Source organism: Stenotrophomonas sp. YJH_SMC_14-1, assembly GCF_059372275.1.
In genome coordinates this window covers 1-55,316 of the sequence record NZ_JCAFVK010000002.1, presented here as the reverse complement: position 1 = coordinate 55,316, position 55,316 = coordinate 1, and the positions used below count along the sequence as shown (strand labels likewise).

Annotated in this window: 58 protein-coding genes; 34 read left to right on the top strand and 24 right to left on the bottom strand. The window is 63.3% G+C overall.

The genetic code is table 11. The features are described from left to right. Positions 1-881 precede the first annotated feature (881 nt). Entirely contained in the window at positions 882-1,043 is a 162-nt protein-coding gene (locus AC5P9P_RS05160) for a hypothetical protein (protein ID WP_019658981.1), read from the top strand. 877 nt (positions 1,044-1,920) lie between these two features. Further along, complete coding sequence (locus AC5P9P_RS05155; protein ID WP_106549333.1) at positions 1,921-2,370, top strand: BLUF domain-containing protein; 450 nt, start codon at positions 1,921-1,923, stop codon at positions 2,368-2,370. Here the strand turns inward: AC5P9P_RS05155 and AC5P9P_RS05150 are convergent. After that, positions 2,367-2,642: a hypothetical protein gene (locus tag AC5P9P_RS05150; protein ID WP_100443554.1), complete on the bottom strand. Its 276-nt coding sequence runs from the start codon at positions 2,640-2,642 to the stop codon at positions 2,367-2,369. The genes AC5P9P_RS05155 and AC5P9P_RS05150 overlap by 4 nt on opposite strands. Before the next feature lie 62 nt (positions 2,643-2,704). On the opposite strand from AC5P9P_RS05150, the gene AC5P9P_RS05145 reads away from it, so the two are divergent. After that, positions 2,705-3,319, top strand: a complete 615-nt coding sequence (locus AC5P9P_RS05145) for a hypothetical protein (protein ID WP_197567693.1) — start codon at positions 2,705-2,707, stop codon at positions 3,317-3,319. A 464-nt stretch (positions 3,320-3,783) separates the two neighbouring features. Here AC5P9P_RS05145 and AC5P9P_RS05140 read toward each other — a convergent pair whose 3' ends face one another. Then, positions 3,784-4,344: a fasciclin domain-containing protein gene (locus AC5P9P_RS05140; protein WP_197567695.1), complete on the bottom strand. Its 561-nt coding sequence runs from the start codon at positions 4,342-4,344 to the stop codon at positions 3,784-3,786. A gap of 157 nt (positions 4,345-4,501) precedes the next feature. On the opposite strand from AC5P9P_RS05140, the gene AC5P9P_RS05135 reads away from it, so the two are divergent. Next, positions 4,502-5,002, top strand: coding sequence for a hypothetical protein (locus AC5P9P_RS05135; RefSeq protein WP_241888071.1), 501 nt, complete (start codon positions 4,502-4,504; stop codon positions 5,000-5,002). 150 nt (positions 5,003-5,152) lie between these two features. Further along, entirely contained in the window at positions 5,153-5,758 is a 606-nt protein-coding gene (locus tag AC5P9P_RS05130) for a hypothetical protein (RefSeq protein WP_197567697.1), read from the top strand. 647 nt (positions 5,759-6,405) lie between these two features. Here the strand turns inward: AC5P9P_RS05130 and AC5P9P_RS05125 are convergent. From AC5P9P_RS05125 to acuI, 5 genes are all read right to left on the bottom strand, one after another. Continuing rightward, positions 6,406-7,044: a hypothetical protein gene (locus AC5P9P_RS05125; RefSeq protein ID WP_495232629.1), complete on the bottom strand. Its 639-nt coding sequence runs from the start codon at positions 7,042-7,044 to the stop codon at positions 6,406-6,408. A gap of 221 nt (positions 7,045-7,265) precedes the next feature. Continuing rightward, positions 7,266-8,453: a phage integrase central domain-containing protein gene (locus AC5P9P_RS05120; RefSeq protein ID WP_197567701.1), complete on the bottom strand. Its 1,188-nt coding sequence runs from the start codon at positions 8,451-8,453 to the stop codon at positions 7,266-7,268. A 255-nt stretch (positions 8,454-8,708) separates the two neighbouring features. Further along, complete coding sequence (locus AC5P9P_RS05115) at positions 8,709-11,456, bottom strand: UvrD-helicase domain-containing protein (protein ID WP_111188231.1); 2,748 nt, start codon at positions 11,454-11,456, stop codon at positions 8,709-8,711. 107 nt (positions 11,457-11,563) lie between these two features. Then, entirely contained in the window at positions 11,564-11,884 is a 321-nt protein-coding gene (locus tag AC5P9P_RS05110) for a hypothetical protein (RefSeq protein ID WP_033833183.1), read from the bottom strand. Positions 11,885-12,030: 146 nt separating this feature from the next. Further along, entirely contained in the window at positions 12,031-13,020 is a 990-nt protein-coding gene (gene acuI / locus AC5P9P_RS05105) for an acrylyl-CoA reductase (NADPH) (RefSeq protein ID WP_033833182.1), read from the bottom strand. Between the two features lie 101 nt (positions 13,021-13,121). On the opposite strand from acuI, the gene AC5P9P_RS05100 reads away from it, so the two are divergent. From AC5P9P_RS05100 to AC5P9P_RS05090, 3 genes are all read left to right on the top strand, one after another. Beyond that, positions 13,122-13,469, top strand: coding sequence for a winged helix-turn-helix transcriptional regulator (locus AC5P9P_RS05100; RefSeq protein ID WP_005410145.1), 348 nt, complete (start codon positions 13,122-13,124; stop codon positions 13,467-13,469). A gap of 151 nt (positions 13,470-13,620) precedes the next feature. Next, positions 13,621-14,484, top strand: coding sequence for a Smlt3025 familytype IV secretion system inhibitor (locus AC5P9P_RS05095; RefSeq protein ID WP_111108321.1), 864 nt, complete (start codon positions 13,621-13,623; stop codon positions 14,482-14,484). A 31-nt stretch (positions 14,485-14,515) separates the two neighbouring features. Then, positions 14,516-15,838, top strand: coding sequence for a Smlt3024 family type IV secretion system effector (locus AC5P9P_RS05090; RefSeq protein WP_111188230.1), 1,323 nt, complete (start codon positions 14,516-14,518; stop codon positions 15,836-15,838). Between the two features lie 110 nt (positions 15,839-15,948). Here the strand turns inward: AC5P9P_RS05090 and AC5P9P_RS05085 are convergent, their stop codons facing one another. The 3 genes from AC5P9P_RS05085 to AC5P9P_RS05075 form a co-directional block, all read right to left on the bottom strand. After that, complete coding sequence (locus AC5P9P_RS05085) at positions 15,949-16,146, bottom strand: hypothetical protein (protein ID WP_005410142.1); 198 nt, start codon at positions 16,144-16,146, stop codon at positions 15,949-15,951. A gap of 161 nt (positions 16,147-16,307) precedes the next feature. Then, on the bottom strand, positions 16,308-18,449 hold the full coding sequence (locus AC5P9P_RS05080) for a TonB-dependent siderophore receptor (protein ID WP_049402217.1): 2,142 nt from the start codon (positions 18,447-18,449) through the stop codon (positions 16,308-16,310). Positions 18,450-18,522: 73 nt separating this feature from the next. Next, complete coding sequence (locus AC5P9P_RS05075; protein ID WP_414497663.1) at positions 18,523-19,167, bottom strand: TetR/AcrR family transcriptional regulator; 645 nt, start codon at positions 19,165-19,167, stop codon at positions 18,523-18,525. Between the two features lie 82 nt (positions 19,168-19,249). On the opposite strand from AC5P9P_RS05075, the gene AC5P9P_RS05070 reads away from it, so the two are divergent. After that, positions 19,250-20,773, top strand: a complete 1,524-nt coding sequence (locus AC5P9P_RS05070; RefSeq protein WP_495232628.1) for an FAD-dependent monooxygenase — start codon at positions 19,250-19,252, stop codon at positions 20,771-20,773. An 8-nt stretch (positions 20,774-20,781) separates the two neighbouring features. On the opposite strand, the gene AC5P9P_RS05065 is transcribed toward AC5P9P_RS05070, so the two are convergent. The 6 genes from AC5P9P_RS05065 to AC5P9P_RS05040 all read right to left on the bottom strand — a co-directional run bounded on the left by AC5P9P_RS05065 (position 20,782) and on the right by AC5P9P_RS05040 (position 25,560). Further along, entirely contained in the window at positions 20,782-22,485 is a 1,704-nt protein-coding gene (locus AC5P9P_RS05065) for an ATP-binding protein (protein WP_495232627.1), read from the bottom strand. Between the two features lie 182 nt (positions 22,486-22,667). Next, the gene (locus tag AC5P9P_RS05060) at positions 22,668-22,916 is read right to left on the bottom strand and encodes a hypothetical protein (RefSeq protein WP_005410137.1); all 249 of its coding nucleotides are present in this window, start codon (positions 22,914-22,916) and stop codon (positions 22,668-22,670) included. Positions 22,917-23,013: 97 nt separating this feature from the next. Further along, positions 23,014-23,259, bottom strand: a complete 246-nt coding sequence (locus AC5P9P_RS05055) for a hypothetical protein (protein ID WP_024958240.1) — start codon at positions 23,257-23,259, stop codon at positions 23,014-23,016. 125 nt (positions 23,260-23,384) lie between these two features. After that, the gene (locus tag AC5P9P_RS05050; protein WP_033833174.1) at positions 23,385-23,654 is read right to left on the bottom strand and encodes a hypothetical protein; all 270 of its coding nucleotides are present in this window, start codon (positions 23,652-23,654) and stop codon (positions 23,385-23,387) included. A 96-nt stretch (positions 23,655-23,750) separates the two neighbouring features. Then, entirely contained in the window at positions 23,751-24,227 is a 477-nt protein-coding gene (locus tag AC5P9P_RS05045) for a hypothetical protein (RefSeq protein ID WP_005413845.1), read from the bottom strand. 94 nt (positions 24,228-24,321) lie between these two features. Next, positions 24,322-25,560, bottom strand: a complete 1,239-nt coding sequence (locus tag AC5P9P_RS05040; RefSeq protein ID WP_495232626.1) for an NADH:flavin oxidoreductase/NADH oxidase family protein — start codon at positions 25,558-25,560, stop codon at positions 24,322-24,324. Positions 25,561-25,649: 89 nt separating this feature from the next. On the opposite strand from AC5P9P_RS05040, the gene AC5P9P_RS05035 reads away from it, so the two are divergent. Further along, entirely contained in the window at positions 25,650-26,129 is a 480-nt protein-coding gene (locus AC5P9P_RS05035; protein ID WP_005410131.1) for a MerR family transcriptional regulator, read from the top strand. Positions 26,130-26,145: 16 nt separating this feature from the next. On the opposite strand, the gene AC5P9P_RS05030 is transcribed toward AC5P9P_RS05035, so the two are convergent. Beyond that, positions 26,146-27,357: an MFS transporter gene (locus AC5P9P_RS05030; RefSeq protein ID WP_495232625.1), complete on the bottom strand. Its 1,212-nt coding sequence runs from the start codon at positions 27,355-27,357 to the stop codon at positions 26,146-26,148. 125 nt (positions 27,358-27,482) lie between these two features. After that, complete coding sequence (locus AC5P9P_RS05025; protein WP_495232624.1) at positions 27,483-27,902, bottom strand: phosphohydrolase; 420 nt, start codon at positions 27,900-27,902, stop codon at positions 27,483-27,485. Positions 27,903-28,032: 130 nt separating this feature from the next. On the opposite strand from AC5P9P_RS05025, the gene AC5P9P_RS05020 reads away from it, so the two are divergent. The 18 genes from AC5P9P_RS05020 (at position 28,033) to AC5P9P_RS04935 (ending at position 46,085) form a co-directional block, all read left to right on the top strand. Further along, positions 28,033-28,290, top strand: coding sequence for a hypothetical protein (locus AC5P9P_RS05020; RefSeq protein WP_005410128.1), 258 nt, complete (start codon positions 28,033-28,035; stop codon positions 28,288-28,290). A gap of 36 nt (positions 28,291-28,326) precedes the next feature. Further along, positions 28,327-30,006 carry a type IV secretory system conjugative DNA transfer family protein gene (locus tag AC5P9P_RS05015; protein WP_005410127.1) on the top strand — a complete coding sequence of 560 codons (1,680 nt, stop codon included), beginning with the start codon at positions 28,327-28,329 and terminating at the stop codon, positions 30,004-30,006. A 424-nt stretch (positions 30,007-30,430) separates the two neighbouring features. Further along, on the top strand, positions 30,431-30,877 hold the full coding sequence (locus AC5P9P_RS05010) for a hypothetical protein (RefSeq protein ID WP_012480646.1): 447 nt from the start codon (positions 30,431-30,433) through the stop codon (positions 30,875-30,877). A gap of 89 nt (positions 30,878-30,966) precedes the next feature. After that, the gene (locus tag AC5P9P_RS05005) at positions 30,967-32,013 is read left to right on the top strand and encodes a VirB8 family type IV secretion system protein (RefSeq protein WP_049402209.1); all 1,047 of its coding nucleotides are present in this window, start codon (positions 30,967-30,969) and stop codon (positions 32,011-32,013) included. After that, the gene (locus tag AC5P9P_RS05000) at positions 32,010-32,789 is read left to right on the top strand and encodes a TrbG/VirB9 family P-type conjugative transfer protein (protein WP_049402208.1); all 780 of its coding nucleotides are present in this window, start codon (positions 32,010-32,012) and stop codon (positions 32,787-32,789) included. Before AC5P9P_RS05005 ends, AC5P9P_RS05000 begins: the two co-directional genes overlap by 4 nt. Further along, positions 32,786-34,039, top strand: coding sequence for a TrbI/VirB10 family protein (locus AC5P9P_RS04995; RefSeq protein WP_049430644.1), 1,254 nt, complete (start codon positions 32,786-32,788; stop codon positions 34,037-34,039). Before AC5P9P_RS05000 ends, AC5P9P_RS04995 begins: the two co-directional genes overlap by 4 nt. A gap of 14 nt (positions 34,040-34,053) precedes the next feature. Beyond that, a complete protein-coding gene (gene virB11, locus AC5P9P_RS04990; RefSeq protein WP_033833165.1) occupies positions 34,054-35,097 on the top strand; it encodes a P-type DNA transfer ATPase VirB11 in 1,044 nt (347 codons plus the stop codon). Between the two features lie 3 nt (positions 35,098-35,100). Beyond that, entirely contained in the window at positions 35,101-36,066 is a 966-nt protein-coding gene (locus AC5P9P_RS04985) for a lytic transglycosylase domain-containing protein (RefSeq protein ID WP_111108315.1), read from the top strand. Between the two features lie 73 nt (positions 36,067-36,139). Then, positions 36,140-36,562 carry a TrbC/VirB2 family protein gene (locus AC5P9P_RS04980; protein ID WP_033833163.1) on the top strand — a complete coding sequence of 141 codons (423 nt, stop codon included), beginning with the start codon at positions 36,140-36,142 and terminating at the stop codon, positions 36,560-36,562. Next, a complete protein-coding gene (locus AC5P9P_RS04975) occupies positions 36,555-36,863 on the top strand; it encodes a VirB3 family type IV secretion system protein (protein WP_012480639.1) in 309 nt (102 codons plus the stop codon). The genes AC5P9P_RS04980 and AC5P9P_RS04975 overlap by 8 nt, the downstream gene beginning before the upstream one ends. 84 nt (positions 36,864-36,947) lie before the next feature. Further along, the gene (locus AC5P9P_RS04970) at positions 36,948-39,395 is read left to right on the top strand and encodes a VirB4 family type IV secretion/conjugal transfer ATPase (protein ID WP_111108314.1); all 2,448 of its coding nucleotides are present in this window, start codon (positions 36,948-36,950) and stop codon (positions 39,393-39,395) included. A gap of 24 nt (positions 39,396-39,419) precedes the next feature. Further along, positions 39,420-40,247, top strand: coding sequence for a TrbJ/VirB5 family protein (locus AC5P9P_RS04965; protein WP_049402205.1), 828 nt, complete (start codon positions 39,420-39,422; stop codon positions 40,245-40,247). A gap of 74 nt (positions 40,248-40,321) precedes the next feature. Continuing rightward, a complete protein-coding gene (locus AC5P9P_RS04960) occupies positions 40,322-41,461 on the top strand; it encodes a TrbL/VirB6 family protein (protein WP_049402204.1) in 1,140 nt (379 codons plus the stop codon). 43 nt (positions 41,462-41,504) lie between these two features. Further along, positions 41,505-42,047, top strand: a complete 543-nt coding sequence (locus AC5P9P_RS04955; RefSeq protein WP_080240965.1) for a DUF4189 domain-containing protein — start codon at positions 41,505-41,507, stop codon at positions 42,045-42,047. Between the two features lie 402 nt (positions 42,048-42,449). Beyond that, positions 42,450-42,986 carry a DUF4189 domain-containing protein gene (locus AC5P9P_RS04950; protein ID WP_442245865.1) on the top strand — a complete coding sequence of 179 codons (537 nt, stop codon included), beginning with the start codon at positions 42,450-42,452 and terminating at the stop codon, positions 42,984-42,986. Positions 42,987-43,303: 317 nt separating this feature from the next. Beyond that, positions 43,304-43,840, top strand: coding sequence for a hypothetical protein (locus AC5P9P_RS04945; RefSeq protein WP_005410114.1), 537 nt, complete (start codon positions 43,304-43,306; stop codon positions 43,838-43,840). 57 nt (positions 43,841-43,897) lie between these two features. Next, positions 43,898-44,902 (top strand): XVIPCD domain-containing protein, encoded by a 1,005-nt coding sequence (locus AC5P9P_RS04940; protein ID WP_049402202.1) that lies wholly within the window; start codon positions 43,898-43,900, stop codon positions 44,900-44,902. 97 nt (positions 44,903-44,999) lie between these two features. Then, complete coding sequence (locus AC5P9P_RS04935) at positions 45,000-46,085, top strand: hypothetical protein (RefSeq protein WP_495232623.1); 1,086 nt, start codon at positions 45,000-45,002, stop codon at positions 46,083-46,085. Positions 46,086-46,134: 49 nt separating this feature from the next. On the opposite strand, the gene AC5P9P_RS04930 is transcribed toward AC5P9P_RS04935, so the two are convergent. The 3 genes from AC5P9P_RS04930 to AC5P9P_RS04920 are packed head-to-tail and all read right to left on the bottom strand — an operon-like array spanning position 46,135 to position 48,813. Continuing rightward, positions 46,135-47,463, bottom strand: a complete 1,329-nt coding sequence (locus AC5P9P_RS04930) for an XVIPCD domain-containing protein (protein ID WP_005410111.1) — start codon at positions 47,461-47,463, stop codon at positions 46,135-46,137. Continuing rightward, the gene (locus AC5P9P_RS04925) at positions 47,460-48,113 is read right to left on the bottom strand and encodes a hypothetical protein (protein ID WP_033833157.1); all 654 of its coding nucleotides are present in this window, start codon (positions 48,111-48,113) and stop codon (positions 47,460-47,462) included. Before AC5P9P_RS04925 ends, AC5P9P_RS04930 begins: the two co-directional genes overlap by 4 nt. A 43-nt stretch (positions 48,114-48,156) precedes the next feature. Then, a complete protein-coding gene (locus tag AC5P9P_RS04920) occupies positions 48,157-48,813 on the bottom strand; it encodes a hypothetical protein (RefSeq protein WP_049430802.1) in 657 nt (218 codons plus the stop codon). A gap of 274 nt (positions 48,814-49,087) precedes the next feature. Between AC5P9P_RS04920 and AC5P9P_RS04915 the strand changes: the two genes are divergently transcribed. Next, positions 49,088-49,594: a GNAT family N-acetyltransferase gene (locus tag AC5P9P_RS04915; RefSeq protein ID WP_033833156.1), complete on the top strand. Its 507-nt coding sequence runs from the start codon at positions 49,088-49,090 to the stop codon at positions 49,592-49,594. Between the two features lie 22 nt (positions 49,595-49,616). On the opposite strand, the gene AC5P9P_RS04910 is transcribed toward AC5P9P_RS04915, so the two are convergent. From AC5P9P_RS04910 to AC5P9P_RS04900, 3 genes are all read right to left on the bottom strand, one after another. After that, positions 49,617-49,823: a hypothetical protein gene (locus tag AC5P9P_RS04910; RefSeq protein ID WP_005410107.1), complete on the bottom strand. Its 207-nt coding sequence runs from the start codon at positions 49,821-49,823 to the stop codon at positions 49,617-49,619. Positions 49,824-49,879: 56 nt separating this feature from the next. Continuing rightward, on the bottom strand, positions 49,880-50,317 hold the full coding sequence (locus AC5P9P_RS04905; protein WP_005410106.1) for an acetyltransferase: 438 nt from the start codon (positions 50,315-50,317) through the stop codon (positions 49,880-49,882). 68 nt (positions 50,318-50,385) lie between these two features. Then, positions 50,386-51,153 (bottom strand): NAD(P)H-dependent oxidoreductase, encoded by a 768-nt coding sequence (locus AC5P9P_RS04900; RefSeq protein WP_049402200.1) that lies wholly within the window; start codon positions 51,151-51,153, stop codon positions 50,386-50,388. A gap of 78 nt (positions 51,154-51,231) precedes the next feature. Here AC5P9P_RS04900 and AC5P9P_RS04895 point away from each other — a divergent pair, with 78 nt between their 5' ends. The 5 genes from AC5P9P_RS04895 to AC5P9P_RS04875 all read left to right on the top strand — a co-directional run bounded on the left by AC5P9P_RS04895 (position 51,232) and on the right by AC5P9P_RS04875 (position 55,143). Beyond that, on the top strand, positions 51,232-51,591 hold the full coding sequence (locus AC5P9P_RS04895) for a winged helix-turn-helix transcriptional regulator (RefSeq protein WP_005410104.1): 360 nt from the start codon (positions 51,232-51,234) through the stop codon (positions 51,589-51,591). 75 nt (positions 51,592-51,666) lie between these two features. Next, positions 51,667-52,191, top strand: coding sequence for a tRNA adenosine(34) deaminase TadA (tadA, locus tag AC5P9P_RS04890; RefSeq protein ID WP_005410103.1), 525 nt, complete (start codon positions 51,667-51,669; stop codon positions 52,189-52,191). Positions 52,192-52,266: 75 nt separating this feature from the next. Then, positions 52,267-52,839, top strand: coding sequence for an oligoribonuclease (gene orn / locus AC5P9P_RS04885; protein ID WP_033833154.1), 573 nt, complete (start codon positions 52,267-52,269; stop codon positions 52,837-52,839). 170 nt (positions 52,840-53,009) lie between these two features. Further along, complete coding sequence (locus tag AC5P9P_RS04880) at positions 53,010-53,885, top strand: EcsC family protein (RefSeq protein WP_495232622.1); 876 nt, start codon at positions 53,010-53,012, stop codon at positions 53,883-53,885. 142 nt (positions 53,886-54,027) lie between these two features. After that, complete coding sequence (locus AC5P9P_RS04875) at positions 54,028-55,143, top strand: alkene reductase (RefSeq protein ID WP_495232621.1); 1,116 nt, start codon at positions 54,028-54,030, stop codon at positions 55,141-55,143. Positions 55,144-55,316: the final 173 nt, after the last annotated feature.

Below are 55,316 nucleotides of genomic sequence, written 5' to 3'. Positions count from 1 at the left end.
ACAGCGCGCACCATCGTCTTGCGGTGAATTCATCGCGATGGAGTGACTTATGTATGAACGACGTCGAGGGCTACAGGTACGCATCCAGCACCAACTTGAAGGGCTGCGAGCGATATGGATACGGGTCAAGTATCGGAGTGAAAGGCTTCAAGCGATACGGGTACATGCTCGACGCAGAAGTGATCGTTCCATTGAGGCTGCTTTCCTGCGAGCAGCGAATCCAGCTCAAGATGTTCAGTGAGAGCCGTACGCGAATCTAGTAGAGCATGTTTGGAATGCTGAAGTCTTGCGAGGGTAAGTGAGAACGACTGTGAAGCTGGAATGGATGGCGTATAGATGCGCCGTCCATCTTCGTTCCATTTGTCTGCAGGTGGTTGGGTGTGTGGCTCTCTAGATGGTCGTGCAGCGCGACTGCTTGAGAGGTTGGTTGTCAGAAAAATAGGGGGCATCAGGAGAGGAGATGGTCCCAGCATCGAGACCCAAGGCGTCTTGCAGCGGCCTCATTGCCTGTACGGCCAGAACGCATCTCTAGCCTTCGAATCAAGTCGTCAGCCCAAGCTTCGCGGCTTCCGTGGGGATCTCTTGTGTAGATATCACATGCGATCTTGATGATCGGTTGGATATCTAGTCCGAAGCTGGCCCCTGGGAATTCGCCAGTCCCGAACTTGGCGCGCCAGTGGACAATTTCTCGTTCCACGTCAACATAATTTTTATCCCTGCTCATGACACTTTCCTCGAATGTACCGAGGTGACTGTACGCCTGTTGGTCGAATGGGCTCATTCATGTGCCCGGTTCAGTCTTCTCTTGCAAAGCGACCTGCAGCTAACAGGGGGGCGTGCATGCTTCTTATGCGGTGAGTCCACCGCGATGGAGCAATGTTATGAATGACTTCAAGCGTGATGCATCCAATACCAACAAGCCGGCTGTGGCGGAGCCGGATGCAGGGAAGCAGAAGCAACAGCAACAGGAGCAGGAACGCCAGGACAAGGAGTCCAAAGAGCGCAACGCCAATGAAGGCGGGGCTCATAAGTCGAATAAGTAAGATCGACTGCGAGTAGTTGAGAGAGGGTGGCGCAGGCTTGCGCTGCCCCTTTTCTGTGGAAGGAGCGGTGATCCGTGGATAGGTTGAGAGATAGGAGCACGGATGCAGAGGCTTTGATGGTGCGGATTGCCTATCAGCTCCGTAGCCCGTCAGAGACTACTTTGCTGCCGTGTAAGAGGTGCCGGAGGCCAAGTCCTGGCGGCTATCTGTGTGCCAATTGTCTTTGTGATGACCTTGCAATTTTGATTGAAAATCGTGGTGCAGCGGGGAGATGGCTTTCTTCAATCAAAATCGCCCTCCAAGACGAAGAAACGGTCCTTCGCTACGCGAGGCAAGCTTCATCCAAGCAGCAGGAATCTTCCGACTGAACGGACATTCGCCTAGCATTGCTCATCGTTTTTCGAAACGATTTCAACGGCAATGCAGCTCTGGCTCTGCTTAGTCTACGCTTGGTGCTGAACGACCATTGCCCAGAAAGTGCTCACACTCCACCAAACGGGCGTTGCTGACCATCTGCCTGGCCCCGCACTTTCCGCAAGTGAGCACAGTGCCACCAGGCAACGCTTCCAGTTCGGCTCTTGTAGAGCTAGTAATCGTACTGCAGCGGGCGCAACGTACCGCTAAGCTCGAGACGTAGGCGATTCTTCCCTGTTCATCGAGCACCGACTCAACATCAACTACGTAGAACAGTCCTGTATCAGGCATTGCCGCAACCTCGAAAGTAGCTAACATGCTGCGCGGTCTACCGCATGGGCGAAGTGAGGACTTTCCCTGTTCACCGTGAGATCGCCATGAACGATTCATCACAAAGCGTTGATTCCTCACTCTCTCGTTTGGCAACGGCTGCTACGGTTGCTTCTCATATAGGAGTGGCGCCATGCCCATCAGGGCTGTTGTATATGTGAGCGGTGCAGGCGAGGAAATCGCCGGCGACAAGCTGGGCCTGTCCAATGGAAAGCTGGATCAGATTGTGGACGACGCGACCCGGTTCAATCGTAATGCTGGGGTTACGGGGGTGCTCCTCTTCGATGGCGAACGTTTCCTCCAGTACATGGAGGGGCCAGAGGATGGGCTATCGGTAGCCTATTCGCGTGTGTTGGGCGCGAGTAGCCACAACGGTATCGTGGAACTGCAGCGGTGCAGGGTTGTGCAACGCCGCCTCCCGTTCTGGCCGATGAAGTGGCTTCCAGTCGAACCAGACGAATTGCGGCGCGTGGCCCGTGCAGATTGGACTAGATTCAATCAGCGCGGCAACGCGGACGACGTAAACGCTACCGCAATGGATCTCCTGGTAGCGTTCGTGACGCCGTTCGCCGTAGCAGCCTAAGGAGGCGTGTTTCCTGCGCCTATTTGCTCCGTAAGAACCGTGAGCGATTGTTGAAAGGCGGCAGCGAATAGGTCGCCTCCATCCTCTCTGTGCTTTGCCGCGATGCTCGGCAGCAGTCGCAGCCAGTTCTCGGTCAGCCGCTCAGGCTCGGGGTGGGTCAGCACAGAGACCCGAAGCGCGTACTCCATGGCTTTTAGGTAGCCGCGGTGCATCTCGAGTCCGGCCTCGCAGGCTTGGAGGCGATCAAGGATTTCCGTGATTTCGGTCGTCATGGTGGTCTCGACAGGCAGGGGCGGGGAAGGCGATATTCTGCGGACGCCTAGAAGAGCCCGCTATGAGCATCCTCAATGTTCTGCTGCGCCCTGACCAGATCCTTGTTGCGGTTGATACCCTTGCTGAGGACGCCCGAACCGGAGTCCATTCGTCCGGCGCGAAGGTGCTCCTGATCCCGCAGCACAACTTGGTGTTGGCGGCACGCGGGTCCACACAGTTCTTTCTTCGCATCTACGAGCTCGCCCTCCAAGCAAGCTTCCGGGCTGACTTCACGATAGAGCAGCTATCTGCCGAGCTGGGGCTGGTTGTGGACCGGCTATGGCCGGACTATGAAAAGGGAGCGGCCGAGGCCGGCCTGCCTCTCGACCAACTCGGGACCGAGTTGGTGTTGGGAGGCTGGTCGCCTAAGAGTGCGCGGATGATGGCAATTGCCTATGCCAAGAGCGACAGTTCCCGGCCATCGGTTGTGCATCCTTTGGATGGAGGATTGGCCTCTCCTGGGGAGCCATTGGTTGGCAGGCCGGATAGCTTTGCTCCAGCGGATGTCCTCGCGGCCGGCAGGATCCAAGCGACCTGGCTCAACAAGCAGGCAGGTAGGCAGGTGGCGGGTGGTCGACTTTTGGCCGTCGTGCTCCGTGAAGGGCAGGCGGTAATTCAGGACCTAGGGGCGATTTAGGTCGTCCGGCTCCACCCCTGCTAGCGCCAAGACTCTGTCCTGCCTCATCTGCTCGGCCCAGAGAATCCAAGCTTGGTCGCCGGTCAGTATTCCCGTCACCCCGCAGCCTGGACAGGTGAGCTCTACACCCCCCTCTACATCAGCAAGCCCATACCCTCGCGACCGTCGCGATTCGTCCCCACATGCGCCGCACTTAACGTGCAGAGTCTCGACTCGCTCGATCATTCCGTTGATGCGCAGCAGAGGGCGGATCCGAAGGACCCGGAAAGCAGTTGAGGGTGTCATGTGTCGTGCCTGTAAGGGGCTAGACACGGGGGCGAAGAATTTCGCGCCTGAGAGGAGCCTGATGCGTCAACCATACAGCATGAACAGTTAAGAAATTGGATTTGACAGATTGTTTATGCCAGATCCCTCGCCGGCCTCGCAAGCGTAGGCACCCTGAGGTGCCTACGGCCCGCGCTGGGTCACTTCGGCATCAAGACGGTGTCGATCACATGGATGACGCCATTCGATTGGCCAACGTCGGCGATGCTGATCCCAGCCTTGCCTCCCTTGGCGTCGACCACCCAGAGCTTCCCATCACGAAGCGCTACGGTGAGCGACTCGCCCTGAACCGTCTTCAGGGTGGCCTTTCCGCCATGCTTCTTGGCGTCCGCCATAAGCTGGGCGGAGCTGTAGTTGCCAGGAACCACATGGTAGGTCAGGATCTTCGTCAGCTGAGCCTTGTTCTCAGGCTTTACCAGCGTATCCACAGTGCCTGCCGGTAGCTTGTTGAAGGCCGCGTTGGTGGGGGCGAAAACGGTGAAGGGGCCGGCTCCGTTGAGGGTGTCAACCAGGCCTGCTGCCTTGACCGCAGCGACCAGTGTGGTGTGGTCCTTGGAGTTGATGGCGTTCTCGACGATCGTCTTGGTCGGATACATCTCCGCCCCACCGACCATGACTGGACTGGCGGCGAAGCTGGACGAAGCTGCTGAAACGAGTACGGCGAGACTCACTGCGGCGGCAATTCGCTTAAGAGTTTTCACTGTGCGTTCCTTGATAGGTTGCCTGCGGTGCGCAGACATCCGACATACGTCGTGGCAGTGAATCTGGATGCATGGTGGATCTACCAATGTGGAACGGTTCAGGGAGGTCGCCGCAGCGTTCGCAGGATGTGCGACAGCCGGCCGTATCCTTCCGACCATGCTTCCCTCGCACGGCTACCAAGGCTCCCGCGCAGCACCGACACCCTCTGGCTGGGTCCAGACCGGAGAGCGCTGGGCGCTTTGGTACAACGGCCGCGAGACTGCCAGCGTTACCGCCGATGGCGGTCCTGGCGTGCGCCTGTGGATGGAAGGCCAGAAGATGTGGCAGGTGAAGGAAGTGCGCGCCGCCAATGTCCGGCAGGCGAAGCGCTACGCCGAGCGCTGGTGTGCGGCCAGGCTGTACCCCGATATGCCCCTGCGCCAAGCAGTTGCCAGGCTGACCGACAGCACCCCGACTCAGCCGGAGCCGCCGCTGCCTGGCCTGCCGCCAACCCGCCAGCAGCAGCAACAGGCGAGGCGCTTGGCCGAGGCCGGGGCCGCAGAACTGGCGCGAATCAAGGAAGCGTTGGAACCGCGCCGACCGCCGAAGGAGACCAAGCCCAGGGCGAGGGATCCCATGAGGGCGTGGATCAGGGCGGGCAAGGCGACACTTACTTGATGGGGTTGGATGGATGCACGGGCCTTCCATGTTATGGCCGCTTAACCTGTAAGCTCGGTCGAACCTCTCCTCGGCGTACTCGATCCAATGGACTTGATACGACTTCTCCGATCCCTTGAGGAGTTTCTGTACGAGCTAGTCGGCTGGCTCGTGTTCTATCCGCGAACGCTTTGGCGTGTGCTGGTTCGGCCCGGTGAGGTCGCTAAATACACTCGCCGGGAGTTCGCGAAGGATCAGGAGCAGCGCTTTGCGGACGCGATCAGCCCGGTCCTGATGTTGATTCTGTCTGTGGCAATAGCCCACGCCATTGAGATGGCGATGCGGATGGCTCCGCTGGCAGTCTCCGGCCCTGTCGGCAAGCTGCTCTTTGGCAGCGAGCAGGGCCTGCTGCTGACCAGGTCCGCTATCTTCTGCATCTATGCGCTGGGTGCGGCGCTGAGCACCCTATGGAGGCAGCGCCTCTCGGTGAATAGAGAGACCCTGAGGGAGCCTTTCTCTATTCAGGCCTTCATCGCCTGTCCCTTCGTCATCATGCTCGCCATTTCTCAAGCGGCCACCTCGGCTGGGGCGGAGGGGTGGGAGCTTCTTGGGCCGTCGATCGGGCTCGCGGCAGTGGCGTGGTACTTGTGGGCTCGGACGAAGACATTCGTCGCGCTGAACGGAGGGGGGCATCTGCCAGCTTTTGGCTTCGTACTTGCCTCGTTCCTGCTGACTTCAGCACTGATCGTGGCACTGGTGTTGGCCATTGTCTCTTAGAGATAGCTACCCAGCCGCCGCGCCGGCCCCCGGCGGTGAGCAAGACCAAGGCGAGGTCCCGACTAAGGCCAGAGTGAGAGCTGGGCAGATCGGCTGAGGCGGGGACGAAGGAGCTGGAGCGGGTCAAGGAAGCGCTGGAGCCGCGCAAGGCGCCGGCGGTGACGAGGCCCAGGGCGAAGGGCCCGATGAAGGCGTGGGAGCGGGCTGGCAGGGCGGGTACTCGCCGGCATTGAGCAAAAAGAAGCGCCCGGCTTGACCGGGCGCTATGCATCAGAACAGGCTCAGCTGATGCGGATAAGAGCGCCAGTGCTGGCATACGTGTTCCAAGCTTCCGAAACGGATCCTGGTGTATGCGCGCACTCGAACACTCTTCGGCTTGGATGCAATGTGATCCATACCAAAGTCCTCGAGGAGCTTTGGAGGCGATATTTGCCCGTAGCGTCAAACGGGTGTTACAGTTCGTCCGTCTGCAAAAGACAGCTACAGGTGGCAGAGGGACGCCCCCACTGCCATGCCAAGCCCGATAGCGTTGGAGCGCTATTGGGCTTTTTTATGGCGACCTCAAAGCTTGACGCCTACACGTACAAGCTGCACAATTCTAGGCCGCCTAAGCGCCTATAACGTGCAGGAATGGCGGATTAGCACCATCAGAACCCTCCTTCCCGATCTATGCCCTCGGGTGGGGTCAGGTCAGCAGCCTGTGTTGATACGACCTCCGAATCAGTTACAGCTGATTCGGGGGTTTCTTGTTTGTGGTGCTGCGCAAGATATTTTTTGCCGCGTTCTGTGATTTGCACGTCGCCCGAAGGGGTCACGACGACAAAACCGTACTGGGTGCGGTAGGTCCAAACGAACGTGCTAAGTGCACTTTTCGAAAGGGGACGGCCGGATTGCAGGGCAAAGTCTTCCATCTGACGGCGCGTCCGGGGCTCTGCCAGAAAAGCCAGCATGTTAAGAGCTGCTGTTGGAAGCTTACGAGTCGGATCCTTGTAGACATCGAGCTCAAGCAGTTCGCCGGGCTCAGCAGCCTCAGGAACCTCAGGAACCTCAGCCGCGGTTGTAGAGACAGCTTCTGTCGTTTGAGCAGATGGAGGCACCGTAGCAGCACTAGCCTCAATGATCGGGTTCCGCGAACTCAGCATCTTGGTGAGCGCATCGTCGAGCTCATCGCGAGGGATGAGCGTGCGAAGCACTCTGATCTTCTCTTCACATTCGTGAATTCGCTGTCTAAGGGCCTCGATCTTGGCCTCTTCGGCAGCGATGAGTTGGAGATAGACGTTATCCATGAAACGCATTCTGAACATCAGACTTGCGCCCGTCAACATCTCTGATCAAGAAAAAATGTGACATAAATCACATGATCTATCTCAAATGATGAGACTGTCGCCACTTGGCGGAGGATGGCAGGACCCTGAGCAATTCCACCGATGACTGCCTATAGCACTGGCTGGGGCATCATAAATCATTGATATTTATTAAGTTATTGATAATTTTTCGGTTCGGAGCCTCAGCGCACCCTGTCGACGCGGCCAGTTGCAAACACAGCCCACGCGTCCATCATGACTCGGCGCTTTTCCAGCATCTTCCCGCGTTTATAGGCTGCCTTAGCCTTGTCGCGGATCTGGTGGGCCAAAGCCGCCTCGGATAAGTCATCCGGGAAATCCGTAGTCTCGCTCGCCCAATCTTTGAAGGTGGAACGGAATCCGTGGACTGTCACATGTCCGAAACCCATGCGCTTTAGCAGCGCCAGCATGGCGTTCTCGCTCAGTGCCTCGCTGCTGAGGTCATTGGGGAATAGTAGGGAGCGCTTCATACGCGTCTGCGCCAGAGCCAGGGCTGGCTTCGACAATGGGATAGTGTGCTCGACTTTCCCCTTCATCCTGTCCCAAGGAACGGTCCATGTTCCGGCGGCAAGATCGACCTCGCCCGGGCTCGCGCCGAGCGTCATCCCGGTTCGTGCAGCGGTAAAAATCGTGAATTCCAAGGCGCGCGCTGCCTCCCCATGCCTGGTCCGCAATGCGGCCATGAAGGCAGGCAATTCCGCGTAGGGTAGGGCGGCGAAGTTCTCGACCTTTGTCACGGCTGTGGGCTTTGGGAGGATCAATGCCAAGTGGCCACGCCATCTCGCCGGGTTATCTCCGGTTCTCTTCTTCTGGACGGTTACCGAGTCCAGGACTGCTTCAACGCGTTGCCGCACGCGGCTTGCAGTCTCTGTTTTGGTGGCCCAGATCGGGCGCAGGACGGCAAGGACGTGATCTGTCTCGATACGATCCACCCGCAGGTCTCCCAGGACCGGCTTGGCATACGTCTCTAGCGTGCTGGTCCATTGACCGGCGTGCTTAGGGTTGGTCCATCCTGCTTCGCGCTCCGCGATGTATGCGGTGGCGGCTTCCCAGAACGTTGGGATACTGGCTGTAGCGACCGCCGCCGCCCGTCTTCCTGCGAGCGGATCCTGGCCCGCTTGTATCAGCCTCCTCGCGGCTCCTGCCGCCTCCCGCGCCTCCACCAAGCTGACCACGTGCAGCGGACCTAAGCCCATTTCTGGGCGCCTCCCCTCAAATCGATACCTGAGCACCCAGCTCTTGGCACCGGACGCGGTCACCTGCAGATATAGACCGCCACCGTCCGGGTGGTAGCCTGGCTCGGTGATCGTCGTCACCCGTCTCGCCGTCAGGCGATTGATCTTCAATCCCATTTCCTACCCATCCATGTACCCGCCCAGCATGCGCGGCTTCGCGCGAAGGCGTACGAACCAGACCGGATGGTGAAACGTAGCTGGCGCAACGGCTGAGACTGGTTCCACGGAGGCGCACGAAAGCTAGGGAATCCACTGAATTCAGACACTCTCTCCGCCACAACGCGAACGCCCCGGAAGGGGCGTTTTGCATTTCGGCCAATGTCCACTTGAACGCCCGCACAGCGGGTTGCAAGAGACTCCACGGGCCCATTCCTAACGCCCACCCTTCGGCTTGTTATGGCACAACGGATAACTGGAGCACGACCGGAAAGCCCCATGCGGCCCATTGCGGTCCACGAACACGCCGACCTTGCACACCGGGCAGCGCTCTTCGTAGATGGCCGCGCCTGAAATCGCGGTCACTTCCACTGCTCCGTCCTTCACCAGCTCGTCCAGGAGCGGCGAACGCTTCCCCTGTAGGGTGAACATGGCCACTGAGCGTCGCGCACGCGTCAGCGCGACATAGAACAACCGCCGCTCTTCGCCCAGCGGGTAGGTATCACCCTCCGGCATTGCCAGGGAAAGCACCGGGTCATCCGAGCGCAGGCTCGGGAAGCTGCGGTTGACCATGCCTGGCAGGATCACATAGTCCGCCTCGCGTCCCTTCGACCGATGGACCGTGAGGAACTCCACGTCCATCGTGCTGCCGAAGACTGTCTTCCAATCCGAAGGCATCGCGCTGCGGTCCGCGCGGTAGCGGCCCAGGATGAAGACCGTCACGCGTCCCTTGCGCCCTTGCGGCACCGCCCCGGACAGCAACTGGTGATGCAGCTTGGCGAGGTACTGGCGAACGCCATCCTGCAGCTCCTCGCGTCGATTCATCTGGAACGCTTGTAGCACTGGCCCCATTGCCGGTGCGGCAGAACGAACCGCCTTGGCAATCTGCGCTGGATTCCGGCTGACGAAACGGCTGGAAGCATCGCAGAGCGCCTGGGGGCAGCGGAATGTCTGCTCCAGTTTCAGCACCTGGCCATGGCCCATCCACTCACGGAATCCGGTCATCACGGAAACGTCGGCACCGGCGAAACGATTGATCGATTGCCAGTCATCGCCCACCGCAAACAGATAGCGGCCGGGGCGGCTGACCAAGGCTCGGCAGAGCCGGGCGCGGGCGCGCGAGGCATCCTGGAATTCGTCCGCCATCACCAGTTCGTAGGGCGATTCATAGCGGCCCTGTTCCAGCAATCCGGCCGCCATGTTGAGCATGTCTTCGAAATCGATGCCGTGCTCGTCAGCCAGTGCGTTGTCCCAAGCCTGGAAAACAGGGCTGGCGATTTCCAGGAAGCGCCGATGCCGTTCCTTGAACTGGTCTTCGGGCATCTGTCGCAGGCGCTCCGCCATATCGTCCAGCGTCAGGCAGTTGCTCTTGGCATGGGCAATGAAGGTGCGCATCAGCCCGATCAGATCCGCGTCCGGCATGGGCTTTGCGCCCTGCTCGGGCAGCTCGCGGTCGGGGTTGGGGTCGAGTTCGACACCGGACTCGCCAAGCCTCTCCGCAAGTTCCTGCAGGGCATGTCCACTGCGCAGACCAAACGAAGTGGTTTCGACAAGGGCGGTGCCGCGTGCCGCATGCTGTTGACGCTTCCAATGCATACCTTCGGCGTAGTCGGGAAGCTGCTCTGGCGCCTGGCCATCCGCATCCAGCGAGAAGTGCTCGTGATACAGCCCGGCGTGCGGGTAATAGAAGTTGGGGCGATACTGGCAGTGGGTGTCTGTCGCAGTATCGAACTCGTAGCGTCGCTCGTAGTCGTACGTCACGCCGTTGTAGAACAGCCAGTCGGCGATCACGCATTCTTCCAGGCTCTTCACCCGCTCACCCTGTAGGGTGCGGATGTAGGGCGTGCCATCGCGTTCGTAGCCATCGGCCTCCATTTCCGCGCCGAATGCCGGCAGGTCGCGCCCGAACACCAGGCGGAACATGTCCCACTGGGTGCGGAAGTGGATCGAGCGATCCTTCAGGTCGTCCACCAGTTCGGCCAGCTTGTTGAAGCCCAGCGTGGCGTCAATGGTCCATTCGGGGATGTCGGGCTTGCGGCCGGTGACCTTGGCGATGATGGCCAGGCCCAGGGCGTGGAAGGTCCGGGCCTCAACCACGGTGTTGCCCATGCCGAGTCGATCGAAGGTTCGCTGCGCACGCTCCTCCAGTTCCTTGGCAGCATCCTTGTTGAAGGCGAGCATCACGATGCGTTCGGGCTCGACAAAGCCGCGGTCAATGGCATAAGCGGCCTTGGCGACCATCGTGGAGGTCTTGCCGGAGCCGGCCGCGGCCACGACCTGCACCCGATTGTCGAAGCAGATGACGGCGCGGGCCTGTTCCTCGGTCAGCGGCTTGCTCTCGACCCGGCCCAGGAAGCCCTTGGCCAACACCAGCTCGCGCAGGGTCATGGCCTCATTGGCTTCGGCCCAGGCAGCGGGCCAATCCAGGTTCCAGTCGCGCAGGGCGTCCAGCGCTGCGCGATGGCTGTCCGCATGCAGATCTTCATGCACGTCTTCGTCGCGGAACAGCTGCTCCAGCTCAGGCGGCTGCAGGGGCAGGTCTGAGCGCTTCGCCAGCAGCGCCTGCTGTTGCTCATGGGTGATCCAGCGGCGGCCGGCACTGCCACGATCGATGAGGGCATCCGCGTCGCTCAACCAGGACTGGATCTGCTCCAGAATCGTGTCGAAGAGGGCCTTGCGTCCACGCGTGGTTCGCGCAAAGAGCAGGTGCTGCAGGGCCCCCGCAAGCCGGGACGCTGGTCCGTTGGGGAGCCCGTCCACGCACAGCCCGGCAGCATCGCCGGTCTGCAGTTCGACCCGTGACCAGAAGACCCCTCGATGGACCTGCACCTGCTGATCATCATCCACGCGCAGCCGGTACTGCTGGCCGGAGACACTGAGTTCAACGTACTCGCCATCAAGCCGCAGCGACCAATGGGGCGAACGGGTCACGCGTCGGCCCCAGCCCGAAGGGCACCATTCCATAGACATCCAGATACTGCCCCGCAAGCCTCAGTGGGGCGTACAGCGCCCCCAGGCCCACATGATAAGGGCCCTTGAAGATGCGTGCGTCCTCGCTCGCGGGCAAGGCATCACTCGTAGGCGCGATCCTGCTTCGTCGGCGGTACTTCCACCACATCACCGCGTCGGATCAGTTCATCCAGATCCACCGCCGAAGCGGCCAGGGCATCCTGCGCATCGAAATCCCACTTGTCCTTGTACTCGCGTGCCAGCAGGTCGCAGACCGCTTTGGCACGCGGATAGGCATCGTCCTTGCCCTCGTTCTGCTTCAGCGCATCGCGATGGATCTGGCACAGCATGAGCTGGTGCGCATCCTCGGCGCGCTCGCGCTCCCAGGTGATGTCGGCCAGGCCCGAAAGCGCAGCGGCAAGCGCGAATGCAGTCATTGGCATGTCGGGTGTCCAGGCAGCGATGGGAACCCGAGCGTATGCGAGCGGCAGGGGCTTGGGGACACCACCGCCCGCGTCGTTTCACTGCATGTTCACCGTTCGCCGCAGCATGGAAGCTGCATCAGATGCAGTTGATCCAGACGACCTGCTCACGCATTCACATCCACGACAATCCGCCCACGCACCTTGCCCGGGATGATCTGCTCATAGACATCCAGCACCTCGGCGAGGCCGATCTGCTGCACGGTGCTTTCCAGCTTCTGCGGGTCCAGGTCAGTCGCAAGCCGATCCCAGGCGCGCTGGCGAACCTCCTGCGGCGCATTCACCGAATCCACGCCGGCAAGCGTCACGTTGCGGAGAATGAAGGGCAGCACCGAGCCATGCAGCTCATCACTCTGCGCCAGCCCGCAGGCGGTCACGGCGCCTCGATATTTCGTCTCGGCAATGGCGTTGACGAGGGTAGGGCCACCGGCCACATCCACCACCCCGGCCCAGCGCTCGGCACTCACCGGCCGCTCGCGCGGTTCTGAAAGCTGCGCGCGATCGATGATCTCGGCGGCGCCCAGGCTGTGCAGATACTCGGCGTGTTCCGGGCGCCCGGTGGCGGCCACCACGCGATAGCCCAGCTTTGAGAGGATCGCCACCGCGATCGAACCGACGCCACCGTTGGCGCCGGTCACCAGCACATCGCCCTTTTCGGGCGTCAGCCCCGCATGTTCGAGGGCCAGTACGCACAGCATGGCGGTATAGCCTGCGGTACCGATGGCCATGGCGTCGCGGGTGCTGAACTTGCCGGGAATCCGGTTGAGCCATTCGCCCCGCACGCGCGCGCGCTGGGCCAGCCCGCCGTGATGTCCCATGCTCAGGTCCCAGCCATTGAGCACAACGCGGTCGCCTGGCTGGAAGTCGGCTCTGCTGGATTCCAGCACCACACCTGCCAGATCGATGCCGGGAATGAGCGGGAACGTCCGGATGACCGGACTCTTGCCGGTCAGGGCGAGCGCATCCTTGTAGTTCAGCGTGGAGTACTCGACGTCCACCAGAACGTCGCCGTCCATCAGATCAGCTTCATCAAAATCGACCAGCTCGGTCGAAACCTGGTTGTTCGTCTTGCGGGTGAGCAGTGCTTTGAACGTCATGCTGGGCCTCACATTCAAGGAATGGGGCCATGCTAGGCTCGCACCGTTATCGCAACAAGAACGATGAATTTCCGTAGGTACTATGGTTTTCCGGAGTATGCATGCGTAGCAGGCGTTGGGATGGCAAGAGCGGTTGCGCGGTGGAAGTCACGCTGTCGGTGATGGGCGGCGTGTGGAAGCCGATCATTCTGTTTCACCTGATGACAGGCAAGCGACGTTTCATGGAGCTGACCCGGCGTGTGCCCAACGCCACCCAGTCCATGCTGACCAGCCAGCTGCGGGAACTGGAGGCTGACGGGGTGGTGATCCGCCACGTGTACCCGGAAGTGCCGCCGAAGGTGGAGTACGAGCTTTCCGAATTCGGTCGCACGCTGGTGCCGGTGCTGCTTGCCATGCGCGAGTGGGGTGAAACCTATCGCGGCCATAAAGGCACGGACAGCAACGGCTGAGACCTGGAGTGGAGTGACGAAGCAGTATCCGCAGTACTGCAGGCAGCGCATGTGGCGCGCAGCCTGGTTTCAGGAAGGGCTGCGATGCGGTTCCTGTTCCGTGGACGGCCGGTTGCCTATAGTGGCGCTGGAACCCTGCAATGGAATGCCCATGCACGTGATGTCCCCCAGCCGGTGTCTGACGCTTGCACTTGCCGTTGCAGTGAGTGCCGGCGCCTGTGCGCGGCCACCGTCCAACGAACACGAAAGGAATCCCGCCATGCCCGGCGCAACCCAGACCGGCCGCACGATCAACGGCCACACCTATACCGATGCGCCCGTGGACGTGAAGCTCGGGCCGAACACTTTCCGCATTCCGGCCAACTACCTGGACAGCCAGATGGCACCGTGGCCGGGCGAGGGCGTGACGCTGGTCATCGAGTGGCCAGACATGAAGCCGACGGCGCCGGGTGCGCGGGCGAATCCGCGTACGAATGATTTCCGGAAGGAGATTCCCATCCGGATCAACTACGTCGATCGCGTTCCCGTCGAAACACTGCTTTCAAGGCTGTCTTCAAATGAAGCCATCACGGAGGAGGGCTCTGTGGAAAGGGAGGATCCCAGGGACCGTCTCGATCAACGCGTTGCAAAGCCGCAGACCTTGGGCCTGACGCCCTATGCAATCGATGAAGCGAAGATGGTGGTGTACGCGAAGAAGTATGAGGCGCGGTACGGGAAGCCGCCTGTCCGCAATCCCGCCTACGAGAGAGACTGGTACATCGCACGCCAGGGCGATGGTCGGATCAGCTCGTTCATCAAATGTGACGGCGAGGAATTCCGACGCGACGGCGTGCGGCTGGAGGGGCGCGAGGTGATCAGTGAGCCTGGGGAAGTGGCAGCGGGCTGCGTTCATTACTTCGTCGACATCGACAACAAGCTGTCCGTCAGCCTGGACTACAAGAGAGTGTTTCTGAAGGACTGGAAGCGCATGGAAGAGGCCGTCAGGGACGTCATCGCGCGCACCCGGTCCAAGTGATCGGTGATTCAAGGAAGAGAAGGGGTAGGGTATGAGTGGATTGACCGAGCGAGATCTGAGCGTCCTTGGCAGCTATGCCAGAGACGGTAACCGCGAGCTTTACTGGAACTACCTGTCGCAACTGCCGGGAGCCGATGGATACGGGACACTGGCACTGGGTGTTGTACGCAATGACAGCCTGCCGGGACGCGTCGCGAACACCTATGCACAGGACTACGCGAAGAGCCAGCAGGAAGAGGGATCCCGGTTTCCAAATGCACAATTGACCGAACGGCAATGGGAGTCCTTTGGGCAGACCCTGCTCGAAAGAGATCTTGAGTTGCGGCAGCAGTGGATGAACGAGCGCCGTCCAGACCTGGCACTGAATCTTCCCGGCAAGGATGTAATGCTGGCTCACGACCGGGCATTTGAACGGCATGAACTTGATCCCAACTGCTGGACGCCGCGCGTGTTGCTGCAGGCGGCTGAGCAGAAGAGCGGCCCCGCGAAGCTGGAACAGATCTGGACCAACATGCTCAACAATGACTACGCCGGAGGCCCGCGTGTAGGCAACACCAGCGTCGATGCCATCAGCCAGATGGGATGGACGAAAGGCGGCCAGTACCTTACCCGGTTGAGCGTGCTGGAAGCCACCCAGGCCCTGGAAGGGCGCTCGACGGTCGATCCGAACGTCATCGGTGGCAACAGCTACTACGCGATGTACTTCGAGGCGGACAGGAAATGGGCCAGCATCAGTGCGGGCGGCGGTCACATGTCGCTGCGCGAGATCACCGATCCCTCACGTATCGCCGAACTCAACGACGCGCGCGAGCTTCGTCTGGAGTGCCTGGAGAAGCGAACCCAGTTCCACCCGGACGACCCATATCGGACTATTACCCGCAGCCCGCTTACCGCAGCCGTGGACGACGTGCCGGATCCCTCACAGGCGCCGACCCGTCTGGCCGACATTGGTCCTGGCCACCGTGAGTACACATTGCTGCAGCAGGTGCGCGAAGGCGTGGCCGCGATCGATGCCAGCGCGGGACGTACCCACGATGAGAACAGCGAGCGTCTTGTGGCGAGCGTGATGGCCTTGGCCCGCCGCAACCAGTTTGAACGTGCCGATCACGTGCTGCTGAGCGCCCAGACGGCCGACGCTCCCGCAGGGCGGAACGTGTTCGTGGTGCAGGGCGAGATGACCGACCCCGCCCACCTGCGCGTTTCAATGCCCACGGATATAGCAGTACAGACGCCGGTTGCGCAGTCGTTGCAGCAGATGAAAGCGGTCGACCTGGAGCGCCAGCAGACTGCCGGGCAACGCCAGCAGGAAATTGATGTGCAGGCGCGCGAGAACCATGCGATGCGGATGGGATGAAATCACACCGCCAGTCGCGTATGGAACCTTTTCAGTAGTAAGGCGCAGCGCCTGCCAGCCAATGCCAGCCCCCGAAATGGGGGCCGGCACGCATCACGGCAGTGCGTGACTTACGGGATGGTGCAGCCGCTGTTCCGCAGGCAACGAGCAAACGCCGGGTAACAGACCTTCTCGCCATTACCCGCCGCCAGGCACGCGTCATACGCGGTGTAGCAAGGGGTACAGCGGGACTGCGCGGAGGCACTGCCGATTCCCAGGGTCAGTGCAGCAGCCGCAATAGCAACAGACAGCTTGAATCCAATCTTCATGCTTCACTCCGTTGATAGCCCTCCTTGGGCAACGGCAACGCTACAGGCGGAGGAGATCGTGCACAAGTGACTGGAAGTGCCGACGGTTTCGGACAGGCGTGGACCAGTGCCAGGCAACGATCTGCTTGCCGGCAGTGGATCAACGCTACACGTGCTTCCGGTCAGAAGCTGTAGGCCGCCTGCACATACACCCGCCGTGGATCTCCGGGGAAATGCCCGTTGCGTTCAATGAAGCCACTGGCCGCGTACACCTTGTCGAACAGGTTCTTGACGTTGGCCTGGAACTGCCACTGCCTCCACGTGGTCTTCCAGCTCACGTCGAACACGGTGTAGGCCTTGACCGTCTGCCCATCCAGGCTGACGCGTTCGCCGACGTGATCCGCGCCAAAGCCGATGGCGGAGTTGATCGCCGGCAGGTCATAACGCGTCCACAACCCCAGCTTGTTGCGCGGCGCATTGGCGAATCGGTCGCCTGAGGCGTTGGTGATGCCATTCGGGCCGGCGTCCTTCACCCGCGCATCGTTGTAGGCGTACGTCAGATTCAGCACCCAGCGCTCGCTGAGGTCGGCCAGCAGGTCAAGCTCCATGCCGGTGCTGCGTACCAGGCCCAGCGCGGCCAACTGGTTCACGCCACCGATCACCTCGCCGGTGGCCTGCACGATGTTGCTGCGGTCGATCCGGTAGGCCGCCATGTTCAAGGCCACACGGTCGGCCAGCAGCGACTTCATGCCTACTTCCCACTGCTTGCTGCGCTCGGCATCGAACGGTCCGCCAGCGGCCGGGTTCTGGTTGGCGGCACTCTGCGGCACGAAACCACTGGCGACGTTGGCGTAGACGTTCAGGCCCTCGCGCACGGTGAACGTGCTGCCCAGCCGCCAGCTGAGATCGTTGCCATCCACACTGTTGCCAGTGATGCGATCCTCATCCTTGAAGCCATCCCAGCGCACCCCGGCCAGCACATGCCAGCGCGGGCCCAGTGCCAGTTCGTCCTGCAGGTAGCCGCCATGGCGCTTGCTGCGGGTGGATGTGCTGCGCCAGGGCAGGGCCGCCAGGTTGTAGTCGTGCCAGGTACTGGCGCCGTACACGGGATTGAACAGGTCGATGCCGCGCACCGGCCCGGCGCCACGCGCAAGGTCAGCGCTGTTCGCGGTCTGTGCGGTGAAATCCGCATCCAGCTGGTACACATCGGCGCCGAACAGCACCTTGTGCTCAACCGTGCCGGTGGCCACCCGCCAGACGGCATTGCCGTTGGCAGTGAATGCTTCGTTGTCGCGTATCTGGTTGCGCAGCTGGCGGGTCATCCACTCGGCCACGCCATCGCGGTCACGATCGATCAGGCCCATCGGCTCGTGGTACATCTGGTGTTCGTTGTTGCTGAACCAGCGGGCGGCGAAGTCCAGGTCCAGAGTGTCGCTCGGCGCGAAACGGTACTGCGCCAGCGCCACTTTGGCGCGCATGTCGAGGAAGTCGCTGGCCTCGTTGTGGTTCCAGCGGCGGTCGGTCAGGAACGTGCCTGCATCGTTGACCGGCACGCCACGCAGGCGGTTGCCGCCAAGGTTCTGGGTGATGTCGGTGAACTGCAGCACCAGCTCGCCGGTCTGGCCAACGTCGAAGGCCAGCGAGGCGTCGCCGATCACGCTCTCGCTGTCGGTGTTCCAGCGCACGCCCTGTTCACTGTCGGCATAGAGCCCGGCGCGATAGCGTACGCTGCCGATGGCATTCAATGGCCCGGTACCCTCGATCGATCCGGCACGGAAGTCCTTGTCGCCGAGCTGGACCTCGATGCGGCGTTCGGCGCTGGCTTTCGGCTTGCGGGTCACGTAGTTGATGACACCGCCCGCATCACCCCCGCCATACAGCGCGCCTGCCGGCCCCTTCAGCACTTCCACGCGCTCGATGTTGAACAGTTGCGGCACCGAAAATCCTGCGTACGGGTCGCCGCGCAGGCCGTCATACAGCACGTTCTCCTGGCGGAAGCCGCGCAGGGTCACCCCGGCATAGCTGAAATAGCTGATGCCGCTGATGCTGCGATAGAGGTCGGTCACCTGGCGCGCGGCCTGGTCGTCGATCAGTTCACGCGGGATGACCTGGATCGACTGTGGGACCAGCTCCAGGGGCGTATCGGTGCGGGTGCCGACCGCGGCATCGTCTACCCGATACAGTGTCTGTGCGCGTCCGCGGACTTCGACCTTGTCCAGATCCTTGGGTGCGGCAGCGGAGGACTCAGCTGCATGCGCAAGGGGCGCCACGTGCAGGGTCAGTGCCAGGCACAGGGTGCGTTGCAGGGGCATGGTCAGGGGCATTGGGGAGGGTCACGTGTCTGCAAATGAGAAAGATTAGCATTTGCGATACTTCGACGCCTATTCCCCGGATGCGCTATGGACGCGCGCCGGGGTCCGTATACGGGGTGCCCGCCAAGGCCACCAGTACCCCGGTGGCACCGCGCACGATCAGCTGCCGCATGGCCTCACGCGGGTCCTTGCCCTGCAGCTGGCTTGCCAGTCCTTTCTCATAGGCCGCCACCATCGACGCCAGCAGCATGGCCGCGCCCAGTCGCGCTTCGGCGTCATGTTCGGGCCGGCCGACAGCGTGGGCCATCAATCGCGCCAGATCGTCAGTCAACTGCGCCTGCAGCCGTCGCGCGTGCGCGACCAGTACCGGGCTCTCCGCCACGGTGCCCCAGAAGGCGACAGCGCCGGCATTGATGCGCAGCAGCGGATGGCCAGCCTCCAGCAACTCACGAACGAGCGACTGGAAGGCCGCGAGCGGGGTCAGGCCGCTGCGCGCCATCATGCCCTCGCGCAGCAGCGTGCGCGCCTCCTCATCCCGGTCGAACACCAGGTCTTCCTTGCTGGCGAAGTAGTTGAAGACCGTCTTGCGTGAGACGCCCGCGGCTTCGGCGATCTCGGACATGGAGACGGCCTCGAAGCCGCGCCGGATGATCAGCTCGGTGGCGACGTCCGAAATCGTTTGTCGGGTCACGGCCTTGCGTTGTTCGCGGCGGCCAGGAGGCGGGGCCATGGGCGGTTCACTTGTGAAAACGTACACCGAGTGTAACATTTGATCCGCCAGAGCGCCGACCCGGCGCTCACAAGGAATCTCGATGCTGTACGACGTCGTCATTGCCGGTGCTGGCCCGGTTGGCCTGTTCCTGTCCTGCGAACTGGCCCTGGCCGGGTGTTCGGTGCTGGTGCTGGAGCAGGCCGGGTCCGCCGGTTCGCCGTTGAAGCGCCTGCCATTCGGGCTGCGCGGCCTTAACGCCCCCTCGCTGGAGGCGCTGGATCGGCGCGGCCTGTTGGACGCGGTCGCCGCGACGCAGGTGCTCAAGCCCGACAAGGGCGCGCCGCCGCCCGGCACCGCCCATTGGCTGGCGCAGCCGCGTGCGCTGGGTGGGCACTTCGCGGGCATTCCATTTGCACTGGACGATGTGGACCAGGCGCGCTGGAGCTGGCGCCTGCCGACACCGGCGGGCACCCAGATGGCGGTGGAGTTGCAGGCCCTGGAAGCGGTGTTCGCCGAACGTGCGACTGCGCTGGGCGTGCGCATCGAACGCGGGCGTGCGGTGCAGGCGGTGGATGCGCACGAGGCGCAGGTTGCCGTGCACACCGGCTCCGGCAGGGTCCACGGCCGCTGGCTGGTCGGTTGTGATGGGGCCCGCAGCACGGTACGCAAACAATCGGGCTTCCTCTTCGCTGGAACCGGGCCGGAGTTCACCGGTTACACGCTGCTGGTCGAACTGGCAGATGGGTGTGTACTCACACCAGGCCGACAGTTCACCGATCACGGGATGTGCAATTTCAACCCGCCAGGCATGCTGGCGCTGGCCGATTTCGATGGTGGCGCCGGCCATCGCACGCCACTGGACCGGCTCACCGCGCAAGCGTTGCTGCGGCGGGTGTCTGGCCGCGAGGCAACGATCACTGCATTGCACCTGGCCACGACATGGACCGATGCTGCGCGCCAGGCGACGGCCTATCGCAGCGGACGTGTGCTGTTGGCAGGTGATGCCGCGCACATGCATTCGCCGTTGGGCGGCCAGGGACTGAACCTCGGCATCGGCGATGCGATGAACCTCGGTTGGAAGCTGGCCGCCGTAGCGCGGGGCAAGGCCGATGAGGCGCTGCTGGACAGCTATCAGGCGGAGCGCCATCCGGTGGGTGCCAAGGTGCTGGACTGGTCGCGCGCGCAGGTTGCGCTGATGCGACCCGGGCCCGGTTCGCGCGCGCTGGCAGCGATCATGGCCGACCTGGCCGGCACCCGCGATGGGGCCACGTATCTGGCCGAGCGGATCTGGGGTGTTTCGCAGCAGCTGGATCTTGACGGAGACCACCCGCTGGTCGGCAGGAACGCGCCGGATTTCCGGTTGGTCGATGGCCGCCGCCTGGGCGAACTGCTGAGAGCGGGGCAGGGGGCGCTGCTTGTTTTCGACCCGGCGTCTTCGCCGCCGCAGCATGGCCAACGCTGGCAGCCTTCCATCGCCTGCGCCGCAGATACTGGGGATGCGACATCGGGCCTGGGGGCGGTGCTGGTGCGCCCGGATGGCATCGTTGCCTGGGTCTGTGGCACACGGGGGGATATGTCCGGCCTTGATTCAGCGCTTGCTTCCTGGACCGGTCCGATCCGGTGATCTGCCCGCTAATGCGCAGTCACCATCGTCTGCGAGCGACAGCTGGCCTCGGTCATCACCAAGGCCAGCTGCTTCAGTGAGTAGGGCTTGCGCAGCAGCGTGAAACCGTGGCCTGGATCGCGGGCCAGCAGTTCGCTGTAGCCACTGGTGAGAATGATCGGAAGATCGGGCAGGCGGCTGCGGATGGTGCGGGCCAGATCCAGCCCATTGGTCCCGGGCATGACCACGTCGCTGAACACCACGTGGAAACGCGCAGCGTCGCGCTCGAGCTCCGCCAGTGCTTCGTCGGCATTGCGCGCGAGTACGACGTTGTACTCAAGCTCGCGCAGCGCACCGACTGCAAATTCGGCCACATCCACATTGTCTTCCACCACCAGCACGCACAATCCGTGACCATGCAGCAATCCCGGTTGCGCGGTCGGCAGCTCGATGGAGGCGTTAGCCTGCGCCAGCGGCAGATACAGCGTGAAGCGCGTACCGACACCGGCCTGGCTCTGTACGTCCACTTCGCCCTCGGACTGCTTGACGAAGCCGAACACCTGGCTGAGGCCAAGCCCGGTGCCCGCGCCCACTCCCTTGGTGGTGAAGAATGGCTCGAAGATCCGGTCCACCACGGACGGATCGATACCGGCACCGGTGTCGCTGACGCTGATCGCAGCGAAGTTGCCTTTCATCGGCGCCGCGAACCGCACGGAAGGCACCGATGTCAGCTGTTCCACATCGATCGTCACCTTGCCGTGGCCGTCGATGGCGTCGCGCGCGTTCACCGCGATGTTGATCAGTGCGGTGTCGAGCTGGGTCCGGTCCAGCAGCACCGGCAACGGGGCGTCGGGCAGGTTCACCGACACGGAGATGCGTGCACCCAGCACTGTGGTGATGATGTCTGAAAGCGCGCGTACGCTCTCGCAGAGGTCGAATACCTGCGGCGACAGGCTCTGCCTGCGCGAGAACGCCAGAAGCTGGGCGGTCAGGCGAGTGGCGCGGTCAGCGGCGGTTTCGATCGCCTGTACATAGCGCAGGCGCGCATCTTCGGCCGGCCAGGTATGCAGCAGCATGTCCACGGAACCGGTGATGACCTGCAGCAGATTGTTGAAGTCGTGGGCAACGCCGCCAGTCAGCTGGCCGATGGCCTCCAGCTTCTGCGACTGCCGCAGCTGTTCGCGGGCGCGTACCAGTTCAAGGTGGGCCTCGCGTGCCTGCTCGGTGATGGCCGCCACCTGGCGCGTGTGCCGGTCGCGCTCGATCACCCGCTCGGTCTGCTCGCTGACGACGCAGATGATGCCGGCCACGCCTCCGCAACCGGCACGCAGCGGCGAGTAGGAGAACGTCCAGAATGTCTCGCGCAACGTGCCATCACGGTCCATCATCAACGGCATGTTCTTGAAACTGCGGCTTGTGCCGCCGAAAGCGTCGTTGACAGCATCCACGACGTCGGCCCAGACGTCCGCCCAGACGTCTTCCAATCGGCTGCCCATGGCGCCGTGCAGCTTGCCGCCCAGCATCGGCAGGTAGGCATCGTTGAAGAAGAACGCCTTGTTGTCGCGGCCCCATGCGATCCACAGCGGCTCTGGAGAATCCAGGATCATCGCCAGCAGAGCGCGGAGTTCGGGAGGGGCATTGGTGGCGTCGGCCGAACGGGCCCAGTCGCTGTCCTGCAGCAGTCGGTAGGCGAGTTGATCGGGTGCCGAGACAGGAAGGGGGAAGGGATGCATGGCCGTGCGCGAAGAAAGGTGCCGCAGCTTAGCCGAGGTGATGTCATTGCGCCCTGCACAGCTCCTTTGCCCTGGCCCTCATCGGTCCCTCGTGGCGGACGAGGTGGCTCACGGGGCGCCCTCTGACTGCATCATCATCCCTGCGCCAACAGCCTGCGTCGTGGCACCGTCGTATTGCAGCCTCAGACACCCAGAAGCGAATTCACCTGCCAATCGGCAACCCGCGCATGGCTCACCGCCTGATGACTGCCGCATCCGTCGCAGCGGAACAAGGCCCCGCCCGGCAGCTGGACCAGATTGTCTTCGCTGGCCGAGCGGGTTTCAGAGCAATGCCGGCAGATGACGGTGAGCGCCGTAATGCGCTCCACCCCGCCAGACAGGTCGAACACAGCTTCAAAGGCATGGATGACAGGGTGACCAGTGGCCGGCATCGGGAAAGTCGTCGTGATGGGGAGGACTTATCCTGCCCCCCCGATCGTGACGGGCTGGTCATCCGCATGCATTGGAGCGATCAAGATGCCCGGCGGCTCAGAGATCCTTCTTCTTGCCGCTCAGGTCGATCGGCCTGTCACTGCCCTTGCGCTCGCTCGACCACACTTCCATGCTCTTGTTGCAGCGGCTCTCGCGGGCAGCCACTTCGGGCGGCAGGTCCTTCAGATGCGGCGACTCCTGGCAGGCCTGGTGCATGTTGCTGTCGTCATACGTGGCACAGGCGCTGAGCGTGGCCAGGGCAAAGGCGGTGAGGGAGGCGCGAAGCAGGGGCTGCAGGATCATGGGGAGGTCTCGGGTGGTGCCGGGCTGGCCATGGAATTCAAATCCGTGACCCCGGGCACGAGCAATCCGTCCAACCGCACTTGTTATTCTGTAACAGATGCGCGATAGTCCAGCGCCTGCTGCTGTCAGGCGACGCAGATCATCAGGATCATGCTCAGCGCCAGCATCAGCACGAATACGCGCCGGCTCAGCGCAAGGCAGGCCAGGCAGGCGGCCAGTGCCCAGGCAGCCAGCAACGCGCAGGCCAGCAGCCACAGCCCGATCACGATCAGGGATCCACTGGCCGGTGCGGAGAGTGCGATCGCCTTGAACAGCGTCACGCCCAGCAAACTGCCGAGTACGCCTGCCTGCAGGGCGATGGCATCGTGGCGGGCAGGGGCAGGCGGGTGGTGCATGTCGGCGGCGTTCGTTCGCTGCGAGGGAGGCGCAGTCACTGTGCCCGACCGCATATCCACGCCATGTGTTTTTCGCGCACGCGATGCGCAGCCGGCTCAGTCGAACTCGCCCTCGGCCGATTCCAGCCGCTGCCGGTACGCCGCCCGATGCTGGTACAGGCGCTGGCACTCGGCGGACCGGTGGATCCGGCTGGCCGGTTCGTTGGCCACGGCGTCGCACATCCTTGCGATGTGGTTGTTGGACGCCAGTTCGGTCACGAAGAACACGGCGGTGATGCCGGTACCCAGCAGCACGACATAGAGCAGGCGGCTGAGCCAGCGCGTGCGCTTGCGCTCGAAGTGCTGCTGGAGGGTCAGGTCGAAGCGGATGATGCTGAGCACGATCCAGATGATCGCGACCAGGAAGCAGATGGTAGGCAGCAGGCCTCGCCAGAGTCCTGCTTCGTACACCGACTCGCTGTAGTGAACTGCTGCCCCGGCACCTGCGATGGCGATCGCCAGCGCCCAGTTACGGCCCAGCGAGAGCAGGTCATCGAGCAGCTTCTCGCGGTTCCTGGTCGATCCTGCTGCCACGTGGGCTCCATCTCCATGCTGCGACCGGCGGCGGAACTGCCGCCGATCCTGCAGATGTTGGAGCATCGCTGCGGCGATGAGAAGACCGCGCGGCTCAGTGTGCGATGGCGCGGGCGCCGATCCAGCGCCGGTAGCGGCGGGTCCGACACTTTGCGGCCGCCTGTGCCAGCAGCAGGGCCCATACCGGTGAAACCGTGGGTGCGGTGGGGCGGCGCCGGCTCAACCGGCCCAGCTGATACTTCACTGCGGCCATGTGCGCACTGGCCGCCAGCGGCTTGCTGCGCCAGTTGATGTCGCGCAGTGTCGGCACCGGATCGCGGCCCTGCTGCCAGTGCTGCGGCAGATCCGGCTCGATCGCCAGCGCGGTGGCGATGCCGACCATGGCTACGCCGCTGGCCAGCACCTGTTCTGCCACTTCGCGGCGGCGGATGCCGCCGGTGACCATCAGCGGCATCGTTGCCACCGTGGCGATCTCGCGTGCGAATTCGAGGAAGTACGCTTCGCGGGCCACGCTGCGTTCGTTGCGTGCGGCGCCGGTCATGGCCGGCATCTCATAGCTGCCGCCGGACAGTTCGACCAGATCCACGCCGAGGGGCGCCAGCATCTCCACCACGGCGCGCGCGTCCTCGGGCGAGAAACCACCGCGCTGGAAGTCGGCGGAGTTGAGCTTCACCGCCACTGCGAACGTAGGCGACACGGTGGCGCGTACACCCTGCACGATCTCCAGCAGCAGGCGCGCACGGTTGTCCAGGCTGCCGCCCCAGCGATCCTCGCGACGGTTCGACAGCGGCGACAGGAACTGGCTGAGCAGGTAGCCGTGCGCGGCATGGATCTCCACGCCGCTGAAACCGGCGCGGTCGGCCAGCTCGGCACTGCGGATGAAGCGGGCGATCACGTCTTCAATATCCGCCTCGGTCATCGCCCGCGGCGGTGCGAACTGTTTGGACAGTGCGCCCATGTCCAAGGGGACCGCCGAAGGCGCCAATGCCGGCTGGCCAAGCGCGGCCGGCATCTGCCGCCCTGGGTGGTTGATCTGCATCCACATCTGCACCCCGCGCGAGCGCGCGGCGTCGGCCCAGGCGCTGAAGCGGTCGAGATGGCGATCATCTTCCAGCACCACGCCGCCGGGGCCGGTCATGGCGCGGCCATCAACCATCACGTTGCCGGTGATGATCAGCCCGGCGCCGCCGTCGGCCCAGCGCTGGTACAACTGCAGCAGCGCTTCGGAGGGGGCGTGGTCGGCGTCGGCCATGTTCTCCTCCATCGCCGCCTTGGCGATGCGGTTGCGGATGAGGGCGCCGGAAGGCAGCGCCAGGGGCGAGAACAGCGACATGGGACAGCTCCAGGACAGGGGAATGGCGCTACGCTAACCTTCAAGTTTTATTGAAGGTCAATGGGTTCCGATGTCGAGGATTCAGGCAGATGAAGATCGGTGAGCTGGCCCGCCGCACGGGCCTGGCGGCGTCACGCATCCGCTTCTATGAGGAGGCAGGGTTGCTGGTCGTCCAGCGGCAGGCCAACGGCTACCGCGACTACCCGGAGCAGGCGGTGCTGCTGCTGGAGCTGATTACCGGTGCGCAGCGCGCCGGCTTCAGCCTGGAGGAGATACGCGCCTTGCTGCCACCGGATATGGGCCAGTGGCAGCACGACGCATTGATCTCAATGCTGCAGCAGAAGGTGGCCGACATCGAGGCGCTGCAGTTGCGGCTGGCAGAGAGCCGGGCGCACCTGCTGGCCCTGATCGAGGACATCCAGGCGCGGCCGGAGGGCATCGACTGCGCGGCCAACTCGCGGCGGGTGCTGGAGCGCGTCAAGCGCGGTGAGCTGGCGCGCCCGACACTTGCGGCCGGCGATACGGCATTGCTGCGGCCGGATCGCCGCCGCCGCGCGGGCAGCAGCTGACGATCCGGCGCGAAGGTCAGTGACTGCCCACGCCGGCTGTCTTGCGCTTCCTGTCCAGCATCACCGCCACGCACCACAGCAGCAGGCCGCCGATGGCGGTGGCGGCACCGACATAGCCGGTGCTGGCCGGGCTGAAGCCAGCGCTGATTGCCATGCCGCCCAGCCACGGCCCGAGCGCATTGGCGGTATTGAAGGCGGCATGGTTGGAGGCGGCGGCCAGCGTCTGCGCTTCGCCGGCCACGTCCATCAGGCGCGTCTGCAGTACCGCCGCCAGTGCGCCCATGGTGCCGACGGTGATGATCATCGGGCCGATCGTCCACACCGACTGTGCGGCCAGCGGGTACAGCAGCAGCATCACGATGGACCACAGCAGCACCACGGCGGCGGCCTTGAAGTGGAACTTGTCGACCAGCCATCCACCGGCGATGTTGCCGATGATCGCGCCGACGCCGAACACGCCCACCGCCAGTGGCATCCAGGATTCGGCTACACCGGTGACCTGCACCAGGGTGGGTGCCAGATAGGTGAACACGCAGAACATGCCTGCGAAACCGACCGCGCCGATGGCCAGCGCCAGCCACACCTGAGTGGTATTGAAGGCGCGCAGTTCGCGCATCGGCGAGGTGCGCACTTCATCCGGATCCGGCAGCAGGAAGCGCGCGATCATCGCCACGGTGGCGATGGCCAGCACGCTGACCAGGGCAAAGGCGGTGCGCCAACTCAGCTGCTGGCCCAGCCAGGTGGTCAGCGGATTGCCGACCAGGATCGCGATCGACAGGCCCAGCAACACGCGCGACATCGCCTGGCCGCGCTGGCCGGCCGGGCTGATCGCGGCGGCAACCAGCATCGCCACGCCGAAGTAGGCGCCATGCGGCAGGCCGGCGACGAAACGCGCAATGAGCATCGTGCCGTAGTTCGGCGCCAGTGCGCTGGCCAGGTTGCCGACGGCATAGAAGCCCATCAGTGCCAGCAGCAGCTTGCGGCGAGGGAAGCTGGCGCCGACGAAGGCGAGGATCGGGGCGCCGACGACCACGCCGATGGCGTAGGCGCTGATCAGGTGGCCGACCTGGGTTTCGGAAATCGACAGGCCGCGGATGATCTCCAGCATCAGGCCCATGCTGGCGAATTCACTTGTGCCGATGGCGAAGCCGCCCAGCGACAGGGCAAGGATGATCAGGGTGCGCTGACGGGGCGTCAGCCGCGCAGCCAAGGAAGAGTTGGGGCTCATGCGGGGCGCGATGGGGGCGGGGAGCCGGTCATTGTACTGCTGCACCGCAACAAGGGCAGCAGCACTCAGGGTAAATCAGCGTTTGATCGGTGACACGTTCGCCCACCCGCCACCGCGCGGCGCAATCAGATGCCCAGCGCTGTCCGGGCGTGCGCATACTTGCTGCGCAGGCGCCTGGCCGTCGCCGCGTCGAGCATCGCCAGGCGCTGCGGATCGGCGTTGTCATTCAGATCGGCCTGCTTCACCTTCAGTGCCAGCGGGTGGGCGGCAATGCGCGCGTAGTAGCTGTCCGCGTCGGGGGCCGCGTCGCGGTTGAGCAGTTGCACCGCCTCGCGCAGCGGGGCGGGAAAGACCTCGATCCGTGCGGCAAACGCCGGGCAGTCTTCGGCTACGTCATGCAGCCAGGCCACCACTTCGGCGTCATCGTCGCCGCGCACCGCGGCCGCCACCCGCGCCACATGGCAGATGTAAGGCTGGCCGGCCTTGTCCGTCTGGCCCGTGTGGGCCTCGGTGGCCAGCGTGCGTGCAAGTGCTACCCAGTCCATTGCAGTCTCCTTGGATATCCGCAGACAGTTTCGCGTAGAAACCGTAGCGCTTGTGCATACGCCGATGACACTGCGATGGGCATCATGGCGGGGCAGGGGACGCAGTGTTGCCCCGACAAGGAGGAATGCGATGCAGGAATTCAGGCATGTGCTGGAAACCCGTGGCCGCTATCAGCTGGTAGCAGTGTCCTACGAGCCGGTGTACGCTCCGGGCGATGTGGTCGGCCATGCGGTCGTCGCCGACGATGGGGATCGTCTGACCGACCTTGTATCACTGGCCGAAGCGCGCCAACTGCTGTTGCAGCGGGTGCGTGAAGAGGGCGAAGAGCCCGGGCTGGAGAACGAAAACAACCTGCGGAAGAAGGCGTCGCGCTGGCGCCGCCGCTAGGCCGTCGCGCCCTCGTGCGCATCATGGAGGATTCGGGTGTTGCCCAGTAAGAAGTATCTGCTCATCGCCATCGTCACGCTGGCGACCCTGCTGCTTGGTTTCGTGTTTTCCGGCTACCTGACCCTGTTGTTCCTGGGGTTGGACACCAAGCTGTTCACCTGGAACACGTACTACCAGTACTACCACGCCATCGGCCAGCCGCAGGTTGCGCCGTTCGTGGGCAAGATCAAGTGGGCCGGCTACGTGGGCTTCGGCTTGCCGCTGCTGGTCCTGCTGGTGACCGGTCTGGTGCTGCTGCTGAAGAAGGACAAGCGCTCGCTGCATGGCGACGCGCGTTTCGCCACCGGCGCCGACCTGTCCAGGCATGGCATGTTCAAGAAGACCGGCCAGAGCATCGTGGTCGGCAGCCATGGCGGCAAACTGGTGCGGCTGGATGGCCAGCAGTTCGTGATTCTTGCGGCACCCACCCGTTCAGGCAAGGGCGTGGGCGTGGTCATCCCGAACCTGCTGGAATACGGCGAATCGCTGGTGGTGCTGGACATCAAGCAGGAGAACTTCGACCTGACCAGCGGCTGGCGCGCCAGCCAGGGCCAGGAGATCTACCTGTTCAATCCCTTCGCCGAGGATCGGCGCACGCACCGCTGGAACCCGCTCAGCTATGTCTCCGATGATCCGGCATTCCGGGTGTCGGACCTGATGAGCATCGCCGCGATGCTGTATCCGGACGGCGCCGAGGACCAGAAGTTCTGGGTCAGCCAGGCGCGCAACGCGTTCATGGCCTTCACCCTGTATCTGTTCGAAAACTGGGACGACGAGCGCAGCAGCGGCTTCCCGGGCGGCTCGGGCACGCCGACGCTGGGTTCTGTCTACCGGTTGTCATCGGGCGATGGCACCGATCTGAAGAAGTACCTCAAGGCCTTGTCGGAGCGTTCGTTCCTCAGTGGCAACGCGCGTTCGGCGTTCGCCAACATGCTGTCCCAGGCCGACGAGACCTTCGCCTCGATCCTGGGCACCTTCAAGGAACCGCTCAATCCCTGGATCAACCCAGTGCTGGACAAGGCCACCAGCAGCAACGACTTCCTGCTGACCGACGTCCGCAAGAAGAAGATGACCATCTACATCGGCATCCAGCCGAACAAGCTGGCCGAGAGCCGCCTGATCATCAACCTGTTCTTCAGCCAGCTGATCAACCTCAACACCAAGGAACTGCCCAAGTCCAACCCGGACCTGAAGTACCAGTGCCTGCTGCTGATGGACGAATTCACCTCGATCGGCAAGGTCGAGATCATCGCCTCGGCGGTGTCCTACATGGCCGGTTACAACATCCGCCTGCTGCCGATCATCCAGAGCATGTCCCAGCTCGATGCCACCTACGGCCGGGAAGTCTCGCGCACGATCATCACCAACCACGCGCTGCAGATCCTGTACGCGCCGCGCGAGCAGCAGGACGCCAACGACTATTCGGACATGCTGGGCTACACCACCATCCGCAAGAAGAACGTCACGCACGCCCGCGAGAAGACCCACAGCTTCACCGAGGAGCGGCGGGCACTGATGCTGCCGCAGGAGCTGAAGGCGATGGGGCCGGACAAGGAAGTGTTCCTGTACGAGGGCATACCGCATCCGGTGAAATGCGACAAGATCCGCTACTACAAGGATCGCTACTTCACCTCGCGGCTGCTGCCGAAAGTCGACGTTCCCATGCTTAACGTCTAATTCACGTCGTTAAATTTGTGACGTAGATTCATATTCACTGACGTGAAAACGTGAGTTGAGTCAAGAATTCGGCATTTGTTCATGGATTTTCAGACTTGTCTGACATGGAATTGACGCGTGGTTGTGCGACCCTGTGCATGCCGTTCAGAAATGTGTGATGGATGGCAGATGTTGTAGAGCAGGGTGGCCAGGAGTTTGTGCCATGAAACATGGATGGTTTCGACGTTGGTGAGGTATGCGGGTGTGTCGCCGGCAGTGTCTGGCGGCCCCGCGACTTGGTTGGCAGCCGTTGGCTGCAGGGGAGCCGGAGTGGGCGTGCTGCCAGTCAGTGCGTCGCTCCGATTCCGGCGTGCGCGACGCAGCGCCGGACGACCAGGGGACCAATGCTCGGGACTGCTTTTTCGTACGTCAAAGTGAAGCCCGTATGAATCAGGCGTTTATCGCGAAAATGTCCATCGCCGCAGTGGCGGCGTTGATGGTGGCCGGTTGCGCCACCAAGTCCGCTCCCGATTTCGGAGGCCGCTGGAAGCCGGTGAACCGCTTTGCTGCGGCAACCACCGAGATCCCGCTGTACTCCAGCTACGTCTACCAGGCCTCGCCGATGGATGGCACGCTCAAAGCCATGCTCGAGCGCTGGGCCAAGGATTCCGGACGCACGCTGGATTACCGCCTGAGCTCGGACTTCACCCTGTACGGCGCGGTTTCCAACATCGACACCACCAACGCTCAGCAGGCCGTGATCGATCTGACGGCGGCCTATGCAGCGCAGGGCATCTCCGTCTCCATCGTTGGCAACCAGATCGTTGTACAGAGCGCTGGCTCGACGCCGACCGCGTCGGCACAGGGCGCTGATTCCAACAGCGGCACCTGAGTCCACCTCGAAATCATCGAACGTGCCGCTCCCCGCGCCTGTCGCAGGGGTGCCACGCCCATTGATGTTTCAGCAGTACGGAAGAATCCATGTTCCGCAAGAAGGATCCCGGCAATAGTCCCAAGGTCGAGCAGTCGGTCGCCAAGGCGGTCAGCTACGAGATCACCGTGGCCGACATGGCGCGTCGCAGTGAGCGCCGTGCCTGGTGGGTCGCCACCGGCTCATTGCTGATGTCGCTGGCACTGGCTGGCGGCTACTACTACATGCTGCCGCTGAAGGAGAAGGTGCCCTTCCTGGTGATGGCCGATGCCTACACGGGTACCGCTACGGTGGCGCGCCTGAGGGGTACGTTCCAGGGCGAGACGATCACCACCAATGAGGCGGTCAACCGCAGCAATGTCGCCCAGTACGTGCTGGCGCGCGAGTCGTACGACTCCGCGGTGATGGGGTTGCGTGACTGGGAGCTGGTGTTCGTCATGTCCAGTGATGCCGTCGCCGCAAGCATGAAGCAGCGCTATGCCAGCAACAATCCGCAGAATCCGTTCGTGATGTACGGCCGGGGCAAGGCGATCAGGGTCAAGATCCTCAGCATTACCCCGCTGGGCGTGCAGGCGAACGGCAGCTTCCGTGGCGCGTCCGTGCGCATCCAGCGCAGCCTGCTCGACAAGCGCAGCGGTGCATCGACCTATCTGGACAACCAGCTGGTCACCATGCGCTTCCAATACAACCAGAATCTCGCGCTGTCCGAACAGGACCGGGTGCTCAATCCATTGGCGTTCCAGGTCACGGAGTACCGTGTCGACAACGACTATGCGCGCGGCGTGCCCGTGCCGGATGACGGTGCCATGCAGCAGCAGGCCCAGGATGCTGCGCAGCAGGCACAACTCGCTGCGCAGCAGGCGCAGGGCATGTACGGCCCGAACAATCCGGCCGCCGCCACCATGATCGACCCCGCCACCGGTCAGCCTGTCGCAGTGCCAGCCAATGGGCAGATGCAGCCGATGCAGGGTGCGCCCATGCAGGGGCAGCCGGTCCAGGGGCAGCCGATGCCGGGGCAGGGCGCGCCGGGGCAGCCGGCAATGATGCCGGCACCGAACCATTCCACCGGAAATGCTGATGGAGCAAGCAACCGATGAGTAGTCGAAAAGTCAGGGGAAGCGCGTGGGCGCTGCTGTCGTTGCTGTCGCTGGTGTTTTCCAGCGCGGCGATGGCACAGGCAGTTGACCACTACGAGTATGAGAAGGACCGCATCTACCCGGTTCGCACCGGCCTGGGCCTGACCACCCAGATCGAGCTGAGCCCGAACGAGAAGATCCTCGACTACAGCACCGGCTTCAGCAGCGGCTGGGAACTCACCCGTCGCGAGAACGTGTTCTATCTCAAGCCGAAGAACGTCGACGTCGACACCAACATGATGGTGCGTACCGAAACCCATTCGTACATTTTCGAGCTGAAGGTCGTTGCCACCGACTGGCGCCAGCTTGAGCAGGCCCGTCGCGCCGGCGTACAGTACAAGATTGCTTTCGTCTATCCGAATGACACTGTGTTCGGGCCTGCCCAGGCAGCGGTCGAGGAAGAGGCGCAGCCGCTGCTGAGCACCGAGCTGGCCAAGGACCGCCAATACAACTTCAACTACTCCTATTCGACCAGCAAGGCGAAGAAGATGGGGTGGCTGATCCCGGTCAACGCCTACGACGATGGCCGTTTCACCTATCTGAAACTGCCCAACTCGCCCGAATACAAGACCGGCATCTTCCCGGCCGTGTTCGGTCGCGAGAAGGAGTACGGCGAGGATTTCGTGGTCAACACCACGGTTGAGGGCAATACGCTGATCGTGCACGGGACCTACCCGTACCTGGTCATCCGCCACGGCGACTTCGTCGTCGGCCTGCGAAGGAACGTGAAGAAATGAGCCAGCAGAACACTCCCGGCAACGATCCAAATCCGTCTCCGTACGGGCAGGGCCCTGCGGCTCAGGAGCCACCGACGAACCCGTATTATGGGCATGCGCAGGCCGAGGCAACCCCGGACCTGGATGCAAGTGCCCCGCAGCTTCGCTCTGCGGAAGAGCAGCGCTTGAACCGCAAGGCGCTGTTGTTCCTCGGCGGCATCCTGGTGTTGTTGCTGGCCATGGGCTTCCTGCTGCTCAGCAAGGGCAAGGAAGACGCTGAAGAAGTCAAGGCGCCGCCGCAGGTTGCACGTTCGAGCACCCCCGACCTGCCGATCATTGCACCCTCCGCGATTCGCGAGGCCGCCCGGGAAGCCGCCGAACCCATTCCGATGCTGCCGCCACCGCCGCAGGAAACGATGGGCCCGACGTTCATTCCTCGTGCCGAACCCGAGCGCGAGGTCGAGCGTGGCCCGAGTCTGCTGGATCGCCGCATTGCCGGTAGTGGTGGCGCAGGCGTGGGCACGGGCGATGCTGGCGGCCAGGCCGCAGCAGGGGACAACGACGATCCCTACATGCAGGCCACGTTGGCTGCGCTGCAGGCGCAGAACGGCAATGCTCCGCCGGCCAAGGTGCGCCGCGGGCCTGACGTGGAGGATGTGTCCAATGCTTCCTACATCCGCAGTCCCGATGCACTGCTTGTGCGTGGCACTTATCTGCGTTGTGTTCTCGAGACCCGCATCATCACCGATCTTGCAGGTTATACGTCGTGCCTGTTGACCGAGCCGGTGTACTCGATCAACGGCCGCAGCCTGCTGCTGCCCAAGGGGTCCAAGATCTACGGTGCGTACGGTGGTGGTCCCAAGGGCAAGCGCGTGGAAGTGATCTGGGATCGCATCACCACGCCCAATGGCATCGACGTGGCCATGTCCAGCCCGGGCGTGGATCAGCTGGGTGGTGCCGGTCATCCTGGCCAGTACAGCGCGCACTGGGGCAGTCGCATTGCATCGGCGCTGATGATCAGCCTGATCGCCGACGCCTTCAAGTACGCCGCAGCCGAGCATGGCCCGGAGTCGACGACGGTTTCCAGCAATGGTTTTGCCGTTCGTTCGCCCTATGAAAGCGCCACCGCGCGCACGATGGAGCGTCTCGCCAACGAAGCCCTGACCAGTTCGAATCGCCCGCCGACTGTCACCATCAACCAGGGCACCGTCGTGAACGTCTACGTCGCAAAGGACGTCGACTTCACCAACGTGCTCAACCCGCGCCGGTAACCCGAAGAACAACCATGGACGCCGAAGTGTCACCCCTCGCCCTCGTTTCCAGCGACTTCCTGCGCTATCAGTACGAAGTGCTGGGCATCGCCGAGTACATGACATCCCCGGAAGTGACGGAAATCTGCATCAACCGTCCCGGTGAGCTGTACCTGGAGACCCGGGCGGGGTGGCAGCGGGTGGAGGTGCCGGGCCTGACGTTCGAGCGGGCCCGGCAGTTCTGCACCGCCGTGGTGAACGAAAGCAACACCGGCCAGCGCATCACCGATGCCGATCCGGTCGTCTCGCTCACCTTCCCGACCGGGCAACGTGCGCAGTTCGTGATTCCACCTGCCTGTGATGCCGGCAAGGTCTCGATCACGATCCGCCTGCCGTCCAAGCACACCAAGTCGCTCACCCAGTACCACGAGGATGGCTTCTTCAACCAGATCCTGGAACAGGATGGCAGTCTGAGCGAGCAGGACCGCGAGCTGCTGGAACTGCGCCAGCAGCGCGAGTACGCAGAGTTCTTCCGTCGTGCGGTGATGTACCGCAAGAACATCGTGGTCTCCGGTGCGACCGGTAGCGGCAAGACCACCTTCATGAAAGCGCTGGTCAATCATATCCCGGACAACGAACGCCTGGTCACGATCGAGGACGCGCGCGAACTGTTTCTGACCCAACCCAATGTGGTGCACCTGCTGTACTCCAAGGGTGGGCAGAGCACCAGCAATGTCAGCGCAAAGAGTTGCATGGAAGCCTGCCTGCGCATGAAGCCCGAGCGCATCATCCTGGCCGAGCTGCGCGGTGACGAGGCGTTCTACTTCATCCGCAACTGCGCATCGGGCCACCCGGGCTCGATCACCAGTTGCCATGCCGGTAGCCCGGAGCAGACCTGGGACCAGCTGGCGCTGATGGTGAAGGCCTCGGCCGAGGGTTCTGGCCTGGAGTTCAACGTCATCAAGCGACTGTTGATGATGACCATCGACATCGTCGTGCATATCAAGGCGCATGCCGGCTCGCGCTACATCACCGGCATCGACTTCAATCCTGGGCGTGCCCAGGGGCAGGAGGGCTGACCAATGCTGCCAGGACTGGAAATGATGGCGTGCCCGGAAATGGCCGTCTCGATGGACGTGATGCAGCACGTCATCAACGTGGAATCGTCGCGCAACCCTTATGCCATCGGCGTGGTCGGCGGCGCCCTGGTGCGCCAGCCCAAGGCCCTCGACGAGGCGCTGGCCACCGTTCGCATGCTGGAGGAGAAGGGCTACAACTTCTCCATTGGCCTGGCCCAGGTCAACCGTTACAACCTGGGCAAGTACGGGCTGGATTCCTACGAGAAGGCCTTCCAGCAGTGCCCGAACCTGCAGGCGGGTTCGCGCATCCTCGCCGATTGCTACAAGCGCTCCGGTGGTGACTGGGGCAAGTCGTTCAGCTGCTACTACTCGGGCAACTTCGAGACCGGCTTCCGTCACGGGTACGTGCAGAAGATCTACGACTCGATCCGCCGCGGTCAGCAGGTCGCAAGCAACGCCGTCGCGCCGATTGACGTGGTCAGCCGCGGCGAGCGTCGGGTGGTCAGGGTCGAACATCATCCGCAGACGGCCTCGCCGGCCCAGGCGCGCATCGTCGCCCAGGCCAATGCGCCGGTGTACGTACCGTCCAATGACCCGGCACGGGCCTACACCGTCTACCCATCGACCGGTGCGATGGCCCGCGGCAGCCTGCTGAACATCGCCGACCAGGCGGTATCGCGCGTGGTGCTGGGTTCGGTCGATCGAATGATGCAGCCACAGGCGCAGGGCGGAAACGACATGCCGCAGCAGGCTCCGCAGCAGTATCAGCAGCCTGGTGCGGCGCAGGGTGGGGCAGCCATGCCGCAACAGCTGCCCGGGATGGCTGCTGGCGCGAACGCGCCGGTGATGCTGCGCCCCTGGAATGAGCGTAACGCGCCGGCAGCGGACACCCAGAATTTCTACAACGCACCGGCGCCCCGTGCGCCGGTGCAGCAGATTCCCGCAGGGGATGCGGCCTTCGTGTTCTGACGAAGTCGTGGTGCGACCGGTCCCCCGGCTGGTCGATTCAGTTGTGTTAGTCCATCAACAAGGAAATCAATCCATGAAGCGATTCAATCTCGACCTCGTCCAGGCCCAGCGCACGCTGAAGACCATGCTGATGGCCGTCGCATTCGCAGGTGCCGTGTTCGCTCCCCAGGCCCTGGCAGGCGGTACCGACTTCGGCGGCACCGATGGCAAGGTCTGCGGCTTCTTCTCCAACATCAACGGTCTGCTGAACATGGCCTCGATCGCCGTGGTCACGATCGCCGTGATCTTCGCCGGTTACCAGATCGCATTTGCCCACAAGCGCATCGGTGACGTGGCCCCGATCCTCATCGGCGGTGTGCTGATCGGCGCGGCAGGCCAGATCGCGCGCATGCTGCTCGGCAAGGAGGCTGGCAGCTGCGACAAGGTCGGTGGTGGCGACGGCGCTGGCATGGCGTTTGAAATGATCAAGCACGCCGTCCAGTACTACAGTGCATAAGAACGTCCTGTTCCGGGGCTGCACGCGCCCAGCGATGTTCCTGGGCGTTCCCTACCTGCCATTTTTCATGGTGGCGGGTGGGTTGTTGCTGCTGAGCATGTACACGAACTTCTGGTTTCTGCTGACCATCCCGGTGGCCATTTTCATCATGCGGCAGATGGCCAAGCGTGACGAGATGATCTTCCGCCTGCTGGGCCTGCGCCTGATGTTCAAGCTCAAGGTGCGCAACGTGCAGGAGCATGATGGCATGTGGGTGTTCAACCCGAATCACTACCGCAACAAGCCAGCCCCCAGGGATTGAGGGCTGGATCCGGCCAGGCGGGCGTTGAACGCCCGCCTGGCCAACTCCGCATCTTTGTCGGCAGTACCTTTTGGAAGCAGTCGTATGTTCAACCCAGATACCTCCATCAGCGAATTCATCCCCTTGTCGTCGCACGTGGCTCCGAATGTGGTGAAGACCACGGGCGGCGACTACCTGTTGACGTGGCACCTGGAAGGGCTGCCGTTCGTGGGGCGCGAAGAATGGGAGCTTGAGCATCGGCACAACACCTTCAACCGGTTACTGCAGACGCTGCGCGCGCCGGATTTCGTCAACGTTGCCTTCTGGGTGCATGACATCCGGCGCCGTCGCACCCTGAAGGGAAAGAGCTACTACAAGCAGCGCTTCAACCAGGATGTGTCCGACCAGTACATGGGCATGCTGTCCTCCCAGCGCATCATGCAGAACGAGCTGTACCTGACGATGATCTATCGCCCGGTGGTGGCGGGAAAGCGCTTCGTGGAGAAGTCCGCGAACCTGGACAAGCTGCGCGCCGAGCAGGAGCAGGCCGTCGAGAAGCTGATGGAGCTCGCCGGCAACGTCGAGGCTGTGATCCGCGACTACGCGCCTTACCGGCTCGGTATGTACGAAGCCAAGAACGGTGTGGTGTTTTCCGAGACGCTTGAGCTGTTCGGCTACCTGATCAACCGCATCGATGAGCCGGTGCCGGTACTGTCGGCGCCAGTGAAAGACTATCTTCCGGTCAGCCGGCACATGTTCTCGGCCAAGACCGGCGATTTCGTGATCAATACGCCCAATGGCGTCAATCATTTCGGCGCGATCCTGAATATCAAGGAGTATGCCGAGGGGACCTATCCGGGCATCCTCAATGGTCTGAAATATCTGGACTATGAGTACGTCATCACCCATTCGTTCAGCCCGATGGGGCGCCAGGACGCATTGAAGGTGCTGGACCGGACCAAGGGCATGATGATCTCCTCGGGCGACAAGGCGGTCAGTCAGATCGTCGAACTCGACCAGGCGATGGATCATCTGTCGTCAGGCAACTTCGTGCTGGGCGAATACCACTTCATCATCGCGGTGTATGGCGACAGCCAGGCGAAGCTGTCGCAGAACGTGGCCTCGACCCGTGCCGAGCTGTCCAACGCCGGTTTCGTGTCGACCAAGGAGGATCTGGCAGTCACCTCGTCGTTCTATTCGCAGCTGCCGGCCAACTGGCGCTTCCGCACGCGGCTGGCCAACGTCAGCTCGCTGAACTTCCTTGGCCTGTCGCCGCTGCACAACTTCGCCACCGGCAAGCAGCACAACAACCCGTGGGGCGACTGCGTGACCACGCTGCAGACCACCAACGGCCAGCCGTACTACTTCAACTTCCATGCCACCCATCCATCCGAGAATTCGCTCGGTGAGAAGGCGATCGCCAATACCATGGTGATCGGCAAGTCCGGTACCGGCAAGACCGCGCTGATCAACTTCCTGCTCAGCCAGGTGCAGAAGTACGAGCCGTCGCCGACCATCTTCTTCTTTGACAAGGACCGCGGCGCGGAGATCTTCGTACGCGCCTGTGGTGGCAATTACCTCGCGCTGGAGAACGGTGCGCCGACCGGCTTCAACCCGTTCCAGTGCGAGAACAACGAAGCCAACGTGCAGTTCCTGGCCGACCTGATCAAGGTGCTGGCCGGCAAGCGCGAATACAGCGCGCGCGAGGAAGAGGATATCTACCGCGCAGTGGAGAGCATGCTGGATACACCGATGCACCTGCGCAGCATGACCAACTTCCAGAAGAGCCTGCCCAACATGGGCGACGACGGCCTCTATGCGCGCATGCGCCGTTGGACCTCGGGCAATTCGCTGGGTTGGGTCTTCGACAATCCGATCGATACTGTGGATCTGAGCAAGGCCAACATCATCGGCTTTGACTACACCGACATCATCGACAATCCCGAAGTGCGCGTGCCGGTCATCAATTACCTGCTGCACCGCCTGGAATCGCTGATCGACGGTCGACCGCTGATCTATGTAATGGACGAATTCTGGAAGATCCTGGACGGCGAGGGTGGCCTGAAGGAGTTCGCGAAGAACAAGCAGAAGACCATCCGTAAGCAGAACGGCCTGGGCATCTTCGCCACGCAGAGCCCGGAAGACGCGCTGAAGAGTGATATCTCCGCTGCCCTGATCGAGCAGACCGCCACGCTCATCCTGCTGCCGAACCCGAACGCCAGCAAGAGCGACTACATGGATGGCCTGAAGTTGACCGAGGCGGAGTTCAAGGTGGTCACGGCACTGGACGAGCGCTCGCGCTGCTTCCTGGTCAAGCAGGGCCATGCTTCCAGCGTCTGCCAGCTCAACCTGCGCGGCATGGACGACATCCTGTCGGTGATCTCGGCCTCGACCGACAACATCGACATCATGCATCGAGTGCTGCAGACGGCTGCAGTCCGCAATCGGATCACCGTGGATGAACTCACGCCGGAACAGTGGCTGGAGGACTTCTACAAGAACCGAAAGGGCTCTGGTAAAGCCAAGGTCTCTGCCGAAACCGATGCGGCTTGAAAGCCCTGGATCAAACAGCGCCGAATGAAATCCATTCCCCTGGAGAAGAACATGAACATGACATCCCGAAATCACAAGCGCCAACGCGGTCTGCGTCAGAAGCGCCTGGCAGCCATCCTGCTGGGGAGCATGGTCATGTTCTCCACCACGTCGGTTTCGGCCGGTGGCTACCCTGTTATCGACTTCAGTAATCTCGCGCAGGCGCTGAAGGATGTTGCCCAAGGAAAAGCACAGCTCAAGGCTGATGGGCTTGAGTATGCGGCTCAGGTTGATCGCTGGAGAAGGACGTTCCAGGAATATCAGAATGCGCTTGTCCAGATCCAGGGCATGATCAACAACTTCGGCTTGCCGCCAGGCGCCACATTGGAGCGGGTTCCAGACGACTATATGGTCGCCGACCTCTGCCGTACATCGGCGGGCTTCAGCGCTGGCAGCCTGCTGAAGAAGTTTGTGCTGGATACCTCCGGTGATCTCTACGCACAGCAGCAGCAGCTGTGCGTCAACATCCAGATGATGGAAAACCGGAAGCGCAACGAGACGGTGGATTTCATCGAGAAGACCATCCCCAGTGTCAATGCGTCGTTGGCTAAGATCATGGGCTGGAGAGGCGGCGCCAATGGCAACCTTGCGGGAACTCTTTCGGCCGTGAACAGTGACTCCCTGCGTACGGCAAACGATATCGCCAAGCTGCAGCAGGAATGGGAGGCGCGCATGCGGTCCTACGACGCCTATCAGGAGTCAATGATGGCCAATCAGCGCGTGCTGGCGCGCGTGGCATTGAAGGGCAAGCCGGGCGTCATCTCGCAGCTGGTCAAGACGGCTGCATTGGAACGCGCTTTGCACGTCGACTGACGCCGCTTGGGGCAGGTGCATAGGCACCCGCTCCACGAGGTTGTCCGGTAGGGATACATCAAGGGATTGCGGAAATGATCAGGTCGATTGCCAATTTTGATTTCAATGGCGGATTCCAGGATTTGATGGGGCACGTTGCACGTGTCCAATCGATCGGGGATTTCGTGTTCTTCAAGTTCATCTTCGACTTCCTGCGAAGCAAGATAAACAAGTTCGGCATCGACATGATGGGGGAAATGATGCAGTGGGTCGGCGGCATCGCCCTCACGCTCATGACCCTGTGGGTGCTGGTGCAGGGCTTCCGCATCGTGACCGGCCGCAGCCGGGACTCAATGATGGTCTTGGTGACCAATATGGCGCGTGCGGCGTTGATCGTCAGCGCGGCCACCACGATGGGCGCTTTCGGCACCAACCTTCAGAGCTTCCTCACCCACGACGTCAAGGCAGAAATCACGAAGGTCGTGACAGGCTCGAACGAGTCACCCGAAGCTCAGATCGACAAGAGCCTGGCATGGATGCAGGTGGCGCTTTCCAGTATCGACGCCATCCAGATCATGAATGACGGGGAGCTGCTGGAGGACAAGAAGCGGGCACTGTTCTTCATCGGCATGGGCACCGCAGGTCCAGCCATCACCGCTGGTGCGATGCTGATGCTGTATGAAATCGCCATGGCGCTGTTCATCGGCTTTGGCCCCCTGTTCATCCTCTGCCTGTTGTTCGACCAGACCAAGCAGTTGTTCCAACGTTGGCTGTTCTACGGCATCGGCACGATGTTCTCCATGGCCGTACTTGCAGCGATGGTATCCATCGCACTGGACATGGTGGTACGTGTAGCGGCCACTTTCTGGACGACAGCGCTGGTGCAGGAATTCATCCTCAAGGAAAGCATGTCCGACGGCATGACCAGCCAGGCGATGCAGCAGGGAGGCATGGGCCTGATCCTCACCGCGTTGATCCTGACTACACCCCCAATGGCAGCGATGTTCTTCCAGGGTACCCTGGGCACCTTCATGGCATATTCGCAGATAGGCGGTGGTGCAAGTGCCTCGCCGAGTGCCGATGGTCGTCCGCCGGGCATGTCGGCTCCGCCGCCGGCGCCGTCGGGAGATCGTGGTTCGGTGGGGGCGCCTGTCGCAGCAACCTCCCCTGTTGTCAATAACGCGATTGCTCCGACTCAAAGCCCAGGTATGCGAGGAAATGCAACAGGTCAATGAGTTGTGAGACTGAGGCGCCGTGAATTTTCAGAGATTCAAGACAATGGCCGATTTCAAACCTTTACGCGGTAATCCGGCGTTCGTGACTCTGACGCTGCTGTTTGCTGCACTCCTCGTTGCCAATAACGCCAATGCGGAGGGCCGATGCCCGGCCGGCCAGTACCCCATCGGCGATCAAGGGGTGGGGGGGTGTGCCCCCATCCCTGGAGCGGGGGGGGGCGCCCGTGGGGCGGAACCCGCTGGCCAGTGGCATAAGACGTGGGGTGCCATTGCTTCCTCGCCCAGCACGAACGAAGCAGGCGTGGCGACAGGGAGGGCTACGAAAGAGGATGCGGAGCGTGTCGCTCTCGAGGGATGCGGCATGCGCGCTGCTCGCGACTGCCGAGTACTCATCGCGTACCGGAACCAGTGTGCGGCTTGGGTCGTTCCTCAGAGCCAAGGCAATGGGGCGCGTGGTGGCGTTGCGAGCGGTAAAGACTTGAAGGAAGCCATTGCGCAGGCACAAAAGATCTGCGTGGATCCGGCTGGAACGCAATGCAAAGTCGCCTACTCAGCGTGTTCTGAGCCGGTCTATGAGGCGTTCTAGCTAAAGGATCCTGACAGCCAGTGCTTGGAGCGTGTTGATTGCTCAGGGCAACGGCTTGGGCAAGCTTCGACATGCCGACGTGAAGGCGATATTGGTGCGACGGCGTCTATGTGATCGACAGTAACTTGCTGTGCCCCGGCTCTACTTCAACTGGGTGATTTACTTCAGTCGAGCCTGCGTTGATGCACAGTCTGACGCGATTGACCTTGAGCGTTCAGCGTGGCTGCGCCACCATCGGGCTTGCAGCGCACTCCGGTTGGAATCGCCGAGTTCTCCAATGATCTTGTACCCGGCCAGCCCGGGCCTGTGTTTGCTCTGCGAAGCCTTCCCAACCCGGGAGGCAAGTTTGGGCAACGATCATCTGCTCAGGCCGTCCCGCCTCTCACAATGGGCAGCAAAGGAATGAGTCTCCCCATGAAACGAATCCACCTCGCTTTTCTCCCGTGTCTGCTGATTGCAGGCCTGCCGCCGTTCACCGCGCTTGCCGAAGGCAACTGCCCGCAGGGCATGTATCCCATCGGTGGCCAGGGTGTACAGGGCTGTGCGCCCATTCCGGTAAGCAGCTCAGGATCCCCGTACAACAATCGCCCCAACTGGGCGCAGACCGTGCGCGGCGTGGCAATGGATGCCCGCGGCGATACCTTCATCAGCAACTCGATGCGTTCGCGGGGCAAGGCCAAGCGTGCTTCCATGAAGGAGTGCAGGGAGTTCGGGCAGGGCGAATGTACGTTGGCGACCCTGTTCCAGGCGCAATGCGTGGCAGTCGCACACGCGGGTCTGGGCACTGAAACCACCAGCGTTGCCACCGCCATGTCCGAACAGGGGGCGGTCATTGTCGCGATGCAGCAATGCAACGCGAAGGCGGCATGGAATCAGCTGCCGCAGGGACAATGCGGGATCGCCAGAACGGCCTGCACGGCGGATCTGTTCATCAGGTAAGGCGCCATTCACGCTAAGCCCCGTTTTCTGTGATCAATTCCGCTTTTCGATTTCCTCGCACTTCGACGCGGCAGAACGCCTCGCGGTAAGCTCCCCACGCGTCATGAAAATGACGCGCCAGTGCCACCGAATGCAGGGGTTCTTCCGTCCAATGAGGACGCTGTCAGCCCCTGCATCGGGTGACGCTCGCCATCATCGCGGCCTTGCCGTACGCAAGGCTATGATCCTTGTCCGCGCAGGCGCGGATAAGCCGGAACGCGTTCCGGCTGGGCAGGGAGGCGGGTATCGGCATGACCACATTGAAGGAGTGGGAGGGGATGGAAGACAGGGTTGGCGCACACATGGACGATGCCCTGGCATTTGTTCCGTCCGGTGCGAACCTGCTGGAAGCCGTAAGGGGCGAACTCAACGGCGATGGCATCGAGTATCAGCTGCTGGTCATCGACCAGCCGACGCCGGAAGGGCTGGTGCCCGGCCAGCACGGGCCAAACCGGGTGCTGCTGTTGCTGCGCGGTGATGGGCGCGGGCGCTGGCAGCTGGCCGCGCGCAACGACAAGCTGGTGCCGTGTTCCACCCGAGGTGGCCTGGCCGGCGACCCTTTTGCGTATGCAATGGTCGAGAAGGGCACCTTCAGCGTGATCACCAACGGCGGTAGCCGCGAGCGCTGGAGCAGCACCTACCGGTTCCGCTATGCGCCCGCGGACAAGGCCTGCTGGGTTGACGGGGTGAGACGCAAGGTCGTGGATATCGAGACCGAAGCGACCAACATCCGGGATTACTCGGCGGCGGAGCTGGGCAGGGTGAGGTTCGAGGACTTCGACCCATCCAGTGTTGCCGAGGTGTCGCTTCCATGAGCCAAGCTCCAACCGGCGGAAGGGAATCCGCGCTGATGAAGATTCAGGAGTTGTACTGTGTCGACCGATAGAGAGTCGCAGCTGTTGCGACAGGCGACCAAAGCCGGCATCGACTCCCCGCTTGAACTGGCCAATTTCATGGCCCAGGCAGGGCACGAGTCGCGCGGCTTGAGCCGGCTCAACGAGAGCTTCAACTTCACCCGGGGAATCTCGCAGATCCCGGTGGAGGCTGCGTGGCGCAATGGCAACGCCGCGTTGGAGAGCGCCCGCCAGGAAGCGCTGCGTGGTCGCCCGGGAAACCTGGCTGAGCTGATGTACGGCGGGCGCATGGGCAACGACGCGCCTGGTGACGCGCTGAAGTACCACGGCCGCGGCTATCTGCCACTGGTCGGCAAGGAGAATTACGAGCGTGCCGGCAAGGCGCTGGATCTGGACCTGGTGAATCACCCGGAGCTGGCAGCGCAGCCCGAGCACGCAGGCCGTATTGCCGTATGGCAGTGGCAGACACGGGTGCCGGAGGGGGCGCGCCATGATGTGCGCGAAGCAACTTATGCGCTCAACGGCGCGCTCAATGGCATCGAGGCGCGCCGGCAACGATTTGAGGTCTGGCAGCAGAAGTTGACGCCGGACGTGATGGCGCGACTGGATCGCGGCGAAGTCGGTGCGCCGGCGCAGACCGTTGCACGCGACATGTCGCATGCCGGTGAGCCCGGCAACGCATTGTTCGAGGATGCGCGCCAGCACCTGCGGCAGATGGGGCCGCAAAGTGGACTGCGCAGTGCACAGGAGCTCGACAATACCGCTGGCGCATTGGCGCTGGGGGCGCAGAAGGCCGGCCTGTCGCGCATCGATCATCTGCTGGCGGGCAACGACGGCCGTACGCTGTTTGCAGTGCAGGGCGCGCTGGGTGATCCGGCCATGCTGCGTGCGTCTGTTGACCGGGAGCAGGCCTCCCAGCAGCCACTGGCGCAGAGCAGCCAGCAGTTGGCGGCCAGCGTTGCGCAGCAGGATCCGACGGCCGCGCTCGCCCGCGAGCAGGAGCAGCGTTCTCGATCCCTGTAGCACTTGGTGCCGGCGGGCAGGGTGCCCGCCGTTGTTTTGCGTACGACGCATGGCGCCCTGTGGCGCCGACATGGAAACCCACCCGTAAGGACACCACATGCGAATCGTTCCCTTGAATGCCCTGCAGGCCGCTGCCCGCTGCAATGCATCCGCGCGCCGCCTGCCGCCGCTCTGGCTGCTGTCACTTGGACTTGCCGCAGCCTCGGCACAGGCTCAGGAGACAGCGCCGCCCGCCGCGGTACAGGCGATCGCTGATGCGCCCGCAGGAACGGCACCGCCTGCTACCGCCGAGCCAACCGTTCCGGCGGTAGCACCCGCACCGCCCGCATTGGCCATCGTGCCATTGTCGCCCGAGCGGGCGACCGAGCGGGCGCTCGGTGCGCGCTGCCCGGTGGATCTGGCCGGGCGACTGGCGACCCAGGGCGACCTGCTGACCGGCGCATGCCAGGGCACCATGCCGGCGCATCTGGCCGCTCTGCTGGTCGCGCTGCCCGAGCAGGACATCCACCTGCCGCGCAACTGGCGCGAGCGAGAGGTACAGCAGAAGGCCTGGTTCAAGGCGGTGCCTGGGTACGGCCAGCGCCCGGACTTCATCGTGCGGATGGGCGACGTCTGGGTGCGCTCGCTGGAAGGGCGCGATGCCGACAGCACGTTCTACCTGGTGTCCGCGCCGTTCACCTGCAGCGACCAGGTCGCCAACCGCGATGAGTTCAGCGCGGAGCCGGTACGTGTGCCAGCGGGCAACTGCCGCGAGGCGTATGTGGGCCAGCGTGTCTACCAGGTGCGTGGCGATGCGCCGCCGAGGGATGTTACCGCCGAGGCGATGCCGGCCATGCCACAGGTGACCGAGGCGGATCGCGCACGCCAGCTGGCGCGTGGGGGCAGGATCACGCTGGATCACAGCAAGCTGCAGTTCGGGCCGGCCATGCGTTGGTTCGTGCAGTATCCGGAGACGGTGCCGAAGGGTGGGGCGCGTGCGTTCAGTGACTGGAACCGCGAGCATCTCGCCTTCGTGGTCTGGACCGGCGATCGCTTCGAGTTGCGCGACAAGGTCCCGCGCAGCCAGTGGCCGTGTGATCCGGTCGCGCCGGGCGATCGCGCCTGCGGCGGCTTCCCGGATTCCGGGCCGGATCTGTTCGTGACCGCCAGTGCATCTGCGCCGGTCGCGGCCACCAGCCCCTGAGTCACGGTGCTGAGGCGGGAGCCGGAATGACCGGCTCCCGCGCTGTCCATCAGGCCTGCAGGCTGCGGGTCTGATGCTGCTGCTGTTCCAGCTGTTGGTCGCGCTCCAGCGCAAGGCGCTGGCCTGCAGCCTGCTGGTCGATGCGCTGGCTGCTCTGTTCCAGCGGCGTGTTCATCGCCACTGCCGTATCCACCGACACGCGAAGGTGGGCGGGGTCACCGCCCTGGCCCTGCACGGCGAAGCTGCGCGAGGCATCGGCGTTCATCACCACTTCGTCGATGCGCTTGCCGCCTGCAGCGTGCATCTCCGCCGCCAGGCTGCCCGCCAGCTGCGTACTCATCACGTCCGGCACGCGGCCAACGCGCACGTCATGTGCGTGCACGCCGCGAATCGCGTCGTTGAACAGCGGGTTGCCCAGATGGTTGGCATCGTCCATGCGCAGCATGCTGGTGTGATGGCCATTCTTCTCCGCTTCGCGGCGTGCCGGTTCACCGGGCTGCAGCGGGCCGCGGATGTGGTCGTACAGATCGATGGCGCCGCCCGGGATGCCGCGTGCAGCGCGGGTGACGCCGCGACGCAGTGACTCGACGTCGTCGCGATACTCCTCGATCATCTTGGCGTTGTCTTTCGCCAGCTTCTGCGTTTCGGGGTGCTTCAGCACCGAGCCTTCGTTGAGGAAGTTGCCCAGCTTGTGCGCACCGAACGAGCTGGTGGCCGCGATGATCGGGCGGTCCGGAATCAGATCACGCAGGGCGTGATTGCTGAAGCCGTTTGCCGCGAGCGTCTTGATCTCGTCGGGCTTGGCATAGATGCGTACCTGGCCGAAATGCGGTGACGCGGCGCTGACCGGATCGGAGGCCATGACGTGGTTGATCATGGTGTTGCCGCCTTCCGGAATGCGATAGCTGAGGCTGACCGCGCCGTAGGCATTGAAGGTCTCGCCCTTGACGTTGAAGTGGTGCGAGGTGATCTGGGCGAGGGCGCCGCCGAGGGAATGACCGGTGACGGTGACCTGGGGCGCGGGCACACCGTTCAAGCGGGATTGAAGCGCAGCGCCTTCGAGTGTCCTCTGTGTCAAAGCAATCGCGTCAGGCGCCTGCACGTTGGTGCGCGCAACCACCATGCCGCCGTCGGTCAGAATCGCATCGCGAGCGATCTGCTCGGTGCCACGATGCGCAATGACGATCTCTTTGGTGTCTACGCGCTGATAGACGGTGCCCTGATAGCCGTTGAGACGATTGTTGACATGCTCAAGTATCTTGTACTCATGGCCGTTTAACGTGACTTTTTCTTCTTGGCCGGGTTCACGTCGGCCGACGGCCCGATCCTTGTAGGCGTCATTGGATAACGCGGCGTAGTCCTGAGAGGTGATGGTCACGGCGCGACCTCACTTGCGGAGAGGGTGATCGTAAACAGCTTGTCCTGCAGATCAGCGGCGTAGTTGCTGCGATCGGGCTCGCCACTGGCTGGGAAGTTAGGAACGCGATCTGCCTTCGGATAGACCAGATCCGGATAGTAGAGCGTATGGGCGCCACCTTCGGTCAGCGGCTTGGCGTCGACGAAGGTGAGGAAGCGGGTCTCTTCTTCGGCACCTGTCGCCTTCAGCATTGCCCCGGCACCGGTGAACTCCCACTTGCAGACGCCACGACCGTAGTAGTCCTCATCCAGCATGCGGTCCACATATAGCGTGCCGCGGTACTCGCCCTCAGCGACCTTGCGCAGCTCCACCGGTTCCTGGCTGGTGATACGTGCAGCTGTGCCGGTGGCCGGCTCGATGTGGCCGCACTGATCCTCGTTGGTGACGTCGTACTGCGCTACGCCCTTGACCAGTGCGAAGTCGCCGGGTGCATCCTTCAGGCGCAATACCAGTTCATAGGCCTTGCGCGGGTTGGGGTTGAGCTTGGCGAGGCCGCGCCCACCCTGGGCGACATCGGCTTCGGCAGCGGCACGTTCCTGGTTCATGGCGGTCTCCGGGTTGCAGGCGGTCAGTAGAAGCAGAGCAAGGCACGGGATCATCTTGTGGCGCAATGTCGGCCTCCTGGTGTGTAGGGGGAAATGTGGCACTGGCAGCTCACGGCGAGAGCTGCCGCACAGTGGTTGTGGTTGAGAACAGCGCGTCGCGCAGCTCTTCGCTGTACCCCGACGGATCTTCCTTGCCACTGGCGCCAAAGTTGGCGACAGTGTCGGCGCGCGGATAGATAAGGTTTGGGTAATAAAGCGTAAGAGGTGAGTCGCTCTCCATGCGCTCCTTGTCGACGAACGTAAGGAATCGCGTATCCGCCTCGCCGGTCGTAGCGCGCAACATCGCACCGACACCCGTCAACGTCCAATGGCAGACGCCACGGCCGTAGTAATCCTCGTCCTGCATGCGGTCGAGGTAGAACGTACCGCGGTATTCGTTCTCGTCGACCTTGTGTAGTTCCACCAACTCCTGGCTGGTGATGCGGCTGGCGGTACCGGTCGCCCACAGGACCCGGCCGCAGTCCCTGTGGTTGCTGACGTCGTACTGGGCAACGCCCTCGACCACCGCGAAGGGACCGGGGGCATCCTTCAGGGTCAGTACCAGCTCGTAGCCCTGCTGCGGTGACGGGTTGAGCTTGGCCAGGCCGCGTCCACCTGCGGCGACGTCACGCTCTGCGTCCGCGTAAGGCGAGCAGGCCGTCAGCGCCAGCAAGAGGCCCATCGGTACCAGATGGCGTCCATCGCGTGTCGGCGTGGCTACATCCATGGCGGCATCCTGCATCGTGCGTCCGTGTCCATATATCCTTCCCTGGTGACAGGTTTATCGATTATGGAGTGTTCTGGAAACCTGGCGCCAGCTGCGGCAAGGCGTGGGTGACGGAATTTTGACGCATTCAGCGTTCGGGAGCGTCACCGAATCGATTGCGGCACAGGCGATTCGGGGTTGGCCAGGCTATTGCGCTTCGCGTTCGACATTTCGCCGCCAATTTGTGACAACGGTCGCCAATTCACGCGACTCTCACGCAAGCGAGCATTACGCCATGAACTACACCATCCGTGCCGAAGCCATTGATGATCACGCCACCCTCCACGCGCTCACCGAGGCCGCATTCCGGAACGCTGCGCACAGCAGCCATACCGAGCAGTTCATCGTCGACGCCCTTCGCGCGCGCGGGGAGCTGAGCGTTTCGCTGGTGGCCGAGATGGACGGGAAGGTGATCGGCCATGTGGCGGTGTCGCCGGTGACGATCAGCGATGGCAGCACGGGCTGGTTTGGCCTGGGGCCGATCTCGGTATTGCCCGCCTGGCAGCGGCAGGGCATCGGTGCGGCCCTGATGCATGCCGCACTTGAAGCACTGCGTCAGCAGGGCGCACATGGCTGTGTATTGCTGGGCGAGCCCGCCTATTACGGTCGCTTCGGCTTCTGTGCCGAGCCGGGCCTGGTGCTGCCGGGTGTGCCGCCGGAGTACTTCCAGGCACTTTGCCTGCAGCCCCCGTTGGCACAGGGCGAGGTGCAGTACTCACCGGCCTTCGAGGCGACGGCCTGATCCGGGCCTGGCACGTTTCTGCTCAGGGCGCGCGCCAGACGGTCGGTTCGGGTTGCGGCTTCGGAATGCGGTAACCGCCGATGTGTTCAAGCAGTTCATTGGTACGGCGCTGCTCGACCAGTACTTCACGCAGCAGGTTGCGCACGGCGAAGATGGCGAACGGCACCAGGATCCAGACCAGGCTGATGCCCAGCGCAAACAGGGTCAACAGGGCTTTTGCACCATCCATGCGGCATTCCTTGGTCGAAAGCAACCACGCTAGCACGTGGCTGCTGCCGACGGATGTCAGCCGTTGTGCCGAAGGTGGATCAGCGGATACGGACGGCCTTGCGAATCCAGCGGTGAACGTCCGGTTTCGACGAAGCCCATGCGCAGGTAGAAGCCGACGGCCTGTGCGTTCTGTTCGTTGACGTCGGTACTCAGCTGCGGATGCTGGGCCAGTGCGTGCTGCAGCAGTTGCCGGCCGATGCCGGTGCCACGTACGTCCGGATCGATGAACAGCGCTTCCATGTGCGTGCCATCGATCAGCATGAAGCCCAGCGGCCGATCCTGCGCATCGACAGCAACGGTCATCGGCGCCTGCGGCAGGAAACCGGCGACTTCGGCATCGATGGCCTGGCGGTCTTCGGCACTGAGGAAGTCGTGGGTGGCGTCGACGGCGCGGCGCCAGAGGTCGACAAGAGCGGCGCCGTCGTCGGCGCGGGAGGGGCGGAGGGTGGTCATGGGTTCGCCAAGGTGCTTGCAAAGAGTGCGTAGTATGGCGCGTCCCGATCCAGCGCGCAGATGTGGATTCATCCGGCGTTGCGATGGCGGATGAAGGGGCTGTAGGCAGTGGCCTCCGCGCGCAGCGCAATGCCGTCCTCGAAATCGCTGCTGTCGTTGAAGGGCACGGTGGGCCACTGCGGCCATTGCGCCAGGCGTTCGCGGTAGTGGTGGGTTGCTGCAGCGAGTGCCTCGTCGTGGGCCTGCACACGCTCCGGTGCCAGCCCGGAACGCACGCCGTGCACCACGTGCGGTTCCATCACGTCGAAGCCGACGTAGCGCAGGCTGTACATCAAGGGCCACAGCAGCAACCGGGTATCTCCCTCGCGGCCGTCGACTGCGCAGGCCCGTGCCGATGAGCCGGTGGTGACGCTCAGCAACGCACGCTTGCCGCGCATCGCTCCGTGCTCGTGACGCAGGCGGCTGTTGTACATCGGCCCGTACACCAGTACGCGATCCAGCCAGCCCTTCAGGATGGCCGGTGCCGCGAACCACCACAGCGGGAACTGCAGGATCAGCAGGTCTGCGGCCCGCAGCAGTTGCAGGTGACGTTGCACATCGACGGGCAGCTGGCCTTGCTCGGCGCTGTGCCGCTGTTCGCGTTGGGCGTCGAAGTGGCCGGGATGCAGGCGATGCGGATGGTGGTCAGCCGCTTCCAGCGGATCGAAGCCCTCCGCATACAGGTCGACCACGTCCACCTGCAGCGCGTCATGCCGCAGTTGCTCGGCGGCCTGAGCGGCCAGATGTGCATTGAAGGAGCGGGGCTCGGGATGGGCAAGCAGGATCAGGGCGCGCATGGGGCGAGGTGTTCGAGGAGTGTGCGACCATCCTCGCGGTGCCGGCATGCGCCGGCAATTACGCACCTTGAGGTAACCATGGCCTTTCCCGGGGATGTCTATGCCGCCGACTGTTCGGCACGCGATGCGCTTGCGCTGATTTCAGGCAAGTGGGTGATGCTGCTGCTGCCGGCATTGGCGCAGGGCCCGCTTCGCAACGGCGCGTTGCTGCGGAAGATCGAAGGCATCTCGCAGAAGGTGCTGACCCAGACCCTGCGCCAGCTGGAGCGCAATGGGCTGGTCGAGCGGTGTGACCGGGGCAGCAAACCACTGCATGTGGAGTACCGCCTGACCGAGGTCGCGCGCGGCCTGGTCGAGACGCTGTCCGCCCTGGATCGCTGGGCCGAGCACAACTTCCCGGCGCTCGATGCGGCCCGCGAGCGCTTCGACGCGCGCTAGCGGCGCCTGCACGGCCCCGGGCGTACAATGCGCCCCCGGCGGCCATCCTGGCCCAGTTGAAAAGCGAGAACCGCCATGACCGATGTCCTGGGTGTACCGGTGCACGACGCCGATGAACACTGGATGCGCCATGCACTGGCCCTGGCCGAGCGCGCGCAGCGTGAGTTCGACGAGATTCCGGTCGGGGCGGTGCTGGTGGGCGCCGACGGCCAGCTGCTGGGCGAGGGCTGGAACCTCAACATTGCCTCGCATGACCCCAGTGCGCATGCCGAGATCGTGGCCATGCGGGCCGGTGGAAAGCTGCTGGCCAACCATCGCCTGCTTGGCAGCACGCTGTACGTGACCTTGGAGCCGTGCGCGATGTGCGCGATGGCGATCGTGCATGCGCGCGTTTCGCGCCTGGTCTACGGCGCCAGCGACCCCAAGACCGGTGCGTGCGGCAGCGTGTTCGACCTGCTCGGCGATGCCCGCCACAACCACCGGGTCGAGATCCACGGCGGGGTGCTGGCCAAGGAAGCCAGTACGCGCCTGACCAATTATTTCCGCGCCAAGCGTGGCAAGCCGCCGCTGCTGCTGGAAGACCACGTCGGCGAGGGCTGAGGGGCGAACGGGTATGATGGGCGCCTCTTTCCTTCACCGGTAGGCCGCGCGCCTGCCCAGCAACGAGGCGACACAATGGCGGACACCGGCGCGGCCAACGAACGACTGATCTGGATCGACCTGGAAATGACCGGGTTGGACACCGACAACGATTCGATCATCGAGATCGCCACCGTGGTCACCGACGCCCAGCTGAACGTACTGGCCGAAGGTCCGGAATTCGCCATCCATCATCCGCTGGAAACGCTGGAGGCGATGGACGAGTGGAACCGCAACCAGCATCGTCGTTCGGGCCTGTGGCAGCGCGTGGTGGACAGCACCACCACCCTCGGCCAGGCCGAGGCGCAGACGGTGAACTTCCTGGCGCAGTGGATCCCGGCCGGTCTTTCGCCGATGTGCGGCAACTCGATCTGCCAGGATCGCCGCTTCCTGCACCGCCAGATGCCGCGCCTGGAGAAGTACTTCCATTACCGCAACCTGGACGTGTCCACGGTGAAGGAACTGGCCAAGCGCTGGGCGCCGAGCGTGGCCGCCGGCGTCGGCAAGAACAGCAACCACACCGCACTGAGCGACGTGCACGACTCGATCGCCGAGCTGCGCCATTACCGCCAGTTCATGGGCACGCTGTCGGGCTTGCCCACGGCCTGAACAACAACGCCGGGCATGGCCCGGCGCGACCGGGTGACACGCGAACTGGTAGTGCCGGCCGCTGGCCGGCAAGGCGTCGGGGTCGGATCCCTTTCCCGCGGCAAGGGCTCCGACCCCTCTGTCGTGCCTCGCGACGAACCGTTCAACTCCCCGGCGCTAAGATCGGCGCCATGAACGAGCCCATCCTGCTTCCCCGCGACATTGCCCACGACGCCCGCGACTGGTCCGACCTGCAGCGGGCGGTGGCCCTGCTGGAAGCGCCGACCCTCACCGCGCGCATGGCCAACCTGGTCGGCACGCCGCTGGAGTTCGCGGTGAAGGCGCTGCCCAAGGCGGTCTCCGGTCGCATACACGGAGCGGTGCAGGCGGCGCTGTCCAAGTCCGCACAGGCGGCGCTGTGGAGCATGGACAACACCCCCGGCAAGGGAGCGTCGACCCGTTGGCACAAGCTGGCGGCAGCCACTTCGGGCGCGGTCGGCGGTGCCTTTGGTTTCACGGCCTTGTTCATCGAACTGCCGGTGTCGACCACCATCATGATGCGCGCCGTGGCCGACGTGGCCCGCAGCGAGGGCTTCGACCTGTCCGAGTTCAGCACCCGGCAGGCGTGCCTGGAGGTGTTCGCGCTCGGTGGCAACTCGCCGCGCGACGACGCCAGCGAGACCGGCTACTACCTGGCCCGTGGCTTCACCACCGACGTGATGCGGCATCTTTCGGCCGAACTGGCTGGGCGTGTGGTGACCGGCCGCGACCTGACCCTGGGCGTGGCACCGAAGGAAGCTGGAAAGCTGCTGGCGAAGATGGTGGAGAAGGTGGCGGCGCGCTTCGGCGTGGTGGTCACCGAGAAATTCGCCGCACAGGCGGTGCCGATCGTCGGTGCTGCCGCCGGTGCAACGCTGAATACCATGTTCACCGACTACTACCAGGACATGGCGCGCGGCCACTTCATCGTGCGCCGGCTGGAGCGCAAGTACGGGGAAGACGTGGTGCGCGCCTGCTATGACCGCGTGGCGCATGGTGCGGTAAAGATCGAGCCAAGGCTGGAGTAGAAGAGCCACGCCATGCGTGGATGAGCCCTCGTGGCGGGTGATCCTTGCCTCGAGGGAACAATTGTTTTGCCAGTGCATGCCTGTTGCCTGGCAGCCGGCATCCCCATCCTTTGCGGCACTCCCCCCGCAAGAGATTGCCGCCATGATGTTCACCTCCCACCGCCTGGGCGCGTTGACGCTGCCCAACCGCATCGTGATGCCGCCGATGACCCGCTCGCGCGCCGCCGATGGCAACGTCGCCACCGCGGAAATGGCCGCCTACTATGCGCAACGCGCCAGCGCCGGCCTGATCGTCAGCGAAGGTACCCAGATCAGCCAGCAGGGCCAGGGCTATGCCTGGACCCCGGGCATCCACAGGGTCGAGCAGGTGCAGGGCTGGCGGCAGGTGACCGATGCGGTGCACGCCGCCGGTGGCCGCATCTACGCCCAGCTGTGGCACGTCGGCCGTGTCTCGCATGTGGCCCTGCAGCCCGATGGCGCGGCGCCGGTGTCTTCCTCGGCATTGCTCGCCGAAGGCGTGAAAGTGTTCGTCGACCCGACTGGGGCGGGTCCCGAAGCCGGTGTGGGCGAGATGATCCAGCACTCGATGCCGCGCGCGCTGCGCGAGGACGAGATTCCGGGCATCGTCGCCGATTACGCGCAGGCTGCGCGCAATGCGCTGGCCGCGGGATTTGATGGTGTGGAACTGCACGGCGCCAACGGCTACCTGATCAACCAGTTCATCGATTCGCAGGCCAACCAGCGCACCGATGCCTACGGCGGCTCACTGCAGAATCGCCTGCGCTTCCTGCGCGAGGTGGTGCAGGCGGTGGTCGAGGTTGCCGGTGGCGAGCGTGTGGGCGTGCGCCTGGCGCCGCTGACTACGCTGCAGGGGGCGGTGGACGATACGCCGCAGGCGACCTATCTGGCTGCCGCACACCTGCTCGGTGAGATGGGGGTGGGCTACCTGCACATTGCCGAGGCCGACTGGGACGATGCACCGCCGATGCCGGTGGCGTTCAAGCAGGCGCTGCGCATGGTCTACCCGGGCACGCTGATCTACGCCGGCAAGTACACCGCCGAGCGCGCCGAGCAGGCACTGGCCGAAGGCTGGGCTGACCTGATCGGCTTCGGCCGGCCGTTCATCGCCAACCCGGATCTGCCCGAGCGCCTGCGTACGGGCGCGGCGCTGAATCCGCCGGATCGCGCCACGTTCTTTGGCGGTGGCGCGGTCGGCTTCACCGATTACCCGACGCTGGAAGAGAGCGTCGCGGCCTGATCCTGGGCGCTGCCGGCCAGCGGCCGGCACTACCAGTGGCGAGGGGTAGTGCCGGCCGCTGGCCGGCATTTCAGTCAGGCGGCGAGGGGTAGTGCCGGCCGCTGGCCGGCATTTCAGTCAGGCGGCGAGGGGTAGTGCCGGCCGCTGGCCGGCATTTCAGTCAGGCGGCGAGG

Bases quoted from the DNA above. Each gene is read 5' to 3' on its own strand.
- acuI (WP_033833182.1), bottom strand. From the start codon at position 13,020: ATGACGTTCAAAGCACTGCTCACCCGCAAGACGAACAACCAGGTTTCG.
- AC5P9P_RS05085 (WP_005410142.1), bottom strand. From the start codon at position 16,146: ATGAAGATTGGATTCAAGCTGTCTGTTGCTATTGCGGCTGCTGCACTG.
- AC5P9P_RS05075 (WP_414497663.1), bottom strand. From the start codon at position 19,167: ATGGCCCCGCCTCCTGGCCGCCGCGAACAACGCAAGGCCGTGACCCGA.
- AC5P9P_RS05090 (WP_111188230.1), top strand. From the start codon at position 14,516: ATGAGTGGATTGACCGAGCGAGATCTGAGCGTCCTTGGCAGCTATGCC.
- AC5P9P_RS04875 (WP_495232621.1), top strand. From the start codon at position 54,028: ATGATGTTCACCTCCCACCGCCTGGGCGCGTTGACGCTGCCCAACCGC.
- AC5P9P_RS04970 (WP_111108314.1), top strand. From the start codon at position 36,948: ATGTTCAACCCAGATACCTCCATCAGCGAATTCATCCCCTTGTCGTCG.
- AC5P9P_RS04995 (WP_049430644.1), top strand. From the start codon at position 32,786: ATGAGCCAGCAGAACACTCCCGGCAACGATCCAAATCCGTCTCCGTAC.
- AC5P9P_RS04945 (WP_005410114.1), top strand. From the start codon at position 43,304: ATGGAAGACAGGGTTGGCGCACACATGGACGATGCCCTGGCATTTGTT.
- AC5P9P_RS05155 (WP_106549333.1), top strand. From the start codon at position 1,921: ATGCCCATCAGGGCTGTTGTATATGTGAGCGGTGCAGGCGAGGAAATC.
- AC5P9P_RS05070 (WP_495232628.1), top strand. From the start codon at position 19,250: ATGCTGTACGACGTCGTCATTGCCGGTGCTGGCCCGGTTGGCCTGTTC.
- AC5P9P_RS05150 (WP_100443554.1), bottom strand. From the start codon at position 2,642: ATGACGACCGAAATCACGGAAATCCTTGATCGCCTCCAAGCCTGCGAG.
- AC5P9P_RS05030 (WP_495232625.1), bottom strand. From the start codon at position 27,357: ATGAGCCCCAACTCTTCCTTGGCTGCGCGGCTGACGCCCCGTCAGCGC.
- AC5P9P_RS05055 (WP_024958240.1), bottom strand. From the start codon at position 23,259: ATGATCCTGCAGCCCCTGCTTCGCGCCTCCCTCACCGCCTTTGCCCTG.
- AC5P9P_RS04980 (WP_033833163.1), top strand. From the start codon at position 36,140: ATGAAGCGATTCAATCTCGACCTCGTCCAGGCCCAGCGCACGCTGAAG.
- AC5P9P_RS04910 (WP_005410107.1), bottom strand. From the start codon at position 49,823: ATGGATGGTGCAAAAGCCCTGTTGACCCTGTTTGCGCTGGGCATCAGC.
- AC5P9P_RS04985 (WP_111108315.1), top strand. From the start codon at position 35,101: ATGCTGCCAGGACTGGAAATGATGGCGTGCCCGGAAATGGCCGTCTCG.
- AC5P9P_RS05005 (WP_049402209.1), top strand. From the start codon at position 30,967: ATGTTCCGCAAGAAGGATCCCGGCAATAGTCCCAAGGTCGAGCAGTCG.
- AC5P9P_RS04880 (WP_495232622.1), top strand. From the start codon at position 53,010: ATGAACGAGCCCATCCTGCTTCCCCGCGACATTGCCCACGACGCCCGC.
- AC5P9P_RS05065 (WP_495232627.1), bottom strand. From the start codon at position 22,485: ATGCATCCCTTCCCCCTTCCTGTCTCGGCACCCGATCAACTCGCCTAC.
- tadA (WP_005410103.1), top strand. From the start codon at position 51,667: ATGACCGATGTCCTGGGTGTACCGGTGCACGACGCCGATGAACACTGG.
- AC5P9P_RS05135 (WP_241888071.1), top strand. From the start codon at position 4,502: ATGCTTCCCTCGCACGGCTACCAAGGCTCCCGCGCAGCACCGACACCC.
- AC5P9P_RS04900 (WP_049402200.1), bottom strand. From the start codon at position 51,153: ATGCGCGCCCTGATCCTGCTTGCCCATCCCGAGCCCCGCTCCTTCAAT.
- AC5P9P_RS04895 (WP_005410104.1), top strand. From the start codon at position 51,232: ATGGCCTTTCCCGGGGATGTCTATGCCGCCGACTGTTCGGCACGCGAT.
- AC5P9P_RS05120 (WP_197567701.1), bottom strand. From the start codon at position 8,453: ATGGGATTGAAGATCAATCGCCTGACGGCGAGACGGGTGACGACGATC.
- AC5P9P_RS05020 (WP_005410128.1), top strand. From the start codon at position 28,033: ATGCAGGAATTCAGGCATGTGCTGGAAACCCGTGGCCGCTATCAGCTG.
- AC5P9P_RS05060 (WP_005410137.1), bottom strand. From the start codon at position 22,916: ATGCCGGCCACTGGTCACCCTGTCATCCATGCCTTTGAAGCTGTGTTC.
- AC5P9P_RS04905 (WP_005410106.1), bottom strand. From the start codon at position 50,317: ATGACCACCCTCCGCCCCTCCCGCGCCGACGACGGCGCCGCTCTTGTC.
- AC5P9P_RS05115 (WP_111188231.1), bottom strand. From the start codon at position 11,456: ATGGAATGGTGCCCTTCGGGCTGGGGCCGACGCGTGACCCGTTCGCCC.
- AC5P9P_RS05040 (WP_495232626.1), bottom strand. From the start codon at position 25,560: ATGTCGCTGTTCTCGCCCCTGGCGCTGCCTTCCGGCGCCCTCATCCGC.
- AC5P9P_RS05160 (WP_019658981.1), top strand. From the start codon at position 882: ATGAATGACTTCAAGCGTGATGCATCCAATACCAACAAGCCGGCTGTG.
- AC5P9P_RS05025 (WP_495232624.1), bottom strand. From the start codon at position 27,902: ATGGACTGGGTAGCACTTGCACGCACGCTGGCCACCGAGGCCCACACG.
- virB11 (WP_033833165.1), top strand. From the start codon at position 34,054: ATGGACGCCGAAGTGTCACCCCTCGCCCTCGTTTCCAGCGACTTCCTG.
- AC5P9P_RS05110 (WP_033833183.1), bottom strand. From the start codon at position 11,884: ATGCCAATGACTGCATTCGCGCTTGCCGCTGCGCTTTCGGGCCTGGCC.
- AC5P9P_RS05125 (WP_495232629.1), bottom strand. From the start codon at position 7,044: ATGGATAACGTCTATCTCCAACTCATCGCTGCCGAAGAGGCCAAGATC.
- AC5P9P_RS04915 (WP_033833156.1), top strand. From the start codon at position 49,088: ATGAACTACACCATCCGTGCCGAAGCCATTGATGATCACGCCACCCTC.
- AC5P9P_RS05010 (WP_012480646.1), top strand. From the start codon at position 30,431: ATGAATCAGGCGTTTATCGCGAAAATGTCCATCGCCGCAGTGGCGGCG.
- AC5P9P_RS05000 (WP_049402208.1), top strand. From the start codon at position 32,010: ATGAGTAGTCGAAAAGTCAGGGGAAGCGCGTGGGCGCTGCTGTCGTTG.
- AC5P9P_RS04960 (WP_049402204.1), top strand. From the start codon at position 40,322: ATGATCAGGTCGATTGCCAATTTTGATTTCAATGGCGGATTCCAGGAT.
- AC5P9P_RS04935 (WP_495232623.1), top strand. From the start codon at position 45,000: ATGCGAATCGTTCCCTTGAATGCCCTGCAGGCCGCTGCCCGCTGCAAT.
- orn (WP_033833154.1), top strand. From the start codon at position 52,267: ATGGCGGACACCGGCGCGGCCAACGAACGACTGATCTGGATCGACCTG.
- AC5P9P_RS05100 (WP_005410145.1), top strand. From the start codon at position 13,122: ATGCGTAGCAGGCGTTGGGATGGCAAGAGCGGTTGCGCGGTGGAAGTC.
- AC5P9P_RS05145 (WP_197567693.1), top strand. From the start codon at position 2,705: ATGAGCATCCTCAATGTTCTGCTGCGCCCTGACCAGATCCTTGTTGCG.
- AC5P9P_RS04965 (WP_049402205.1), top strand. From the start codon at position 39,420: ATGAAATCCATTCCCCTGGAGAAGAACATGAACATGACATCCCGAAAT.
- AC5P9P_RS04955 (WP_080240965.1), top strand. From the start codon at position 41,505: ATGGCCGATTTCAAACCTTTACGCGGTAATCCGGCGTTCGTGACTCTG.
- AC5P9P_RS04950 (WP_442245865.1), top strand. From the start codon at position 42,450: ATGAGTCTCCCCATGAAACGAATCCACCTCGCTTTTCTCCCGTGTCTG.
- AC5P9P_RS05050 (WP_033833174.1), bottom strand. From the start codon at position 23,654: ATGCACCACCCGCCTGCCCCTGCCCGCCACGATGCCATCGCCCTGCAG.
- AC5P9P_RS04920 (WP_049430802.1), bottom strand. From the start codon at position 48,813: ATGGATGTAGCCACGCCGACACGCGATGGACGCCATCTGGTACCGATG.
- AC5P9P_RS05035 (WP_005410131.1), top strand. From the start codon at position 25,650: ATGAAGATCGGTGAGCTGGCCCGCCGCACGGGCCTGGCGGCGTCACGC.
- AC5P9P_RS05080 (WP_049402217.1), bottom strand. From the start codon at position 18,449: ATGCCCCTGACCATGCCCCTGCAACGCACCCTGTGCCTGGCACTGACC.
- AC5P9P_RS05095 (WP_111108321.1), top strand. From the start codon at position 13,621: ATGCACGTGATGTCCCCCAGCCGGTGTCTGACGCTTGCACTTGCCGTT.